General features: G+C 66.6%; 53 protein-coding genes, 1 rRNA gene and 1 pseudogene (1 of these 55 running past the window's edge). 29 read left to right on the forward strand and 26 right to left on the reverse strand.

What is annotated here, in order from left to right; genetic code table 11:
- Positions 1 to 107: ribosomal RNA gene (gene rrf / locus M5J20_RS04690) — 5S ribosomal RNA — on the forward strand; the annotation flags it as partial.
- 373 nt (positions 108 to 480) lie between these two features.
- Here the strand turns inward: rrf and M5J20_RS04695 are convergent.
- A complete protein-coding gene (locus tag M5J20_RS04695; RefSeq protein ID WP_253576972.1) occupies positions 481 to 1452 on the reverse strand; it encodes a pseudouridine synthase in 972 nt (323 codons plus the stop codon).
- A gap of 22 nt (positions 1453 to 1474) precedes the next feature.
- Between M5J20_RS04695 and M5J20_RS04700 the strand changes: the two genes are divergently transcribed.
- The 4 genes from M5J20_RS04700 to M5J20_RS04715 all read left to right on the forward strand — a co-directional run bounded on the left by M5J20_RS04700 (position 1475) and on the right by M5J20_RS04715 (position 4107).
- The gene (locus M5J20_RS04700; RefSeq protein ID WP_253576974.1) at positions 1475 to 1621 is read left to right on the forward strand and encodes a hypothetical protein; all 147 of its coding nucleotides are present in this window, start codon (positions 1475 to 1477) and stop codon (positions 1619 to 1621) included.
- 84 nt (positions 1622 to 1705) lie between these two features.
- A complete protein-coding gene (locus tag M5J20_RS04705) occupies positions 1706 to 2599 on the forward strand; it encodes a universal stress protein (protein WP_253576977.1) in 894 nt (297 codons plus the stop codon).
- A gap of 103 nt (positions 2600 to 2702) precedes the next feature.
- Complete coding sequence (locus tag M5J20_RS04710; protein ID WP_253576980.1) at positions 2703 to 2972, forward strand: GlsB/YeaQ/YmgE family stress response membrane protein; 270 nt, start codon at positions 2703 to 2705, stop codon at positions 2970 to 2972.
- A 502-nt stretch (positions 2973 to 3474) separates the two neighbouring features.
- Positions 3475 to 4107 carry a TetR/AcrR family transcriptional regulator gene (locus tag M5J20_RS04715; RefSeq protein ID WP_253576983.1) on the forward strand — a complete coding sequence of 211 codons (633 nt, stop codon included), beginning with the start codon at positions 3475 to 3477 and terminating at the stop codon, positions 4105 to 4107.
- On the opposite strand, the gene yidC is transcribed toward M5J20_RS04715, so the two are convergent.
- Complete coding sequence (gene yidC, locus M5J20_RS04720) at positions 4104 to 5279, reverse strand: membrane protein insertase YidC (RefSeq protein WP_253576984.1); 1176 nt, start codon at positions 5277 to 5279, stop codon at positions 4104 to 4106. The genes M5J20_RS04715 and yidC overlap by 4 nt on opposite strands.
- Positions 5280 to 5297: 18 nt before the next feature.
- Here yidC and M5J20_RS04725 point away from each other — a divergent pair, with 18 nt between their 5' ends.
- Both M5J20_RS04725 and M5J20_RS04730 read left to right on the forward strand, forming a co-directional pair.
- Entirely contained in the window at positions 5298 to 6155 is an 858-nt protein-coding gene (locus M5J20_RS04725; RefSeq protein WP_253576987.1) for a class E sortase, read from the forward strand.
- Between the two features lie 12 nt (positions 6156 to 6167).
- The gene (locus M5J20_RS04730; RefSeq protein ID WP_253576989.1) at positions 6168 to 6320 is read left to right on the forward strand and encodes a hypothetical protein; all 153 of its coding nucleotides are present in this window, start codon (positions 6168 to 6170) and stop codon (positions 6318 to 6320) included.
- On the opposite strand, the gene M5J20_RS11485 is transcribed toward M5J20_RS04730, so the two are convergent.
- Together M5J20_RS11485 and M5J20_RS04740 are read right to left on the reverse strand one after the other, a co-directional pair.
- A complete protein-coding gene (locus tag M5J20_RS11485) occupies positions 6317 to 7291 on the reverse strand; it encodes a TIGR00730 family Rossman fold protein (protein ID WP_253576994.1) in 975 nt (324 codons plus the stop codon). The two genes, M5J20_RS04730 and M5J20_RS11485, sit on opposite strands and share 4 nt — an antisense overlap.
- Positions 7288 to 7869: a DUF2020 domain-containing protein gene (locus M5J20_RS04740; protein ID WP_253576996.1), complete on the reverse strand. Its 582-nt coding sequence runs from the start codon at positions 7867 to 7869 to the stop codon at positions 7288 to 7290. The genes M5J20_RS11485 and M5J20_RS04740 overlap by 4 nt, the downstream gene beginning before the upstream one ends.
- Here M5J20_RS04740 and M5J20_RS04745 point away from each other — a divergent pair.
- Entirely contained in the window at positions 7868 to 9130 is a 1263-nt protein-coding gene (locus M5J20_RS04745) for a sensor histidine kinase (RefSeq protein WP_253576998.1), read from the forward strand. The genes M5J20_RS04740 and M5J20_RS04745 overlap by 2 nt on opposite strands.
- A 4-nt stretch (positions 9131 to 9134) precedes the next feature.
- Positions 9135 to 9773 (forward strand): LuxR C-terminal-related transcriptional regulator, encoded by a 639-nt coding sequence (locus M5J20_RS04750; protein WP_253577001.1) that lies wholly within the window; start codon positions 9135 to 9137, stop codon positions 9771 to 9773.
- A gap of 3 nt (positions 9774 to 9776) precedes the next feature.
- On the opposite strand, the gene M5J20_RS04755 is transcribed toward M5J20_RS04750, so the two are convergent.
- Positions 9777 to 10409, reverse strand: a complete 633-nt coding sequence (locus M5J20_RS04755) for a DUF6474 family protein (RefSeq protein WP_253577002.1) — start codon at positions 10407 to 10409, stop codon at positions 9777 to 9779.
- 103 nt (positions 10410 to 10512) lie between these two features.
- Between M5J20_RS04755 and M5J20_RS04760 the strand changes: the two genes are divergently transcribed.
- A complete protein-coding gene (locus tag M5J20_RS04760) occupies positions 10513 to 12015 on the forward strand; it encodes a TM0106 family RecB-like putative nuclease (RefSeq protein ID WP_253577004.1) in 1503 nt (500 codons plus the stop codon).
- A gap of 35 nt (positions 12016 to 12050) precedes the next feature.
- Here the strand turns inward: M5J20_RS04760 and M5J20_RS04765 are convergent, their stop codons facing one another.
- Positions 12051 to 13229: an MFS transporter gene (locus M5J20_RS04765; RefSeq protein ID WP_253577007.1), complete on the reverse strand. Its 1179-nt coding sequence runs from the start codon at positions 13227 to 13229 to the stop codon at positions 12051 to 12053.
- Between the two features lie 290 nt (positions 13230 to 13519).
- A complete protein-coding gene (locus tag M5J20_RS04770; RefSeq protein ID WP_253577009.1) occupies positions 13520 to 14122 on the reverse strand; it encodes a superoxide dismutase in 603 nt (200 codons plus the stop codon).
- Between the two features lie 87 nt (positions 14123 to 14209).
- Here M5J20_RS04770 and msrA point away from each other — a divergent pair, with 87 nt between their 5' ends.
- Positions 14210 to 14851, forward strand: a complete 642-nt coding sequence (gene msrA / locus M5J20_RS04775; protein ID WP_253577011.1) for a peptide-methionine (S)-S-oxide reductase MsrA — start codon at positions 14210 to 14212, stop codon at positions 14849 to 14851.
- Between the two features lie 45 nt (positions 14852 to 14896).
- Here the strand turns inward: msrA and M5J20_RS04780 are convergent, their stop codons facing one another.
- On the reverse strand, positions 14897 to 16846 hold the full coding sequence (locus M5J20_RS04780; RefSeq protein WP_253577013.1) for an alpha/beta-hydrolase family protein: 1950 nt from the start codon (positions 16844 to 16846) through the stop codon (positions 14897 to 14899).
- A gap of 47 nt (positions 16847 to 16893) precedes the next feature.
- Between M5J20_RS04780 and M5J20_RS04785 the strand changes: the two genes are divergently transcribed.
- Positions 16894 to 17631, forward strand: coding sequence for a glycerophosphodiester phosphodiesterase (locus tag M5J20_RS04785; protein ID WP_367614887.1), 738 nt, complete (start codon positions 16894 to 16896; stop codon positions 17629 to 17631).
- A complete protein-coding gene (locus tag M5J20_RS04790; RefSeq protein WP_253577016.1) occupies positions 17621 to 18544 on the forward strand; it encodes a DUF5926 family protein in 924 nt (307 codons plus the stop codon). Before M5J20_RS04785 ends, M5J20_RS04790 begins: the two co-directional genes overlap by 11 nt.
- Here M5J20_RS04790 and M5J20_RS04795 read toward each other — a convergent pair.
- The 5 genes from M5J20_RS04795 to M5J20_RS04815 form a co-directional block, all read right to left on the reverse strand.
- A complete protein-coding gene (locus M5J20_RS04795; RefSeq protein WP_253577019.1) occupies positions 18537 to 18707 on the reverse strand; it encodes a hypothetical protein in 171 nt (56 codons plus the stop codon). The genes M5J20_RS04790 and M5J20_RS04795 overlap by 8 nt on opposite strands.
- A gap of 10 nt (positions 18708 to 18717) precedes the next feature.
- Positions 18718 to 19908: an imidazolonepropionase gene (hutI, locus tag M5J20_RS04800; RefSeq protein WP_253577022.1), complete on the reverse strand. Its 1191-nt coding sequence runs from the start codon at positions 19906 to 19908 to the stop codon at positions 18718 to 18720.
- A gap of 25 nt (positions 19909 to 19933) precedes the next feature.
- On the reverse strand, positions 19934 to 21625 hold the full coding sequence (gene hutU, locus M5J20_RS04805) for a urocanate hydratase (RefSeq protein WP_253577024.1): 1692 nt from the start codon (positions 21623 to 21625) through the stop codon (positions 19934 to 19936).
- 167 nt (positions 21626 to 21792) lie between these two features.
- Complete coding sequence (gene hutH, locus M5J20_RS04810) at positions 21793 to 23352, reverse strand: histidine ammonia-lyase (RefSeq protein WP_253577027.1); 1560 nt, start codon at positions 23350 to 23352, stop codon at positions 21793 to 21795.
- A gap of 121 nt (positions 23353 to 23473) precedes the next feature.
- Positions 23474 to 24229: an IclR family transcriptional regulator gene (locus M5J20_RS04815; protein ID WP_253577030.1), complete on the reverse strand. Its 756-nt coding sequence runs from the start codon at positions 24227 to 24229 to the stop codon at positions 23474 to 23476.
- Between the two features lie 43 nt (positions 24230 to 24272).
- Here M5J20_RS04815 and hutG point away from each other — a divergent pair, with 43 nt between their 5' ends.
- Positions 24273 to 25217, forward strand: coding sequence for a formimidoylglutamase (hutG, locus tag M5J20_RS04820; RefSeq protein WP_253577033.1), 945 nt, complete (start codon positions 24273 to 24275; stop codon positions 25215 to 25217).
- Here hutG and M5J20_RS04825 read toward each other — a convergent pair.
- Positions 25214 to 26632 carry a YjiH family protein gene (locus M5J20_RS04825; protein ID WP_253577036.1) on the reverse strand — a complete coding sequence of 473 codons (1419 nt, stop codon included), beginning with the start codon at positions 26630 to 26632 and terminating at the stop codon, positions 25214 to 25216. The two genes, hutG and M5J20_RS04825, sit on opposite strands and share 4 nt — an antisense overlap.
- Positions 26633 to 26845: 213 nt before the next feature.
- Between M5J20_RS04825 and M5J20_RS04830 the strand changes: the two genes are divergently transcribed.
- On the forward strand, positions 26846 to 28471 hold the full coding sequence (locus M5J20_RS04830; protein WP_253577039.1) for an alanine/glycine:cation symporter family protein: 1626 nt from the start codon (positions 26846 to 26848) through the stop codon (positions 28469 to 28471).
- Between the two features lie 308 nt (positions 28472 to 28779).
- Here the strand turns inward: M5J20_RS04830 and M5J20_RS04835 are convergent, their stop codons facing one another.
- Positions 28780 to 30084 (reverse strand): LCP family protein, encoded by a 1305-nt coding sequence (locus M5J20_RS04835; protein ID WP_253577041.1) that lies wholly within the window; start codon positions 30082 to 30084, stop codon positions 28780 to 28782.
- Between the two features lie 22 nt (positions 30085 to 30106).
- On the reverse strand, positions 30107 to 30811 hold the full coding sequence (locus M5J20_RS04840) for a CPBP family intramembrane glutamic endopeptidase (RefSeq protein ID WP_253577044.1): 705 nt from the start codon (positions 30809 to 30811) through the stop codon (positions 30107 to 30109).
- A 17-nt stretch (positions 30812 to 30828) separates the two neighbouring features.
- Here M5J20_RS04840 and M5J20_RS04845 point away from each other — a divergent pair, with 17 nt between their 5' ends.
- The 3 genes from M5J20_RS04845 to M5J20_RS04855 are packed head-to-tail and all read left to right on the forward strand — an operon-like array spanning position 30829 to position 33356.
- Positions 30829 to 31818: a DUF2891 family protein gene (locus tag M5J20_RS04845; RefSeq protein ID WP_253577047.1), complete on the forward strand. Its 990-nt coding sequence runs from the start codon at positions 30829 to 30831 to the stop codon at positions 31816 to 31818.
- 5 nt (positions 31819 to 31823) lie between these two features.
- Positions 31824 to 32732 carry a prephenate dehydratase gene (gene pheA / locus M5J20_RS04850; protein WP_253577049.1) on the forward strand — a complete coding sequence of 303 codons (909 nt, stop codon included), beginning with the start codon at positions 31824 to 31826 and terminating at the stop codon, positions 32730 to 32732.
- A gap of 3 nt (positions 32733 to 32735) precedes the next feature.
- On the forward strand, positions 32736 to 33356 hold the full coding sequence (locus M5J20_RS04855) for a histidine phosphatase family protein (RefSeq protein ID WP_253577052.1): 621 nt from the start codon (positions 32736 to 32738) through the stop codon (positions 33354 to 33356).
- Here M5J20_RS04855 and M5J20_RS04860 read toward each other — a convergent pair.
- The 3 genes from M5J20_RS04860 to M5J20_RS04870 are packed head-to-tail and all read right to left on the reverse strand — an operon-like array spanning position 33335 to position 35500.
- A complete protein-coding gene (locus M5J20_RS04860; protein WP_253577054.1) occupies positions 33335 to 33682 on the reverse strand; it encodes a metallopeptidase family protein in 348 nt (115 codons plus the stop codon). The genes M5J20_RS04855 and M5J20_RS04860 overlap by 22 nt on opposite strands.
- Entirely contained in the window at positions 33679 to 34770 is a 1092-nt protein-coding gene (locus M5J20_RS04865) for a septum formation family protein (protein WP_253577057.1), read from the reverse strand. The genes M5J20_RS04860 and M5J20_RS04865 overlap by 4 nt, the downstream gene beginning before the upstream one ends.
- Before the next feature lie 10 nt (positions 34771 to 34780).
- Positions 34781 to 35500, reverse strand: coding sequence for a GntR family transcriptional regulator (locus tag M5J20_RS04870; protein WP_253577059.1), 720 nt, complete (start codon positions 35498 to 35500; stop codon positions 34781 to 34783).
- A gap of 67 nt (positions 35501 to 35567) precedes the next feature.
- On the opposite strand from M5J20_RS04870, the gene serS reads away from it, so the two are divergent.
- Genes serS through M5J20_RS04885 form a run of 3 tightly spaced genes read left to right on the forward strand, consistent with a single transcriptional unit; the run spans position 35568 to position 38481 of the window.
- Positions 35568 to 36821: a serine--tRNA ligase gene (gene serS / locus M5J20_RS04875; protein ID WP_253577063.1), complete on the forward strand. Its 1254-nt coding sequence runs from the start codon at positions 35568 to 35570 to the stop codon at positions 36819 to 36821.
- On the forward strand, positions 36818 to 37660 hold the full coding sequence (locus M5J20_RS04880; protein WP_253577066.1) for a lysophospholipid acyltransferase family protein: 843 nt from the start codon (positions 36818 to 36820) through the stop codon (positions 37658 to 37660). Before serS ends, M5J20_RS04880 begins: the two co-directional genes overlap by 4 nt.
- Positions 37660 to 38481 (forward strand): HAD family hydrolase, encoded by an 822-nt coding sequence (locus M5J20_RS04885; RefSeq protein WP_253577068.1) that lies wholly within the window; start codon positions 37660 to 37662, stop codon positions 38479 to 38481. The genes M5J20_RS04880 and M5J20_RS04885 overlap by 1 nt, the downstream gene beginning before the upstream one ends.
- 13 nt (positions 38482 to 38494) lie before the next feature.
- On the opposite strand, the gene M5J20_RS04890 is transcribed toward M5J20_RS04885, so the two are convergent.
- On the reverse strand, positions 38495 to 39358 hold the full coding sequence (locus tag M5J20_RS04890) for a hypothetical protein (RefSeq protein WP_253577071.1): 864 nt from the start codon (positions 39356 to 39358) through the stop codon (positions 38495 to 38497).
- A 380-nt stretch (positions 39359 to 39738) separates the two neighbouring features.
- Here M5J20_RS04890 and glpK point away from each other — a divergent pair, with 380 nt between their 5' ends.
- Positions 39739 to 41217: a glycerol kinase GlpK gene (glpK, locus tag M5J20_RS04895; RefSeq protein ID WP_253577074.1), complete on the forward strand. Its 1479-nt coding sequence runs from the start codon at positions 39739 to 39741 to the stop codon at positions 41215 to 41217.
- Here the strand turns inward: glpK and M5J20_RS04900 are convergent.
- Positions 41214 to 43118 (reverse strand): N-acetylmuramoyl-L-alanine amidase, encoded by a 1905-nt coding sequence (locus M5J20_RS04900; protein ID WP_253577077.1) that lies wholly within the window; start codon positions 43116 to 43118, stop codon positions 41214 to 41216. The two genes, glpK and M5J20_RS04900, sit on opposite strands and share 4 nt — an antisense overlap.
- A gap of 137 nt (positions 43119 to 43255) precedes the next feature.
- On the opposite strand from M5J20_RS04900, the gene glf reads away from it, so the two are divergent.
- Genes glf through M5J20_RS04915 form a run of 3 tightly spaced genes read left to right on the forward strand, consistent with a single transcriptional unit; the run spans position 43256 to position 46373 of the window.
- On the forward strand, positions 43256 to 44449 hold the full coding sequence (gene glf / locus M5J20_RS04905) for a UDP-galactopyranose mutase (RefSeq protein WP_253577080.1): 1194 nt from the start codon (positions 43256 to 43258) through the stop codon (positions 44447 to 44449).
- Positions 44450 to 44459: 10 nt separating this feature from the next.
- Positions 44460 to 44723 (forward strand): hypothetical protein, encoded by a 264-nt coding sequence (locus tag M5J20_RS04910; protein WP_253577082.1) that lies wholly within the window; start codon positions 44460 to 44462, stop codon positions 44721 to 44723.
- 45 nt (positions 44724 to 44768) lie between these two features.
- Positions 44769 to 46373, forward strand: a complete 1605-nt coding sequence (locus M5J20_RS04915; RefSeq protein WP_253577083.1) for a cation:proton antiporter — start codon at positions 44769 to 44771, stop codon at positions 46371 to 46373.
- Here the strand turns inward: M5J20_RS04915 and M5J20_RS04920 are convergent.
- The 3 genes from M5J20_RS04920 to M5J20_RS04930 form a co-directional block, all read right to left on the reverse strand.
- Positions 46370 to 46744 (reverse strand): hypothetical protein, encoded by a 375-nt coding sequence (locus tag M5J20_RS04920; protein ID WP_253577085.1) that lies wholly within the window; start codon positions 46742 to 46744, stop codon positions 46370 to 46372. The genes M5J20_RS04915 and M5J20_RS04920 overlap by 4 nt on opposite strands.
- Positions 46745 to 47035: 291 nt before the next feature.
- Positions 47036 to 48259, reverse strand: a complete 1224-nt coding sequence (locus M5J20_RS04925; protein ID WP_253577086.1) for an acetyl-CoA C-acetyltransferase — start codon at positions 48257 to 48259, stop codon at positions 47036 to 47038.
- A 22-nt stretch (positions 48260 to 48281) separates the two neighbouring features.
- Positions 48282 to 49070, reverse strand: coding sequence for an IclR family transcriptional regulator domain-containing protein (locus M5J20_RS04930; protein WP_253577088.1), 789 nt, complete (start codon positions 49068 to 49070; stop codon positions 48282 to 48284).
- Positions 49071 to 49167: 97 nt separating this feature from the next.
- Here M5J20_RS04930 and M5J20_RS04935 point away from each other — a divergent pair, with 97 nt between their 5' ends.
- Both M5J20_RS04935 and M5J20_RS04940 read left to right on the forward strand, forming a co-directional pair.
- The gene (locus M5J20_RS04935; RefSeq protein ID WP_253577090.1) at positions 49168 to 49911 is read left to right on the forward strand and encodes a CoA transferase subunit A; all 744 of its coding nucleotides are present in this window, start codon (positions 49168 to 49170) and stop codon (positions 49909 to 49911) included.
- Positions 49911 to 50549, forward strand: a complete 639-nt coding sequence (locus M5J20_RS04940; RefSeq protein ID WP_253577092.1) for a 3-oxoacid CoA-transferase subunit B — start codon at positions 49911 to 49913, stop codon at positions 50547 to 50549. The genes M5J20_RS04935 and M5J20_RS04940 overlap by 1 nt, the downstream gene beginning before the upstream one ends.
- A 4-nt stretch (positions 50550 to 50553) precedes the next feature.
- Here M5J20_RS04940 and M5J20_RS04945 read toward each other — a convergent pair whose 3' ends face one another.
- Entirely contained in the window at positions 50554 to 51747 is a 1194-nt protein-coding gene (locus tag M5J20_RS04945; RefSeq protein ID WP_253577094.1) for an ATP-binding protein, read from the reverse strand.
- Between the two features lie 264 nt (positions 51748 to 52011).
- On the opposite strand from M5J20_RS04945, the gene M5J20_RS04950 reads away from it, so the two are divergent.
- Positions 52012 to 53232, forward strand: coding sequence for an ATP-binding protein (locus M5J20_RS04950; RefSeq protein ID WP_253577095.1), 1221 nt, complete (start codon positions 52012 to 52014; stop codon positions 53230 to 53232).
- 370 nt (positions 53233 to 53602) lie between these two features.
- On the opposite strand, the pseudogene M5J20_RS04955 reads toward M5J20_RS04950, so the two are convergent.
- Positions 53603 to 54148: pseudogene (locus M5J20_RS04955) on the reverse strand (type I restriction endonuclease); the annotation flags it as partial.
- Between the two features lie 550 nt (positions 54149 to 54698).
- On the opposite strand from M5J20_RS04955, the gene M5J20_RS11490 reads away from it, so the two are divergent.
- Positions 54699 to 55472: the 5' portion of a siderophore-interacting protein gene (locus M5J20_RS11490; RefSeq protein WP_253577099.1), read on the forward strand. Its footprint extends 135 nt past the window's final position; only the first 774 of its 909 coding nucleotides appear in the window; its start codon is at positions 54699 to 54701; the stop codon falls past the right edge of the window.

The following is a 55472-nucleotide window of genomic DNA, read 5'->3' on the forward strand; positions in this document are numbered from 1 at the left end:
ATAGCAGCGGGGAAACGCCCGGTCCCATTCCGAACCCGGAAGCTAAGCCCGCCCGCGCCGATGGTACTGCACCCGGGAGGGTGTGGGAGAGTAGGTTACCGCCGACCCAACAACTTCACACAACAAACCCGGCCCCCCAAACACCACGTTAAGGGGGCCGGGTTTTTCGCGTTATGCGCTAACACACCCCGTGGGGGCTGCAGCCGATCACCCACTGACTGCATAACCCCCCAAAAAACACCGCCCCTGCAGACATGCGGTAAACCACTGCAGCCACCAACCACCCAAAAGACCCGATAGCAGCCGACAACAGCGGCCACCGCGCACACCTAGGAGACCGGCCGGCACCCGCCCAGAAGGATTTGACAACATCCTTCATAACCCACCCCGTTTCCCCTGGTCGCTACATTCGCTGACAACCTGCCGGAAGCGACGCCGACCGCGGGCTGGCCCCGGTGCTAGCGGCGCGGCCGGAATCACTTACGGCAGCCCTTCCGCCGCGGTGAAACACCGATCGGCGCCGGAAAGCGGATCAGTGAAGGCCAGCTCGACGGATTTGAGCCGCATGGGGAGGGCGAAGTCTTCGTCTCCGAACTCGTGAACGACGGGATAGACGGGGTCGCCAAGGATGGGCAAGCCGGCGGCGCACATGTGGACTCGCAGCTGGTGGGTGCGCCCAGTGGCCGGCTCCAGTAGGTAGCTAGCAAGGGGACCACCGAAACCGTGCAGTCCCTGGAGCTCCACCTCTCGCGAGGCGGGGAGCCGATCAACGGAGCGCACGATGGTCTCCGCATTCGGTTCGGCGCCCTCGATGACGGTTGAGGCGATTTCGCCGTGCTTTTTGTCAATGTGGCTGCGCCATACTGTTGGCACCTCCAGCCCTCGCCACTCAGCTATCGCGGTGTAGCGCTTGTGCACCTGGCGAGCGGCGAAAAGCTCTTGATAGGCGCCGCGGATCTCGCGTCGCTTGGTTAGCAGCAGCAGCCCGGAGGTCATGCGGTCCAGGCGGTGGGCGGGGGTGAGTTCCTCGTTCCCAGTGGCGCGGCGCAGGCGCACTGTCGCGGTCTCGGTGATGTGGGCGGCGCGAGGCATGGTGGCAAGGAACGGAGGCTTGTCTACCACCATGATGTCCTCGTCCTCGTACACCAGCTCGATCTCGTACGGGACCGGCTTCTCGGGAGCCGGCCGGCGGTAGAAGAACACGTCGGTGCCGGGCGCGACTATTGAGGACGGGCTGAGGGGAGTGCCGTCGATAAGCACTACCTGCCCCTGTGCAAAGCGTTCGAGGACGGCCTCGTCCGTGTCGGCGGGGTGCCGGTGGCGCTGCTCGGCGATGACGCGCGCGATGAAGTCGAACGCGGTGCTCGGTTCGGTGCCGGGGAGGCGCACCCGCGAGGCGCCGAGGCCTCCGCGGGGCGGAAGCGGGGTTCTCGGGTGCTTCTTGCGGGCCATGATGTGTAGTAGATTATCCGCCATGGATCTCGGAGCACTACTTGAGCCGGTTCTCGCATTCTTCCGCGACGGCATCGGCAAGGCTATTTTGGACGCACTGACTTTCGTGTACAAGCTGTTGTACCCGGCGAACGCGGAAGCGGCGCACCCGGTCGAGATTCCGCAGTAACCTCCCTCACGCGCCGTCGCTGGATGGGGCGCGCGGGGTAGAGTTCAGGGTATAACCAGTTGCCTACCCTGAAGGAGACTGACTATGTCTCGCGAATTTGACGTTGTCGTTGCTGTCGATGGCAGCCCGGCCTCCGATAACGCCGTCCGCTGGGCTGCGAACACCGCGGTGAAGCGCGATGTGCCGCTGCGGCTGGCATCCAGCTACACCATGCCGCAGTTCCTTTACGCCGAGGGCATGGTGCCGCCGCAGGAGCTTTTCGACGATCTCCAGCGCGAAACCATGCGCAAGATCGACGATGCACGGGAGATTGCGCTGGCAGTGGGTCCCGACCTCAGGATCGGCCACGCGGTGGCGGAGGGCTCCCCGATTGACATGCTGCTGGAGATGTCCCGCGACGCCGGCATGATCGTCATGGGTTCCCGCGGTCTCGGCGGCCTGTCCGGCATGGTGCTGGGTTCCGTCTCCGGCGCGGTGGTTTCGCACGCGACCTGTCCGGTTGTGGTGGTGCGCGAGGATAACGCAGTGACGGAGGAGAACAAGTACGGCCCCGTTGTCGTCGGCATCGACGGTTCCGAGGTGTCTCGCCGCGCCGCCGAAGTCGCCTTCGAGGAGGCGCAGGCCCGCGGTGCTGAGCTGCTCGCCGTCCACACGTGGATCGACTCGCAGCTGCAGGCGCCGGGCTCCAGCTACAGCGTCAGCGAGGACCGTTGGCAGCAGGCCCAGGAGGAGAAGGGCAAGCTTCTCGACGATTACTTGGCCGACCTCGGCAGCTCCTTCCCCGACGTGACGGTGCGGAAGGTGGTCACGCGCGACCGCCCGGTCCGCGCGCTGACCGAGGCTGCGCAGGGTGCGCAGCTGCTGATCACCGGCTCCCACGGCCGCGGCGGTTTCAAGGGCATGCTGCTCGGTTCCACGTCGCGCGCGCTGCTGCAGTCCGCGCCGTGCCCGATGATGGTTGTCCGCCCAGAGTCCTAAACGTTTGACAATTGTAATGTCCGGCGGTGCGAAACGCAGGCATAATGGGCTGCGGTAACTCGCGTCCCCATGGCGCGTCACAATTTGAAGGGACTTTAGAACAATGACTCCTACTCTCGGCTTCCTCGGCTGGATTGTTATCGGCGGTATCGCAGGCTGGATCGGCTCCATGATTCAGAACCGTGACGCGCAGATGGGTATCGGCCTGAACATCGTCGTCGGCATCCTCGGCGGCATTATCGGCGGCTGGGTCCTCTCACTGTTCGGCTTCGACGTGGCCGGCGGCAACTGGATCTTTAGCTTCTTCACCTGCTTGCTTGGTGCCGTGATCCTGCTGTGGATCGTCAACATGGTCACCTCGCGCCGCCGCTAACGCGCTGCGTGTCGAGCGCTTCCCCAGTGCCTTCGGGTGCTGGGGATTTTTTGCGCCTTGTGCGGGCGGAGCGGTCGGGGTTGGGGGTGGGCCGGGCCCTGGGTCGGCCCTTACGCCTTCCTGGCCTGCGGAAACGTGGGGCGCCGCCTCGTCGGCGATCAGGGGCGTACCTGCAGGTCAGGTTCCGGGGCATACCTGCAGGTCGGGTTCCGGGGCATACCTGCAGGTCGGGTTCCGGGGCATACCTGCAGGTCGGGTTCCGGGGCAGGTGTTTAGGGGCATACCACGTGGTTGGAGACTTGCGGGTCACCTGTCGTCGATAACGTGAATAAAACGTCTGCCAGCAAGTATGCCCCTAAACGTATGCCCCTAAACGTATGCCCCGGGGCCGGGGCCGGGGCCGGGGCCGGTTGGCTGCGAGGGCGGGGAGTGGATAAATGGTTAGTGGACGCAACGGTCTTGGGTAAGATGAACGTACCGGTTTGTCTACAAGGGAGGGTGCGTGGCCACCACTGATTCGAGCAAGAAGAAGCCCAGCTCGCGTCGCCGTAATCGGCCGAGCCCGCGGCAGCGACTCCTCGACGCGGCGACCAAGCTCTTCAACGAGGAAGGCATCCGCGTCATCGGTATTGACCGCATCCTGCGCGAGGCCGACGTGGCGAAGGCGTCGCTGTACTCCCTGCTCGGATCGAAAGACAATCTGGTGGTGGCCTACCTCGAACGGATGGACGAGGAATTCCGCCAGCGCTGGGACGAGCGCGCCCGCGCCTCCAGCGATGTCGACAGCAAGATCCTCGCCTTCTTCGACATGGCGATCGAGGAGGAGCCGGACAAGAATTTCCGCGGCAGCCCGTTCTTCAACGCGGCGACGGAATACCCGCGCCCGGAGACCGATTCGGAGCGTCGCATCGTGGAGACCAGCTTGAACCACCGCCGGTGGATGCACCAGACGATGACATCCCTGCTGAGCGAGAAGAACGGCTACGACTCCACCGACCAAGCAGATGAGCTACTCATTTACCTGGACGGCGGCTTGGCGGGCGCCCGCTTCACCCAGACGGTAGAGCCGCTGAAGACTGCCCGTCAGCTGGCGAAGAGCACTCTCGGCGCACCGCCGGCGGACTACTCCATCTAGGCCTGCTCCGGCTCGGCAGACGGCGCCTCGCCGTTCTTCTCGGCCTCCTTGGCCTTCTTCTTCGCCTCCCGCTCCGCGGCGAGCTCGGCGGCCTTTTCCTTGTTCATCACCTTGCGGGCCTCGTTGCGCTCCTTGTTCAGGGCCTTCTTTGCGGCCTTTTCGGAGGCTTTCTGCTCCTTCACCGAGCGCTTCTCGTCCCTGATCTCGCGGCGGACGTCGGCGAAGGTGGTGGGGCGGGTGATGGAGCTGATCCTCTTGCGTCGTAAAGCTCGGTGCTGCTCCTTGCGTTCCCGGGTCTGCGCGAGGGCCTCCGCCTTGACCTCCTCCTGGAACTGGTGGTGGCGCTCGGTGGACGGCAGCTGGCGCACGCTCAGCCACCACAGCACGGCGTTCTGCACGGTGGTGAAGAGGTTGTTGAGCACCCAGTACATCAACAGGGCGATGGGCACAAGACCCGTCAGGCCGGCGAGCGCCAGCATGACGGCGACCAGCGGGATCACCCACCACATGCCGGAGTAGATGCGCCGCGCGAATGCGCTGTTCCACTCCAGGGTGGAGCGGCTGCGGAACTGGGAAATCACCATGTTGGTGGAGGTCAACACGATGGCGGTGGTGATGAGCGGAATGGCGAGGGAGCGGACGTCGTGAAGCGTTGTGCCCAAAAAGTCGAACTGCTCCGGGTCCATGGCCACGTACGCGGGCAGCGGGACGTCGAAGAACGTGGTGGTGCGGAAGGATTCAATCTCCGCGTCGGTGAGCATGCCGATGCGGCGGCCTTCGGAGGCGTCCGGCACCGCCATCCATAACAGCACCCGGTAGAGACCCAGGAACATGGGGACTTGAATCATGGCGGGGACGCAGGCGGCGAGCGGGTTGTAACCGTGGTCCTTGTGAATCTGTTGGCGGGCCTCCTCCTCAGCGCGCAGATCCTTCGGATCGGTGGAGGTGCCGTACTGCTTCTCCACATCCTGCAGGTAGGGGCGCATGAGGAAGGTGGTGCGGGTGGTCTTGTACGTCTGCCACGCGAACGGCAGGATCAGGCCGCGGACGGTGAACACGAACAGCACGATGGAGGCGATCCACGCCGCGTTCGCCGGCACGGAGAGCCCTTCGAGCACCCAATGCCAGAACTTCATCACGGCGGACACCGGGTACACGAGCATTTCCAGCATGTGCGTTAATGTTAGGCCATGACTCCGGCACGTACGGCTCCACTTGGCACTCCGCCGCCGGAGGCCCCGGCAATAGCTGCCGGCACACCCTCGAACCCGCGGCGCGTAAGCGTCAGCCAAGTGGTGGGGGAGGTGCTGCTCACCGTCGGCGCGCTGCTGCTCCTGTTCGCGTTCTACGAGTCGTACTGGACCAACATCGCGGCTGGGCGCATGCAAGATGAGGCGCAGCAGAAACTCGAGGTGCAGTGGGACAACCAGTGGGTGAACCCGCGCGAGCGGCCCGCACCCGCGCTCGGCGACGCGTTTGCGCGCATGTACATCCCCGTCTTCGGCCCCGACTACCAGTTCGCCATCATTGAGGGCGTGGATGAGCAGGCGCTGCTCACCGGCCCCGGACGGTACCCGGATACGCAAATGCCGGGCGAGCCGGGCAACTTTGCCGTCGCCGGCCACCGCGTGGGCAAGGGCGCGCCGTTCAACGACCTCGGCGCGTTGAAGACGTGCGACGCGATCGTGGTGGAGACGCAGTCCAGCTGGGTGACCTACCGGGTGCTGCCGATGTCCGGCGACCAGCAGGAACGGGTGAGCTCCGCCGCGGCCTGCATGCCGGAGCGCACCGTCGCGCAGGTCGCGGCCGGCAGATACGCCGGGGTACTCGGCCGGCACATAACCACTCCCGGCGACATCGACGTGATCAACCCGCTGCCGGGCGACCCGTCACTGGACGTCGCGGACGGCATGCTGCCGCTGATCACGCTGACCACCTGCCACCCGCAGTTCTCCAACGCGGAGCGCATGATTATCCACGCCGTGGCCACCGAGGTCATGCCCAAAAGCCCCGACGGCGCGGGCCAGCTGCCCGCCGCAATGACTTAAGGTTGCACCGACATGTACGCATATCTCTGGCGCAAACTCCCCGGCCCGCCGGCCGTGAAATGGCTGTTGACCCTGATCATCCTGGTGGCGGTCTTCTTCCTGCTGATGGAAGTGGTGTTCCCCTGGGTCTCCTCGCTGATGCCCTACAACGACGTCGCGGTCTAGAGCCAGCGCGGCACGGGTGGCACCCACGCGCGCAGCTTGGCCAGCAGCTCCTCCGGGTCGTCTGCGACGACGAGGTGCGCACGGTCCGTGGCGCGGATGAAGCCGTGGTCAACCATGTGATCCACCATGGTCAGAAGCGGCGCCCAGAACGCCTCGCCGAGCAGGCCGATCGGTTTGGTGTGGATGCCGAGCTGCTGGTTAGCCCATTCGTCGAAAAGCTCGTCGAGCGTGCCCGTGCCACCGGGCAGCGCAATGAAGGCGTCGCACAGCTCGCGCATCATGGCCTTGCGCTCCGCCATCGTGCCCACCACCTCGAGGCGGTCGAGCCGATCGAATTTCAGCTCGTAGTTGGCCAGGTGGGTGGTTAGCACACCGACCGTGGGGCCCTTGCTTTCCGACGCTCCTTTCGCCACCTCTCCCATCAGCCCCAGCTTGGAGCCGCCGTAAACCAGCGTGATGCCGTGGCGCGCCAGGGTCTGGCCGAGCGCGTAGGCCAGTTTGGCGGTCGCGGGATCGGTACCGGCGCGGGCACCGGCGAAGACCGTGACGGCCTGCAGCTCGCTGGGTGCCAGGGCCGGGAAGATGCGGGTGGCCAACAGCGGGGCGAGCTCGTAGCCCTCCGGATCCGCTGGGTCGATCCAGGCGATCTCGGCGATCTCGGCACCCGGAGCGGGGGCCACGCCGACCTCGGGGGAGACGAACACGGCAGATGTCACCGTGTGGCCGGGCTCGTTGGACGCGGCCGCGGAGAAGCGGCCGAGGAAGCTCAAGCGCTCACGGTCCAGGTCGAGGCCCACTTCCTCGCGGGTCTCGCGCAGGGCCGTCTCCACCATCGTCTCGCCCGGCTCCGGCTTGCCGCCGGGCAGCTGGAAGCGGGGGCTGGACGCCTTGCGCACGCAAAGCACATCGCCGGCGTCGTTGCGCAGCACCACGGCCGCGACGTTGATCTCGGGAGCAGCGGGGGAAGTCACAGCCCCAGCGTAGCGATAACCTGCTCCGCCACGAGCTGCGCTTTCACCGACTCGTCCTGGTTCGTGAACACCGTCACTGCCGTCGCCCCCTTGGCCACTGAGTACGCGGCCCCCACGCGCCCAGGCACCTCGCCGCCGCCGTGGCGGCCCCCGTGCCAGCCGGCGGGCTGGTCAGCGGGCGCGGTGAATTCGATCGGGGTTGCCCAATCCACCACCGCCATCGCCGCGCTCGGGTCCGGCATCCGGCGCACCACCACAGTCAGCTGCGGCTCCGGCGGGTACGACCAAAACTGGCAGGCCGGCGGGTCGAAACGGCGGTCCACGCCCACCCCGGTCACGCGCTGGCCATTCGTCTGCGCCACCCACTCCGCATCCAGGTAGGGGCACGTGTCCTGCGCGTTGCGGTCCGTCGCGGGCAGGGCCTCCTTCTCTAGGCCGTCCCCGGCCGGGGCGGCGGGGGTGGGGCTTTCGGGTGCATCGGTGCCGTCGTCAAGCGAAGTCCCGCAACCGGCGAGCGCGAGACCGGCGGCGAGGAACACCGCGGCCGGCGCAGGCCGGGTGGGTAGTGTCAGACGCATGAGCTCCAGACTAGTGATGTTGGAGCGGGACCCCGCCGACATCCCCGACAACAAAGCGCTGGACACGGGCGTGACCGTGCTCGCCGTGTGCCTGGTGGTTGTCTCCCTCGGCGCGCTGGCGAAGATGCCGCTCAACGCGGCGCTGCTGCATATTCTGCTGGTCACCGCCTTCTCCTTCCTGTTGTTTTACGGGCTGGTGGAGATGCCGCGCTGGGGTGCGTGGGGCCGCGGCATCTGGCTCGGTGCGATTTCCGCGGTGTGGGTGGCGGACATGGCCATCTCGCCGGTGGCGGTGTACTGGGTGTTCGTCCTCTTCTTCGTGTACCTGCGCGCGTTCAACGACTGGCGCGGGCTGTTGTGGGTGGTCGCGGGCTTAGCCACCGCGATTGCGATTCAAATTCCCGTCGGTGTCACGCTCGGCGGCGTGATGGGCCCGACGCTTTCGGCGGTGGTTGTCGTGGCCATCAACTACGCCTTCACCACCATCGGCCGGGTGAGCCGGGAGCGGGAGGCGCTTATCGACGAACTTTTGGCCACCCGCGAGCAACTCGCCGAATCCGAACGCGAGGCCGGCGTGGCGCAGGAACGCGAGCGCCTCGCCCACGAAATCCACGACACGGTTGCGCAGAACCTCTCCTCGATCCAGATGCTGCTGCACGCCGCCGAGCGGGACTTGAAGGCTACGGGGCTCAGCGATGCCGAGATCGAGGCGCCGATGAAGCGCATGGAGGCCGCGCGCCGGGCCGCGTCGAACAACCTCGCCGAGACCCGCGCGATGATCGCGGCGCTCACCCCGGCTGGCCTGCGCGAGGCGTCGCTCAGCGAGGCCCTGGGCAGGATCGCGCAGGACTTTGCGACGACCGGAGACATGGCCATTGAGGTGGAAACCCACGGCGAGGCGGGCTCGCTACCGATGCGCACCGAGGCGGGTTTGCTGCGCATCGCGCAGGGCGCCGTGTCCAACGCGGTGCAGCATTCCGGGGCCTCGCGCGTGCGGGTGACATTGAATTACGAGCCGGACGGCGCGCGCCTCGACGTGGTGGACAACGGCATCGGCTTCGATGTCGCCGCCCAAGCCGGCAAACCGAGCGGGTTGGGACACCTCGGGTTGGACGCGATGCGCTCCCGCGCCGCCGAGCTGGGCGGCGAGCTGACGATCGAGTCCGCACCGGGCGGGCCGACCGCCCTCAGTGTGGCGGTGCCGCGCGAGGTCGCGGGGGCCACGCCTGGGCGGGGCGTCGAGGTGGACGGGCTAGAGTAAAAGCATGATTCGCGTGCTTCTGGCAGATGACCACGAGATTGTCCGACTCGGCCTGCGCGCCGTGCTGGAGAACGCGGAAGACATCATGGTGGTCGGCGAAGTGGCCACCGCCGAAGGCGCGATTGCCACGGCGCAGGCCGGCGGGATCGATGTGGTGCTCATGGACCTGCGCTTCGGCGCCGGGGTGGAGGGCACCCGCGTAACCACCGGCGCCCAGGCCACAGCGGAGATCAACGCCACCATGGAGCACCCGCCGAAGGTGCTGGTGGTGACGAATTACGACACCGACGCGGACATTCTCGGCGCCATCGAGGCCGGTGCCGTGGGCTACCTGCTCAAGGATGCCCCGCCGGAGGAGCTGGTGGCCGCGGTGCGCTCCACGGCGCGCGGGGACCAGTCGATGTCCCCTGTGGTGGCTGATCGCCTGGCTACCCGCGAGGCCGCACCCCGCAGCTCGCTCACCCCGCGCGAGCTGGAGGTGTTGCAGCTCGTCGCCGCCGGCTCCTCGAACCGCGAGATCGGCCAGGAGCTCATGCTTTCCGAGGCGACGGTAAAGAGCCACCTCGTGCACATCTACGACAAGTTGGGGGTGCGCTCGCGGACGTCGGCAGTAGCCTCGGCCCGCGAGCTCGGGGTGCTCTAGGGGCTAGTCCTGCTGCTTCTCACCGATCTCGGCTGCGAGCTCGGTGAGGTCCTTCTCAATCGCGTTGTGGGCGAGGCGCTGCTGCTCCGGGCTTGCGTGCTCAGCGTTGCGCACGGCCTGGTCCAGGTTGTCCAGGCGCACGCGGGCATCGTTGGCAAAACCGGTGGGCAGGGAGCCGTTCTCCACGTTGCCGCGCAGCGCCTCGACGCGGGCTTTCAGCTCGGCGCCGCGGCCGGAGTGGCGGGCGAGGTCCTGGGAGGTCAGGCCCATGGATGCCGCGCGGTTGTCGATCTGGGACTGCTGGTAGGAGGTCCACGCCTTGTAGACCAGCGGCAGCAGCACCGGCACGAGCACGCGGGCGCCGCCGACGAAGTTCTTCGCCTTCTTCTTGGTCAGGCCCGACTGCTCAATGCGCTTGAGGTAAGTCTCGGCCAGGTCCTTCTCGTGCTTGCGCTTGCGCTTCAGCGCCTTCTTCTCCTCGTTGAGCAGGCGCTTCTCAGCCTTATCCAGCAGCTGGGCGGTGCGCAGGTCCGCCTTCGCCTCCTCCTTGGCCAGCTTGCGTGCGTGGGCCTCGGCGGCCTTAATCTGCGCCTTGTAGTTGGCGCGGGCCTTAGTGATGGTCTTGAGAATTCCCATGGGGCGAGCTCCCTGAAGTGAGTTTGCTTAATAAATCAACGTCGCACACCCACTGTACCTGCAGCACTGCCCGCGCCGCGGCGGTAGCATCGCAGGCATTGTGATGGTGGAATCTCAGCCCGTTGTGGTGCGCGCGTCGGATTTGGTCGGCTGCCGCTTCAAGCTCCGACAGCGCGCCGCGCATCCCGAGGTGCCCCCGCATCCGGAGACGGTTGCGCGCCAGCCGCAGGTGGAGGCGGCGCGCGCCGCGGTGATGGCGCAGCTGCCGGTGAAGCGGGCGGTTGGGGACGGGCGTCGGAAAGCATTTGTGCGCGTGGACCTCGACCCGGATGCGGGCGAAGAGGCGACGCGTGAGGCGCTGGCCCGGAGGGCGCACCTGATCACGGGCGCGCGCCTGAGCGGGGTGGTCGCGGGCGTTGCGGCGGAAGTGCGCATTGACGTGCTGGTGCGTGCCGACGACGGCTACCTCCCCATCATGATTTCCAACCACCGCGTCGCCCGCCCGCACCCTGACGCGGAGCTCGAGATGGTGGCCACCAACCGCCTCGGCCTCGGTAAACCGCTGACGGTGCACGCGAGGGCGCGCCACCACACCATCGACGGGTACCGCCTCGCGCTTGCGGAGCTGCTCCTGCGCCAGCACGGTGTGGCCACCGGCCGCGGCGGGCTGATCGGCCAGGACCGCTCGCGCGCCTACCTCGGCGACGTCACGCGCTTCATCGAGCCGCTCACCGACGCGCTGGCCCAGCCCGTGCCGACGGAGCCGAAGCGCCTCAAACAGTGTGCCACCTGCAGGTTCTGGGATCTCTGCCGCCCTCGCCTGGAGGAGCTCGACGATATTTCGCTGGTCTTTCCCGGCGGCACCGGCGACGCGTGGCGGGAGCGCGGGTACCCCACGGTGCAATCGCTTATCGACGCTCATCTGGGCGAACCCTCAGCCCTCGCACGCGCCTGGCGCGCCGGCGTGCCGGTGTTGCGCCGACCTGCAAGTGCAGGTGGCGCCGGGCCGGTGCCGCGTGCCGACGTAGAAATCGACATCGACCTCGAGGCCTACCTGGACCAGGGCGCGTACTTGTGGGGCGCGTTCGATGGGGAGCTCTACCACGCCTTCGTGACCTGGGAGGAAGTCGGCGGCGACGCTGAGGAGGCGAACTTCGCGGCGTTCTGGAACTGGCTCATGGAAGTCCGCGCTGAGGCTCATGCGGCGGGCAAGACCTTCCGCGCCTACTGCTTCGCCGCCGGCGGCGAGAACTACTGGCTGAAGCGCTCCGCGAAACGCTTCGACTCCGTCTCCGCCGCCGAAGTGCAGGCGTTCATCAGCTCCGACGAGTGGGTGGACGTGTTCGCACTCGCCAAGCGGCGGCTCGTGGGCACCGACGGGCTGGGACTGAAAGTGCTCGGCCCCGCCGCCGGATTCACCTGGCGCGACGAGGAGTTGGATGGCGAGGGTTCCGTGGCGCTGCGCCGCCTCGCCCGCGAAGGCGACGAGCGCGCCCGTGACGCGCTGCTGCGCTACAACGAGGACGACTGCCGGGCCACCCGCGCGGTGCGCGACTTTCTGACCGCAGGCGCACCAGGGGTGCCGGATCTTGAGGCGTTCCTGTGAGTAAGGGCCGGTAAGTGAGGGCCGGCCGCGGGTGCCTAGCGCCTGCGCTCCGCAAGCGCGAGGGCGAGCGTGATGGCGCTGAGCAGCGCGAGGAGGCCGGCGAGCACGCCGACGAAGCCGGCCCACGGCAGCGCCTCGAACGCGCGGCCCGTCGCGGCCCCCAGGATCGAGGAGCCCATGTAGTAGGAGAAGACGTACAGGCTGGACGCCTCCGCGCGGTCATGCTCGGCGATCTGACCGACCCAGCCGGATGCGGTGGAGTGCATGGCGAAGAAGCTCGCCGTGAAAATGAGCAAGCCCGTCAGCGTCAGCCATAGGTTCGGGCTGGCGCCAATGAGCGCGCCCGCGAGCATCAGCACCGCGCCGGCGAGCACCACGCGTCCCCGGCCGAAGCGGCGCACGAACGTGCCGGCGCGGGCGCTCGACCACGTGCCGGACAGGTACATCACAAACGCGAGGCCGGCCAGGGACGGCGGCAATCCGAAATCGTTCACCGCGCGGAAGCCGAAGAAGTTGTACATGGACACGAACACACCCATGCCGAGGAAGGCCGTGAGCGCGAGGCCGACCAGCCGCGGGTTCCGCAGGTGGCCGACGACGGCAGCGAATTCCGCGGCCGGGCGAATCGACGCCTTCGGGCGGAAATTGCGCTGCTCAGGCAGGAGCAGCATGGTGGCGACGGCGAGTGCGAAACTCACGATCGAGCCCGCCGCGAGTGCCCACCGCCACGTCGAAATCTCCAGCATGAACGCGGGAATGAGGCGGCCCATCAACCCGCCGATCGTGTTGCCCGCGATGTAAAGGCCCATCGCACCGGGCAGGTCGCGGTCGTCGAGCTCCTCGCTGAGCCACGTCATGGCCACCGCGGGCGTGCCGGCGATGAGGGCGCCCTGCAGCGTGCGCAAGAGCGTCATCTGCTCGATGGTCTGGCACAGCGGGAGGAGCAGGCCGACGCCCGTCGCCGCCACCGCGGAGATCGTGAGCACCCGGCCGCGGCCGTACTTTTCGGAGAGGATCGACGCCGGAACCACGCACACAGCCAGCGCGCCCGTCGCTGCCGACACCGTAAGCGCGGCCTGCGAGGGGGTGATGCCCATCTCTTCAGTCAGTGTGGGCAGCAGCGCCTGGGTGGCGTAGAGCGAGGAGAAGATGGCGAGGCCGACGAGCAGCATGCCGATTGTTGCTCGGCGATACTCCGGCGTGCCCTTCCTCATGTGTCTTATGGTGGCCCGCTGTGGTGGTGGGTGCAAGCTGCCCCCGGGGCGGGAGCCTGCCCCGGGCTGGGAGCCGGCCCCGGGCTGGGAGCTGCTGTTTGGGGGCGGTGTTCTTTTTCTGAAATGCGATACATACTGGATTCGGCGCACATAATTCCCACTCGCGCACCTATGTCTCGAAAAACCACAGTGTGGCGCATTTGAAAAAAGAGAAACCCTCCCCCCGCGAGAGTGCTGTGACTCATGTGATTCGCGGGGAAAGGGCGTGCGCGCAGCGCTGAGCGTAAGACTTACGCAGCAGCCTTGGTGTAGCGCTCGTTGACGCCGTCCCAGTTGACAACGTTCCACCAAGCGTCGACATAGTCGGCCTTGACGTTCTTGTACTGGAGGTAGAAGGCGTGCTCCCACATGTCCAGCATGAGCACCGGGGTGAAGTCCACGGAAATGTTGCCCTGCTGGTCAGTCATCTGCTGGATGATCAGGCGGCCAGCGATGTGGTCGTAGCCGGCAACTGCCCAGCCGGAGCCCTGCAGACCGTTCGCCACTGCGGAGAACTGCTTCTTGAAGCCCTCGAAGGAGCCGAAGTCGCGGTCGATAGCCTCAGCAATCGCGCCGGTCGGTGCGCCGCCAGCGTTCGGAGCCATGTTCTTCCAGAAGATGGAGTGGTTGGTGTGGCCACCCAGGTTGAACGCGAGGTTCTTGGACAGTGCGCGGATCTTGTCTGCGTCTGCCTCACCGTTGCGCTCTGCCTCCAGCGCCTCGAGGGCGGCGTTTGCGCCCTTCACGTAGTTGGCGTGGTGCTTGGAGTGGTGCAGCTCCATAATCTCTGCGGAGATGTGCGGCTCAAGCGCGTCGTAAGCGTAGGGAAGTTCAGGAAGCTCGTAGACAGCCATGGTTAAATCCTTTCGTCGAAAAGCAAGTGCGAGCCCCATGGTAGACAAATTCGGAACACAAGGGCCGGAGCCGTCGTTAGAGAAGGTATGGGATTCCTTTTTGCACCGACTCCGAAATTGGTCCCGGCCGAGGCAGCGTTGCCGGGCCGCGAGACCCCGATCCTCGCCAACCCGCGTCCCCACGCCGTGCTGGGCACGCCGATTACCGGCCCGTGGCTGCCGGAGCAGCGCCGCCTGCTCATCGGCATCGGCTGCTTCTGGGGCGCGGAGAAGATGTTTTGGCAGCTCGACGGGGTGGATTCGACCTCCGTCGGTTATGGCGGCGGCGTGACACCGAACCCGACGTACCGCGAGGTGTGCAGCGGGCAGACGAACCACGTCGAGCTGGTTGAGGTGGTGTACAACCCAGCGAACATCGAGCTCAAGGAGCTGGTGCGCACCGCGCTTGAGGCGCACGACCCGACGCAGGGCTACCGCCAGGGCAACGACGTGGGCACCCAGTACCGCTCTGCCTTCTACACGGACACGGAGGAAGAGGCGACGCAGATCCGCGAGTGGATCGCGGAGTACGAGCGTTCGCTTGCCGACGCCGGCTTCGGCGCCATCACGACCGAAGTCGCCGCCGGCGCCGATTACTACCTAGCGGAGGACGAGCACCAGCAGTACCTGCACAAGGTGCCCAACGGCTACTGCCCCCACCACTCCACCGGGGTGGCCTGCGGGATCTAGCGGCCTGCGCGGCCCGGGCTCATTCGATCAGTCCGGGAGGCGACCCTAGTACCCGTACTTCGACGGGAAGCCGCCCGGGGGTTTGCGCAGCTTGACGGCATCGTTGTGGATCCATTCGGAGGCGCGCGCGAGCTGGTCCGCGCTCAACCCTTTGCCGGGGCCGTGGATCACGGCGTTCCAATACGCCACCGTCTCGTCGTGGTAGTTGTGCCCGTGGGGGCTGGGCACCTCCTGCGACATCAACTGGTCCACTCCGACCTGCCAGAACGTCACCAGCGGCATCCAGCGCAGCGTCTGCAGCACGTCGAGCTTCTGCGCGTCCGGAGCCTTCTGCCCGCGGGAGCCGGGTTCTGTCAGCCAGTCCGGGGCCTTCCACAGCAGGCTCGGCTCCCACCACACCACGGGGTCGGAGGCGTGCTGCGCGAAGACGTAGCGCGGGCTTTCCCACTCGTTCGCGTAGGCATCGCCCTGGAAGTCGTGTTCGAGGTGGTCTGGGTGGGCGACGAAGCGGGCGTGGCGTCCGCCGTCGACAAGCGGGAGGCGCTCGGGGCTTCCCGCTTCCCGACGCCTGGTCAGCTCCCTGTGGTTCTTCGCAAACCCCGGCACGCCGGTGAACACGCCGCCCGAGGTGCCCTTCATGAACTCCTCGACCGACTCGAACGCGTCGGACACGCCGTAGGCCCCGAGCGATTCGCCGCCGACGTACAACTTGGGGCGGGACGCTTCGTCGATACGCGAAAGCTCCTCCTGAATCGCGCGCGCGAGGATGCGGGAGGAGCGCACCGGGGACTCGTGGTCGGCGATGTAGGAGTACGCGGAGGGGAGGAAGGAGTACTGCATGGAGACGACGGCGCAGTCGCCGCGGGTGACAAACTCCAGGCCAGAGGTGTGGAAATCGTTGACCCAGCCGGTGCCCGCGCCGGACATGATGGCGATGTGGCTGCGTTCGAAGGCGCCGGTGCGGTGCATCTCGGAGATGGCTTCCTGCGCCATCGCCTCAAAATCCGGGGATTCGTTCTGCTCGAGGCCGTGGAGGCCGATGACGATGCGGATCGGCTCCATCGCCTCCTCGTCGCCGCCGAGGACGCGCTCGATCTGGGACTTGCGCGGGCCGCCGGCGACGGTGGCTCGGCCCTGGCGGCCCATGTCGCTCCAGTCGACGATCGAATCGGGGGAGCCGGAACGCTCCGGCTCCGTCGGCTGGTCGGCGCCGCGCATGAAGGCGCGGTCCAGCTCCGCGGCCTGGCGCGACGCGAGGGAGAGGAACTGTCGGATGACCAATCGGTCGGTGAACAGCAGGATGACACCGCCGCCGACCGCGATCGCCAGCGGCCAGGATGTCACCGGCGGCAGCTTCTTGCCGAAGACGCTGTTGATCGCGTCGACGAAGCTCTGGATGACTTCGCCGATGGCCAGCACCGCGCCGTAGCCGACGGTGCCGAGCGCGAGGCCGCCGAGGGTGTCCCAGACCGAGTACTCGCCCTCGACTTCGACGAGCTCCTCTTGGTGGTTGCGGCGCCACAGCGCGGTGCCGTACATGCCGAGCGTCACGCCCGTCATGGCGAGGCGCGCCGGCCGCGGCAGCGGGCCGCTCGCGCGCTGCTTGCCGGGGCGGACCGCTTGCGCGACGGCCGTCGCCGCACCGTGGCCGATGCCCTGCAGGACGCCGACGTTCATGGCGGTGGCGAACCAGTTGTGGGGCAGCAACGACGGCGAGACCGCGCCCCACGTGGCCACCTCCGCGCCGACCGCGCCTGCGCGGAAACTCTGGGGCAGCCGCTGCAGACCCTGCAGACGCAGGGCGGGGGAGAGGTCGGCGAATACCTGCAGGGCGGCGACCGGGGCGGCGAGGACACCGTCGCGGCTCACCGAGTACCGGCGCCGCGCGTTGCGCACCGAGTTCACGGTCTCCGGCACGACGTCGGACAACGGACCTGGCAGGCGGCGGAGGATGGAACGGGGGTTGAAGCTGCCGTCGACAAACATGACGCTCATTGTCCCAAAAATCGCGGCCGGGTGTGGGGCGCGATACCGTGGCACCCGTGACTGAGATTGTGGCGCACCGCGGATTCTCCGGCATGTACCCCGAACTCACCCAACGCGCGTTCGAAGCGGCGCTCGAGCTGCCCATTCACGGCATCGAATGCGACGTGCGCCTCACCCGCGACGGGAAACTCGTGGTGTTCCACGACGCGACGGTGAACCGCGCCACCAACGGCCGCGGCCGCGTCGGCTGCATGGATTACGCGGAACTGCGCGAACTCAACGCGGGCACCGAGGACGATCCGCAGCGCATCATGCTGCTCGAGGAGCTGCTGGAACTGATGCAGGATTACCCCGGCAAGCACATCTATATAGAGACGAAGCACCCCACGTTCTACGGCCCCGAGGTGGACGAGCAGACGCTGCGAGCGCTGCGCTACACCCACCTCTGGGACTCCGAATACGTGAACGTCATCTCCTTTTCCCACAAGGCTATTCGCTACTTCACCGAGTTCGCGCCGGAGCTGGAGACCTTCTACCTATTCCGCCTGCGGGAGAAGCAGTGGAATCCCGGCAACGCCATGCTCTCGCGCCCGTACGGCGTGGGCCCGGGGCTGACCCACCTGCAGGCACGGCCCTCCCTGCTGGGTTTCAAGGGTTTGAAGACGTACACCTGGACCGTGAACACCCCGCGCCAGATGCAGTGGTGCCAAGATCACGGCGTGGATGTCATGGCCACCGACCTGCCAGATCTGGCGCTGCAGACAATCGGTACGATTGCCAACCATGGCACCTAGGAAACCGAAGAAGCAGAAGGCCAAGGACACGCTGCCGGAGGGTATGACCCGCCGCGAAGCCAAGCTCGCCGCCCGCGCCGCCGAGCGCGAGGCCCTGGCGAAGGATCCCCGCCCGTTCGGCGGGCTGGCCGCCGAGACCGACCTCATCGCACTGCAGGAGTTCGTCCCCTCCGCAGTGGCAACGGCCGAGGTCAACGGTACCCCGATCAACCTGGTCACCGTGCTTCCGGGCGCCGGCGCAGGCCTAGTCCGCGCCGAGAGCGAGGGCGGCGAGCGCTTCGTCGCGCTCCAGGTCGGCTCCCACTCGCAGAACCCCGGCCGCGACTTGGCGTACGCACTGAACTGGGCGCTTTCCGCCGAGCCGGGCACGACGCTGGGCTCCACCGTCGCGGACGGCACGCAGCCGGAGCTTTCCACGCTTATCGACGCTTCCTCCGAGCTCACCATCACCGAGTACAACGACTTCTCGTGGTGGTTCCCCGAGGGCGCGCAAATTCCTGCCGAGGTGCGCCAGGCACTCGCCCGCGCCAACGACGCGGTTGTGCCTTCCTCGCAGGTCAAGGCCGACGTGCCAGGTTCTGTCTGGTGGGTTGATCCGGGCAACGGCAAGGCCCACATCCGCTGGGTGCGCCCGGAGGACAACGAGAACCAGATGCTCGCCGCCCTGGCCCGCATCGCCGCGCGCGGCGAGCTGCACCTGGGCGAGGGCTCGAAGTTTGCCGGCGCCTTCCGCACCCACGGTGTGGCCGTGCCGGTGTGGGACCTCGACCCGACCGTGCCGGCCGAGTCCTACGCGGACGCGCTGGTGACGCTGAACAAGGCGATCGAGGAGGAGTACGCCTCCGACGCGCAGCTCACCGCCGACGAGCGCAAGCAGCTGGACAACATCAAGTCCCGCCAGGTGACTATATAAGTCCGTCAGCGATTTCTTCCGCGAGTTCGGCCTCGAGCTCGGCCCTGTCGAAACCGAGCATCTCGATTGCGTCAACGAGTTCGATGCGCGCGCCACTGTCTGTTGCGAAGCGCGCCGCCACCAGGGTGGCATCGAGCAGATCTTCCGAGGTTTGCGCGTGCATGCCTCGAAACCTACCCGTGCACTTTCTCGCCGGCGACCCAGGTCTGCCAGGTAATCGGCATACCGGGGCGGTAGGCGAGGTTGATCGCGTTCTCCGCGTCTAGAACGTGCAGGTCTGCTGCCGCGCCGGGCACGATGGTGCCCTTGGCAGGACGGCCCTGGGGATCCTTGCCGCCGCCCGCATCGTGCCGTCGTAAAGCAAAAGCTCCGCCTGCGGTCGCGGCCTCGATCGCCTCGTCGAGCGTGAGGTACTGCTGCAGCACCGCGGTGGTGACGCAGAAGTTCATGGAGCTGGTGAAACTCGTGCCCGGGTTCAGGTTCGAGGCGATCGCGATGCGCGCGCCAGCATCCACCAGGCGCCGCGCCGGGGCGAGGTCCTCGCGGGTGGACAGGTCGCAGGCGGGCAGCAGCGTGGCGACGGTATCGGAGCCGGCCAGCAACGCCACATCCTCATCCGTGATGTAGTTGACGTGGTCGACGCTGGCCGCGCCCATCTCCACCGCGAGCGCCACGCCAGGGCCCTCGCCGAGCTGGTTGCCGTGGACGCGCACGCCCAAACCAGCGGCCTTGCCCGCTTCGAGGACGCGGCGGGACTGCTCCTCGTTGAAGGCGCCGCGCTCGCAGAACACGTCGATCCACTGCGCGTGGTCCTTGACCGCGTCCAGCATCGGGCCGACCACCAGCTCGACGTACTCCTCGGCATCCGCGCCGGGCGGCACCAGGTGGGCACCGAGGAACGTCACCTCATCCGCGTGGCGAGCGGCGACGCGCGCCGCTTCCGCCTCGGATTCGACGTTGAGGCCGTAGCCCGTCTTCGTTTCGAAGCACGTCGTACCGCCGGCGTGGCCAGCTGCGATGCGCTCGCGCACCAGCTGGTCCAAGCGCTCCTCGCCAGCGGAGCGGGTGGCCTCCATGGTCACCGCGATGCCGCCGGCGGCGTAGGATTCACCCGCCATGCGCGCCTCGAATTCTTCCGCGCGGTTACCGTCGAACACCATGTGCGTGTGGCTATCCACCCAGCCGGGCAAAACCGCGCGCCCGCCCAGATCGACCACCTCATCCACTTCCGCGTCCGACGGCCTGTCGGCGGCGGGACCGAGGGAGTGGATAACGGGACCGTCGATAAGCAAGAAAGCGTCCTTGATGGTGCCTTGCTCCGAAACGGTGCGGAGTTCGCTGATGCCGGTGAACAGGGTGCGCATGGCGTCCTTTCTAGCGCGGATTGGGTTAGTCGCGGGCGGTGAACGGCATTGGAATGCGCACGCCGCGCTCCTCAGCCACCTCGTTGGCGCGGGTGTAGCCGGCGTCGACGTGGCGGATCACGCCCATGCCCGGGTCGTTGGTCAGCACCGCGCGGAGCTTCGCCTCGGCGATCTCGGTGCCGTCGGCCACGGTGACCTGGCCGGTGTGGATGGAGCGGCCCATGCCCACGCCGCCGCCGTGGTGGATGGACACCCAGGTGGCACCGCCGGCGACGGCGGTCATGGCGTTGAGCAGCGGCCAGTCCGCCACAGCGTCGGTGCCGTCCAGCATGGACTCGGTCTCGCGGTACGGGGAAGCGACGGAGCCCGAATCGAGGTGGTCGCGGCCAATCACGATCGGGGCCTTCACCTTGCCCTCGCGGACGAGGTCGTTGAAGATCACGCCGGCCTTGGCGCGCTCGCCGTAGCCCAGCCAGCAGATGCGGGCCGGCAGGCCCTCGAACTCCACGTACTCCTCCGCGGCGTCGAGCCAGCGGTGCAGGTGCTCGTTGTCCGGGAACGCCTCCTTGATGGCCTGGTCGGTGACCTTGATGTCCTCCGGGTCGCCGGAGAGCGCCACCCAGCGGAACGGGCCGAGGCCCTCGCAGAACAGCGGGCGGATGTAGGCCGGCACGAAGCCCGGGAACTCGAAGGCGCGGCCGTAACCGGCCTTGCGGGCCTCGTCGCGGATGGAGTTTCCGTAGTCGAAGACCTCGGCGCCCTCGTCCTGGAACTCCACCATCGCCTGCACCTGCGCGGCCATGGACTCGCGCGCCTTCTTGGTGAAGGTGACCGGGTCGGCGGCGGCCTCGGTGTGCCACTCGGCCACGGTGTGCTCGGTGGGCAGGTAGGACAGCGGGTCGTGGGCGGAGGTCTGGTCGGTGACAATGTCCACCGTCAGCTCGCCGGCGCGGTGGCGGCGCAGCATCTCCGGGAACACCTCGGCCGCGTTGCCCACCAGGCCCACGGACAGGGCGCGCTTCTCCTCCTTCGCCTCAGTGACCAGCGTGATTGCCTCCTCGAGGTCGGTGGTGACTTCGTCGAGGTAGCGCTTGGCCTGGCGGCGCTTCAGACGGGACTCGTCCACGTCCACGATCAGGCAGGCGCCGCCGTTGAGGGTGACGGACAGCGGCTGGGCGCCGCCCATGCCGCCGCAACCGCCGGTGAGCGTCAGGGTGCCGGCGAGGGTCCCGTCGAAGCGCTTGCGCGCAACCGCCGCGAAGGTCTCGAAGGTGCCCTGCAGGATGCCCTGGGTGGCGATGTAGATCCAGGAACCGGCCGTCATCTGGCCGTACATCATGAGGCCCTCATCCTCGAGCTCGCGGAAGTGCTCCCAGTTGGCCCAGTCGCCCACCAGGTTGGAGTTGGCGATGAGCACGCGCGGGGCCCACTCGTTGGTCTTCCACACGCCGACCGGCTTACCGGACTGCACGAGCAGCGTTTCGTCCTTCTCCAGGTCGCGCAGCGTGTCGCAGATCGCGTCAAAGGCCTCCCAGCTGCGGGCGGCGCGGCCGGTGCCTCCGTACACCACCAGGTCGTCGGGGCGCTCTGCCACCTCCGGGTCGAGGTTGTTCTGCAGCATGCGCAGCGGTGCTTCCGTCTGCCAAGACTTCGCGGTCAGCTCAGCGCCGCGCGGGGCGCGCACCTCGCGCGCGCCCTCGGACCAGTTCTTCGCCATCGGTGTGGGCCCCTTTCAACGTGTGTTGGTTGCGTGGTGTGTGCAGCGGGCCGGTCAAACCGGGGCTGTCCCCGCCGCGTTGGATGCAGGCTACCTGCGCAGCGCTTGCCTTCACCACGGCATCGTGCTGGAACGTGTCTCGGATTTGAGACGTCGCTCGCGGCGCATCAACGCAGCGTGCCGACGACCGCTTCCACCGCCGCCACGTACGTCCCGTCCTGCACCAACGCGACGGAATCGGCGATCTCCGGGGCGAGGAAGCGGTCTGTGGCCGGGCCGGCAACGCGCTGGCGCAGGGCCGCGATTGCCGCGCCAGTGCCGGGTGCGGTCTCGCCTTCGCGCATGTCCAGCGCTCGGGCCGCGGTGAGGATCTCCACCGCCAGGACGCGCTGGAGACCGTCGACGCTGCGGCGCAGCTTGCGGCCCGCCGCCCAGCCCATGGAGACGTGGTCCTCCTGCATCGCGGAGCTCGGGATCGAATCCGCCGACGCGGGCATCGCGTTGCGCTTCAGCTCGGACACGATGCCAGCCTGCGTGTACTGCGCGATCATGTGACCGGAGTCCACGCCCGGATCGTCCGCGAGGAACGCGTTCAGACCGCGGTTGCGGGCGGTATCCAGGAAGCGGTCGGTGCGGCGCTCGCTAATCGACGCAAGATCAGCCGCCACCACGGCCAAAAAGTCCAGCACGTAGGCCACCGGCGCGCCGTGGAAGTTGCCGTTGGATGTCACGCGGCCGTCCTTGGCTACCACCGGGTTATCCACCGCGGAGGCGAGCTCGCGGCCGGCCACCAGCTCGGCGTGCGCGACGGTGTCGCGGAAACCGCCCGCGACCTGCGGCGCGCAGCGCACCGAGTAGGCGTCTTGCACCTGCTTGGACTTGAACTCCTCGACGGCCGCGTCGAGGATCTGGGAGCCGGCGGCGACGGCGCGGATGTTCGCCGCCGCGTCGGCCTGGCCCGGGTGCGGGCGCAGCTCCTGCAAGTCCGCATCGAACACGGTGAGGGTGCCCTTGAGGCCCTCCACGGTCATGGCGGTGGCAATGTCGGCGACCTTTGCGGCATCCTTCAAGTCCGTAATAGCCAGGCACAGCATGCCGAGCATCCCGTCGGTGCCGTTGATCAGCGCCAACCCTTCCTTCTCCCGCAGCACGAGGGGTGCAATCCCGGCGTCGGCAAGCGCCTGCTCCGAAGGCACGATCGCCCCGCCGCGGACGCGGCACTCGCCCTCCCCGAGGAGCGTGAGCGCGCAGTGGGCGAGCGGCGCGAGGTCGCCCGAGCAGCCGAGCGAGCCGTACTCGTAGACCACCGGGGTGATACCGGCGTTGAGGACGGCGGCGTACGTTTCGGCGACGACCGGGCGTACGCCAGTGCGGCCGGTGCACAGGGTGGACAGTCGCAGGAGCATGAGCGCGCGGATGACCTCTTCCTCCACCTCCGTGCCGGAGCCCGCGGCGTGGGAGCGCACGAGGGAAACCTGCAGCTGGGCGCGCAGATCCTCCGGGATGTGTCGGCGGGCGAGCGCGCCGAAGCCGGTGGAGATGCCGTACACGGGGGTCGGATCGCTGGCGAGTTCCTCGACGCGCGTGCGGGTCGCGGCGATGGCCTCGATCGCCTCCGGATCGATAGCCACCTGCGCACCGTGGCGCGCAACGGCGACAACATCTTCGATGCGCAGCGCACCAATGCCGACGGTGACGGTGGAGGGGGAAGCGGAGTGGGCGGTCATGGCTGTCCTTTCGTGGGTCGAGGTGCATCAAGGGTGCACAAGGCGAGCGACGCGCGACAGCCAAACGCGGTTCGGCAGCCATCCTAAAGCAGCCCGGCCGTCGCCTGCTAGGGGAGGGGAATCAACGCTTGCCGAAGAATCGGTTGGCGATGTCGTTTGAGGTGGCTGACAAGGCATCAACGAGCGAAAGTTTGCGCTGCTCGGGCGCGCCCACCGGGAACGTGACGGCGAGCGCCGCGGCGGGGCGGCCCAGGTGGTCCACCACCGCGACAGCGACGGATTCCTGGCCGCGGCTGACTTCTTCGTACTCGCTGGCCCAGCCGCGCGCCCGCACCTCGGCGAGTGTGGCCTGCACGTCGCGGTAACGCAGCCTCTCCCCTGAAGAGTCGAACACGGCGCGCAGCTCCGCGTCCGGCAGGTGCGCCAGCATCGCGCGCCCGGATGCCGTGCGCAAGGCGGGCAGCCGCACCCCCACCTCGGTGACCAGGGAGACCGCGTGCGCCGCCCGCTGCTCGTCCAGGTACACAATCTCCGACCCCGCGAGGCGCGACAGGTGCGTCGACCCGCCCGCGAGCTGCGCGATCGACCCCATTGCCTTCGCCGCCATGCGCACCAGCGGCTGCTGTGTGGTGTACGCCTGCGCGATGCGGTAGGCGGCAAGCCCCAGGCCGTACGTGCTGGGCTTATCCAGGTGGACGACGAAGCCGGACTCCTCCAGCTCTTTGAGCAGGTGGTACGTGGTGGAGCGCGGCAGACCCAGCTCGCGCTGGATGCGCGCGGCCGAAAGCGGCGCGTCCGTGTTGGACAGCAGCGTGAGAATCCGCAGCACGTTGTGCGCCGCCGGGACCTGGGGCTTGCTCTCCGGGGAGTTGTTCATGGCTCACAGTATGCCGGGTGGAAACGCGGTTAAGCTGTGCGCCATGAACACTGTCTCCGCACCCCTGTTCGCCCCCGCCGAGCCCTGGTCCGGCCGCGACGACGGCCCCGGCCCCGAGCACGCCCGCTGGCACAGCGAGATGCAGTTCGGCGCGCCGCGCGATGCCGTGGCCCTCATCGGCTTCGCCTCCGACGAGGGCGTTGCGCGCAACGGAGGACGGCAGGGTGCTGCGTCCGGGCCGCAGGCGTTGCGCGCCGCGCTCGGCGGGCTCGCCGTCCACCACGAGCTACCGCTTTTCGACGCAGGCACCGTGACCACCCAAGGCGACGACCTCGAAGCCGCCCAGCGCGAGCTGAGTGACCGCGTCCGCGAGCTGACCGGCGCCGGGAACCTGGCGGTGGTGCTCGGCGGCGGCCACGAGACCTCATTCGCCTCCCACCGGGGCGCCTACGAAGCACTCGGGCCGCTCAAGGTGATCAACTTCGACGCCCACTTCGACCTCCGCCGCGCTGAGCGCCCGACCTCCGGCACGCCGTTTTTGCAGATCGCGGACCTGGTCGGGCGCACCGCCTTCGACTACAGCGTCTTCGGCATCTCGCGCCCCAATAACACCAAGGTGCTCTTCGATACCGCTGCCGAGCTCGGCGTGACGACGGTGGAGGACACCGAACTCGCTCTGCTCACCGCCCGCGAGGCCGCCGCCCGCGCCGTGGAGGCCGTGGCGGGCGACATGCCGATCCACCTCAGCATCGACCTCGACGTGCTACCCGCGGCAGTCGCTCCGGGTGTGTCCGCGCCGGCCGGGTTCGGCGTGGAATTCGCGCTGCTGCGCGCGATGGTCGAGGCTGTCGCCGAAACCGGCCGCGTGGCACTTGTGGATGTGGTGGAGCTCAACCCCGACTTCGATGTGGACCAGCGCACGGCAAAGGCCGCCGCGCGGCTGATCGACGATATCGTCGGCGCCCACGCGGCGGCCGTGGCCCCCTAGAACACCAGGTGCGCGACCGGCACCGTGATCAGCACGGTGAGCACGACGCGGATGAACCAGATGACCACCATCCGGCCGATGTTCAGCGGAATGTCGGTGGCCAGCACCGCCGGCACCATCGCCGAGAAGAAGAAGATCTGGCTCACGCACACCACGGCGACGGTGAACTTGAGCACCATGTCGTCCGAGCCCGCCACCAGTGTGGCCGGCAGGAACATTTCTGCGAGACCGGTGGCCAGCGCGCCCGAGGTCGCCCACGGGTCCGGCAGGCGCAGCGCCCACACCAGCGGGTAGAACACCACGCCGAGCGCCTTGAAGACCGGGGTGTATGTGGCCAGTGCCAGGCCGATCACGCCGACAGACATGATGCCCGGGATCACCTGCACGGCCATGGTGATGCCGTCGCGGAAGTTCACCCACAGCACCTTGCCCAGGCTGTCCGCCTTGGCCAGCTCGCGCTTGGCCTCGTTCCACGCCGCCACGAAGCGGTTGCCGGTGATCTGCGCTTCAGGGTGCGGCTGCGCGCCGGGGTAGTAGTCGTCGGAAATGCGGGAGATCGGCGGGATGCGCACGATGATCGCGGTGACGATGAACGTGATGACGAACGCGAGCCAGAAATACGCCGTCCAGTGGTCCATGATGTCGAGCGTCTTGGCCACGATGACCATGAAGGTGGCAGAGACCGTCGAAAAACCCGATGCAACGATGGCTGCCTCGCGGCCGTTGTAGTGGCCGGATTTGTACATGCGGTCCGTGATTAGCAGGCCGAGCGAGTAGGAACCCAGGAAGGACGCGACCGCGTCGACGGCGGACTTGCCCGGGGTGCGGAAGACGGGGCGCATGATGGGCTGCACCATCACGCCGATGAACTCCATCAAGCCGAAGCCCACGAGCAGGCCGAGGAAAATTGCGCCCACCGGAATCAGCAGGCCCACGGAGATGACCAGCTTGTTCAGGATAAACGGGCCGATGTCCGGGTTGTGCAAGAACGCCGGTCCGAAGCCGAACACCAGCATCGCGCAGAACACCACGGCCAGCACCGAGAGGAATGCGAAGACCATGCGCGCGATGTCTTGCCTCCACCGGCCGGAGACGAACTGGTAGACCGTGCCCGCGACAATCGCCGCCAACGCGAGGTATTGGGTGCCCTCGCCGAGCGTCTTGGTGATCAGCGTGACGATGTGATCCAGCAGAATCGTCCTCTTCTCGTTCCAAGTAAAGGGGATGAAGAAGGCGAATATGCCGATGCCCGAGTACAGGAAGAAGCGCCACACATGCGGCGCATGCACCGGGCTCTGCGTATCGACGTTCGTTTCAGACAACATGCCGTCGTATTGCTCGTGGGGCGCCGGGATTTCCTTGACGTCGTAAGCGGGGCGCAGTTTGCGGCTGATGCCCGGAGTTGCGGGGTCCATGCGATCTCCTTTCGGGGGTGGAAGTTTCTCACAGTTCTAATTCCCCGCCGTTGTCGCCGGAAGACACTGCGCAGGGCAGGAATCTGGGATACGAGACTTAAAAAATTCCGGTGAAAGTGACGCGCAGCACAGTTTTATCGCCTAGATTCACATGCAACTCGGCGGTTTTTATAACCCCGGATCCAGCAAGCCCCGGACGACAAGGAGCGCAATGTGGAATCGATAATCAGTACCCTTGACGGGATCATCTGGTCCCCGGCCCTGGTGTTCCTGTGCCTCGGCGCAGGTGTTTACTTCACCGCCGTCACAATGTTCGTGCAGGTCCGTGGTTTGCCGGATATGATCAGCCAGCTGCGCTCCGGCGAGAAGTCCGAGGCGGGCATCTCCTCGTTCCAGTCGCTGATGATCTCCCTGGCCAACCGCGTCGGCGTGGGCAACATCGCCGGCGTGGCCACCGCAATCGCCTTCGGTGGCCCAGGTGCCGTGTTCTGGATGTGGATCGTGGCCTTCCTCGGCGCTGCTACCTCCTTCATCGAGTGCACCCTGGCGCAGATCTACAAGGAGAAGGACCGCGACACCGGCGAATACCGCGGCGGCCCGGCCTACTTCATCGAGAAGGCTTACTCCCACACCGGCGCCCGCGGGTTCGCACTGTTCTACGCCGTCTTCTTCGCCATCTGCATGATCCTGGCCACCTCCTACTTCCTGCCAGGTATCCAGGCCAACGGTGTGGCAGCCGCAGTTGAGAACGCATGGGGCGTTAACGTGTGGATCTCTGCCGCCATCATGGCCGTGCTCCTCGGCCTGATCATCATCGGCGGCATCAAGCGCATCGCTTCCTTCGCATCCCTCGTCGTGCCGTTCATGGCCGTTGCGTACATCGTGATCGCGATCATCGTCTTGATCGTCAACGCTTCCGAGATTCCGCACGTCTTCGGCCTCATCTTCTCCTCCGCGTTTGGCCGCGACGAGATGTTCGGCGGCATGATCGGCGCCGCGATCATGTGGGGCGTCAAGCGCGGCATCTACTCCAACGAGGCCGGCCAGGGCACCGGTCCGCAGCACGCTGCGGCCGCCGAGGTGTCCCACCCGGCGAAGCAGGGCTTAGTCCAGGCGTTCGCCGTCTACATCGACACCCTCTTCGTCTGCTCCGCCACCGCGTTCATCATCATCTCCACCGACATGTACCGCGTCCACGAGGGCCAGTCCGCCGACGGCGCGCTGATCTACAACGGCTCCATCGGCGAGTCCGTCCCGGTCGGCCCGGGCTTTGTCCAGGAGGGTCTGAACACCCTGGCCGGCGGCCTCGGCCCGAGCTTCGTGGCACTTGCCATCATGTTCTTCGCCTTCACCACCGTGTTGGCCTACTACTACCTGGCAGAGGTGAACTTCACCTACCTCAACCGCTGGGTGAAGAACGAGGGTGCCCGCCGCGCCATCATCTGGCTCCTCCGCGTTCTCATCGTCGTCTCCGTGTTCATCGGTGCGACCACCACCCCGGGTACTGCCTGGGCACTCGGCGACATTGGCGTGGGCGCGACCGCATGGCTCAACATCGTCGCGATCCTGTTCCTGCAGGTACCGGCGCTCAAGGCCATGCGCGACTACTCCCGCCAGAAGAAGGCTGGCCTCGACCCGCATTTCGACCCCGAGGCACTCGGCATCAAGAACGCCGACTTCTGGGTTGAGCGCAAGCGCGAGATGATCGAGGCTGGCACCTGGCCGGGTGCGGAGACCCGCACCACCACGACCACGACGACTACGACAACGACCACCTACAGCGACGAGCCGGGCGCAGGCCCAGCTGGCACCACCGGCGGCAGCACCGCGGTGCGCTAGTCAGTAGCACATACTTCAGCCCTCCCGGCCGCGACTTGGAGCCCGCAGCCGGGAGGGCTTCAGTCTGTCTCGGCGGGGTGTGTGCCGTGCCAGTGCCGGTGTGTTCAGTGAGACTGTCGAGCCGCGAGTGCTCGGGTGCTGACAGCTCCAGTTAGGGTCTGCAGCTAATTGGAGCTCTCAGCGTTTGGAGCTGTCAACGCTAACTCTCTGACCTGCACGTTTGAACTGGACACTTGTCTGCGAGGGTGTTGAGAGCTCCACCGCCGTCCAGCCACTGCCGCCCCAGAATCCGGCCAGCCCCCCAACCCCTACCGCAGCGAGCTGAACAGCTCCTCGGCGGCGTACTCGTCCCAGATCACGACGTTACCAACCTCGGTGTCCATGAAGTTGCCGATCGGGATGGTCACGGTCTCGATGCCGCCGCGCATCGCGAGCGGGATGCGCGCCAGGTTCCACACGTGGTCGCCGTTGCCCACCACGAACAGTGTCGGCACCGTCCACGCCAGCGGGATGAACCGGAACGGATTCAGCAGCACGGCAGGGGAGAGCACACGATCCACCAGTGCGCCGAGAAATTCGCGCTGCCGAGCAACGCGGTCGAGGTCGCCCTGGGCGGTCGCGCGCGTGCGCACGTAGCCGAGGCCGGTCGCGCCGTCCATTCGCTGGCAGCCGGGTTGGACGTTGAGGTTGGCCAGGGGATCGTCGATAGGCTCGGCGACGCAGATCTCCACGCCACCCACCGCGTCGGTCACGCGCGCGAGGCCGCCCATGCCGATCTCCGCATAGCGATCCACCCGCAGCCCCGTCGCCTGCTCCACCGTCGCCGCGAGCAGCTGCGGCCCGCCGAACGCGAACGCCGCATTGATCTTGTCGTAGCCGTACCCCGGCACGGCGACGTAGGAGTCGCGCGGAATCGACATCAGTGTCGCCTTGCCGGTGAGCGGCAGGTGCAGCAGCATGATCGTGTCCGTGCGGGTCGACCCGATGTCGCCGCCCGTGCCCAGCCGGTCGATGTCCTCCTGGCTCAGGCCCTCGCGCGAGTCCGAGCCGACGAGCAGCCAGTTCGTGCCGGCCGTGTTCGCAATCCGCTCCTCGGGTGTTGCCTGGACGCGCTGCATGCGGGCGTCGGTAAGCAGGGTGCCGGCAAGGACCAGCACCAGGATCGTCGCAAGAATGGCCGCGCAGCCGGGGACTTTTGCTTGACGACGCTTCCTTGCAACCCGCGGCTGACCAGCCCGCTGTGTTTGCTTGCTGATGACCGGCTGCTCCTCCGGGCGCGGCTGGCGGCGCGGAGGACGCTGCGCCGGCTGCTGCACCGGACGCTGCTGCACGGGCCGCTCCGGAATACGCCGCGGTTGATACTCCTGCCGCGGGCGCTCAACAGGCCGCTCCGTACGCCGCTCAGCCGGCCGCTCCACGCGGGTGCGATCGCGGACGGGTTGGTGGCGGGGTCGATCGTCGTAACGCGTGGGCTCCGGGCGCTGAGCCGAAGATTGCGCGGGGCGGCGGCGCACCGGGCGCCCGTAGCGGTCGACGACGGGTTTACCGTCCTTGCCCAACACGTAATCCCCCAGGTTGTCCCGGGGATCGTTGGAGTGCGGCGTGGTTGGCATGGGGACAGTGTAGGTCGCCGGGCTAGATCCCCAGCCACGACAGGTCGAGCAGCGGGTATGCGATGAAGGCCACGGCATCGATGAGGAAGTGGGCGAGCACGAGCGGCCAGACGCGGCCGGTGCGGTGGTAGTACCAGGCGAAGACCGCGCCCATCACGATGTTGCCGACACCGGCCGACACGCCCTGGTAGAGGTGGTAGGAGCCGCGCAGCACGGAGGAGGCGGCGATTGCCTGCCACGGCTTCCAGCCGAGCTGGCCGAGGCGGGTGAGCAGGTACATCACCACCACCACTTCCTCGCCGAAGCCGTTGGCGAATGCCCACAAGAGCGAGGTGGGGATCTGCGCCGCCTGCGTCGCCGGCACCACGACTTTGGACAAGCCCAGATGCACCGCCGCGACGTAAAAGGCCAGGCCGGGAATGCCGATCAGCGCGGCGAATCCGGCGCCGCGACCGAGGTCGCGCCAGGAGGGCCAGCGCCAGCGCTCGCCGAGGAGGTACCACGCGAGCCCGCCCCAGCCGATGAGCGTCAGCGCCGAGGTCGCCTGGAGGGCGAGGTCGAGCCAGGGGATGGTGGACGCGGCGTCGACAAGCGTGGTGCTCTGCTCATTCAGCGGGGCCTTGAGCAGGGAATCCACCAGCCGCAGCGCGGCGCGCAGCCCGGAGGTGCCGAAGGTGACAATCAGCACCAGCCAGATTTCCGTGACCAGCCGGGAGCGGGAGCGCATGCGGTAACTTTAGCGCCGTGAACGCCCCCGCAATCACCGACGCAACCGCCCGCGCGTGGGCGCGCACGATCACCCAAGTAGTTACGCTCGAGTTCCCGGCCGCCGCGCACCACGTCAGCGCCGGCCCCGCCGACACGGACTGCACGCCCTCGCGCCTCCACCCCGCGTTCTGGGGCAGCTTCGACTGGCACTCGTGTGTGCACATGCTGGCCACCGCGGTGAAACTCCTCGCCTGGGACCTCGGGGCGGTGCGCGGGGAGCTGCTTTCGCTTCTCGACGCTCGTTTGCACCCCACAGCCATCGCCGCCGAAGCCGCCTACCTGCGCGACCACCCGCTGTACGAGCGGCCCTACGGCTGGGCGTGGGCGCTGCACCTGGGCAAAACTTGCCGCGACATGGCCAGCGCGGTGCCGGAGGCGGGCGCGTGGGCGGCGGCGCTGGAGCCGCTGGAGGCGCAGATCGCGGAGAACGCGACCGCGTGGCTTCACGCGCAGCCGATGCCGGTGCGCCACGGCGTGCACGACAACTCCGCGCTCGCGCTGTACCTCTTCCACGACGCGCTTCCGGCCGGCCACCCATTGTGCGAGCAGGTGGAATCGAAAGCCCGCGCATGGTTCGGTTCGGACGCGGACTACCCATTCGCGTGGGAACTCAGCTCGCACGACTTCGTGTCCAACGGGCTCGCCGAGGCAGTGCTCATGCAGCGGGTCCTCGAACCGGGCGAGTTCGAGGGGTGGCTTGCGGGGTTCTTTCCCGAACGTCGTGAAGCAAGTGCTTTTTACTCGCAGGTGCTGGACGTGCCGGACGCGCGCGACGGGAAGCTCGCGCACCTGCACGGGTTGGCGCTGACGCGCGCGTGGATGTTGCGGCTGCTCGGCGCGCACATGCCCGGTGCGGAGGCGGGGGCGCTCGTGCGGTCCGCACGCGAGCACTTGAGCGGCGACAATTTCATGGCCACGCACTGGCTGATTACGTACGCCCTGCTCGCGGAAACTGCGATACGTTAGCTTTCGTGACCCGCATCGCGTACCTCGGCCCCGCCGGCACCTTCACTGAGGCCGCCGCCCGCCGCTTCGATCTGCCCGAACCCGAGTACGTGGCGAGCGATTCGCCTGCCGCGGCGCTGGCCGCCGTGCGCGCGGGCGAGGCCGAGTACGCGGTGGTGGCCATCGAGAACTCGGTAGACGGCGCAGTGACGTCCACCTCCGACGCGCTCGTCGAGCCCGGCGTGCAGATCGTCGGCGAGACCGAGCTGGAAATCAGCTTCGCCATGATGGCGCGGCCGGGCTTCACGCTTGCCGACGCTCGCACCCTGGCCACCCACCCCGTCGCCTACCAGCAGGTTAAGGGCTGGGTTGCGGACAACCTGCCGGGGGTTGAATTCGTCTCGGCGTCCTCGAACGCGGCTGCCGCCCGCATGGTCGCCGAGGGCGAAGCCGATGTCGCCGCCGCGCCGGAGCGCGCCGCCGACCTCTTCGGCCTCGACGTGCACGCGACCGGCGTAGCCGACATGGACACAGCCCGCACCCGCTTCGTGCTCGCCGGCCCTGTGGGGGCGCCGCCAGCGCGCACCGGGTTCGACCGCACCTCGGTGGTCTTCCAAACCCCGAACGAGCCGGGCACGCTCGTGGCCATCCTGCAGGAGTTCGCCTACCGCGGCGTGGACCTCTCCCGCATCGAATCGCGCCCGACCAGGCAGGAGCCGAACACCTACAACTTCTTTGTCGACGTGGTTGGCCACATCGACGACGCGCCCGTCGCTGAGGCGCTGCGCGGCGTCTACCTGCGCGCGAGCTGGGTGCGCTTCCTGGGCTCGTGGCCGCGCTTCGTTGCCGCCGGTGCCGCCCGCGCCGGCGCCGTGAGCTCCGACCGCATCGCGGAGGCCGACGCCTGGGTTCGCGCCGCCAAGGAAGGAAACTAGACCATGCTGATTCTGCTGCGACACGGCCAGACCACCTCCAATGTGGACCGGAAGCTGGATACCCAGCTGCCCGGCGCGGAGCTCACCGAACTCGGCCGAGAGCAGGCCCTGGCCGCGGGCGATGAGATCCGCGGGCTGTACGACGTGGACCGCGTCGTCTCATCCGAGGCGCTGCGCGCCCGCCAGACCGCGGCGCTGGCCTTCGGCCCGGAGACCGCCAGCGGGTTCGCCGACATTCCGGCGGTGCCGGGCCTCCACGAGGTCAACGCCGGGCGCTGGGAGATGCAGAATTCCCGCGAGGCCCACGAGGGGTACTTCCGCGCGTTCCGCGGCTTCTACCAGCGCGACCTTGCGGCCGCGATTGAAGAGGGGGAGTCGCTCGAGCTCTTCCTCGCCCGCTACCACGGCGCGCTCGCGCCCTACGCGCTGAAAGACGGCAACACCGTGATCGTCTCGCACGGCGGCGCGATCCGCGCCTTCGCCGCCAACGCTACCGAGGTCAGCGCCCAGTACGCCGAGCAGTCGCACCTGGCTAACTGCCAGTTCGTGGTCATCGACCCGGTGGGGGAGTTCGGCGAGTGGCGCGTGGTGCAGTGGGCGGATTACCCCCACCCGAGCTCGTGAAGCTCGTGCTCCTCCATGCCGAAGTAGTGGCCCACCTCGTGGAGCACCGTCACCTTCACCTCGTGGCGTAGCTCCTCTTCGTCGGCGCAGATCGCCTCGAGCGCGTTCTTGTAGATAAATACAGCATCCGGGAGAAAACCCGAGTGGTTCGCGTACTGCTCCGGCAGCGGCACGCCCTCGAAGAGGCCGAGCAGCTCCGGGTTGTCCTCGTTGAAGTCGCGCGCCAGCACGACCATGTTTGTCATGTGGCGGGCGAACTCGTCCGGGATGGTGTCCAGCGCGTCGTTGATCATGGCCTCGAATTCGGCCTGCGTCACCGGTGTCATTGCGGCGCTTCCGCATCCGGCGCGGGTGCCGCCTCGCCAGCACCGCCAGCCCCGGTTTCGGAACGCAGGGGGCGTCGCTCGGGCCTTTCGGCGGGAGGTGCGCCGTCGATAAGCAATTGCTCCCTGCCCCCGAGCGCGGTGCCGCTGAGCTCTGCGAACTGTCCCTCGGGGCGCGAGGACACTAGCGCGCAGTTCACGGAGCGCGAGCCGCCGTCCCACGCCGCGGGTTTCTGCGTGGTCCAGAACGGCTGCAGCGTGATCTGGTACAGGTTCTCCTCCCCGCCGAGGTAGTCCTGCGCGGCGGCGGTGCACACGTCGCCCAGGTGCGCATCCTGCTCCTCCACGGCCGGGGTGTGGTCCGGGAACACGCTGGCCAGCGACACCTTCGAGGTGATCTCCATCTGGTGCGGCTCGGCACAATCCACCACGGTCAGCGAGTTGGTCTGGTCCACCGCCACGCACTGGCCGGGCTCGAACACGCGCGCCTGGTCCTGGTCCGCGACGCGGCCCGTGGTCAAGATCGGCGCGCCGGAGCGGTCCGTCTCCTGCAGGCCGCACAGCATCGTGCGGTCGCCCTTCTCCCACGCGGCCGCCGGCGGCAGGATCGGGGCGATGGAGTAGCGGCCGGTCGGGTCGTAGCGCCCGTCGAGGTAGCGGATCGTCGCCGCGCCGCACAGCTCCTCGCGCAGCTGCGCCTGGCGAGTTTGGCTCGGCATCGGCGCGTCCGGCCCGAACTCGCTGGTCGGGTACGTGCCCAGATCCTCGCGCAACGACACCTCGAAGCGGTGCTCGCCCTCGCAATCCGCCTGCTCGAAGCCGGAAATCGCGCCGTCCGGCCCCACCGTCCACGTCAGGCAGGACCCCTGGTCCGCCGTCGTGAACGTCATGGCGCTTTCGCTTGCCGACGGCTGATTCCCGCTCGTCTCCGCAACCGTCGTCCCCGTCTGCGCCTGAGTGGTCGCGCCGGTGTCGGGCTGGCCGGCGCGCTCCGCCACGAAACCGTAGGAACCGACGCCGACGGAGCCCGCCAGTGCAGCCACCATGAAGGCGCGCGCGGCGGAGGTGCGGGTGAGTCCGGATGAAGCCATGCGGGTTAGCCTAACCCAGCTCGCGTACGACGCGGGTGCGCAAGGTGTAGCGGTCCGTGCGGTAGACAGACGTGCAGTACTCCACGTGCATCGCGCCGCTGCGCCCGTGGCGCACCACGTGCAAAAGCGGGGTGTTGGCCGTGACATCGAGCAGCATCGCGTTCGGCATGCCGGCGCTGGTCGCGCTCACCGTCTGGTCCGCCTCGGTGATGCCGCAGCCGTATTCGCGCTCCAGCACGGTGTAGACGGATTGCTCCACATCGTTATCGAGCAGGTCGGGGACCAGCTCGGCGTTGTACCAGGCGTCGTCTACCGCGTAGGGCTCCCCGTCGCCGAGGCGCAGGCGCCGTAAGTGAATGTGGGGCGTGTCCGGCGCGGTGCCGAAAAAGGCCGCGGCCTCCGGGGGCGGGGGAGCGGTGCCGGAGAGCAGCACGCGTGACGACGACTCCACGTCCTGGTGGCGCATCTCCTCCGAGAAGCTGGCGAGGTGCAGACGGCTGACCACCGGTGACGGCGCCACGAACGTGCCCTTGCCGCGCACGCGGCGCAGCTTGCCGGCGTTGACTAAATCCCCGATGGCGCGGCGCACCGTAATGCGCGAGACCCCGAACTCTTCCTCCAGCGCGCGCTCGCCCGGCAGCGGGTCGCCGGGCTTGAGCTCCTCGACGCACTTCCGCTCCAGAATCTCGCGCAGTTGCGCGTGCTTGGGCTGGGGGCCGTCGGTGATCATGACACCCAGTTTACGCTGCTGGTTATGACCAGTCTAGGGCGTGGACGAGCCTGTAGAGTCAGAAGGCGTGATCGATCTCAAGAGTGTGCGCGAAAACCCCGATGCCGTCCGTGAATCCCAGGTCGCCCGCGGTGAGGATCCCGCGCTGGTGGACCAGCTGCTCGCCGCCGACGAGGCGCGGCGCGCAGCCATCCAAGTTGCGGATGAGCTGCGCGGGGAGCAGAAGGCCTTCGGCAAAAAGATCGGCCAGGCCTCCCCGGAGGAGCGCCCGGCCCTGCTCGAAGGATCGAATGAGCTCAAGGCCCGCGTGAAGGCAGCCGAGGCCACCCAGGCGGAGGCCGAAGCTGAGGTGGCGCGTCTGCAGGTGGCCATCCCGAACCCGATCGTCGGTGCCCCGGCCGGCGGCGAGGAGGACTTCGTGGTGCTCGAGCACGTCGGCGAGGTGCCCGAGTTCGACTTCGAGGTCAAGGACCACCTCGACCTGGGCGAGGGCCTGGGCATCATCGACATGGCCCGCGGCGCCAAGGTCGGCGGCGCGCGCTTCTATTACCTCGTCGGCGACGGCGCCTGGATGCAGCTGGGCATGCTCATGCTCGCAGCCCAGAAGGCGCGCGAGGCAGGTTTCAAGGTCATCGTCCCGCCGGTGCTCGTGCGCCCCGAGATCATGGCCGGCACCGGCTTCCTCGACGAGCACGACGAGGAGATTTACTACCTCGAGCGCGACGAACTCTACCTCGTCGGCACCTCCGAGGTCGCACTCGCCGGCTACCACCGCGACGAGATCATCGATCTTTCGAACGAGCCGCTGCTCTACGCCGGGTGGTCGAGCTGCTTCCGTCGTGAAGCGGGGTCCTACGGCAAGGATACGAAGGGCATCCTGCGCGTCCACCAGTTCGACAAGCTCGAGATGTTCGTCTACTGCAAGCCGGAGGAGGCCGAGGAGATGCACCAGCGTCTGCTGGGCCTCGAGCGCGAGATGCTCAGCCTGGTCGAGGTGCCGTACCGCATCATCGACGTCGCCGCCGGCGACCTCGGCTCCTCCGCGGCCCGCAAGTTCGACACCGAGGCGTGGGTGCCGTCGCAGAACACCTACCGCGAGCTGACCTCCACCTCAAACTGCACCACCTTCCAGGCCCGCCGCCTGAACACCCGCTACCGCGACGCCGACGGCAAGACCCAGACCGCCGCCACCCTCAACGGCACCCTGGCGACCACCCGCTGGCTCGTCGCCATCTTGGAGAACCACCAGCAGGCCGACGGCTCCGTGGTCGTGCCCGAGGCGCTGCGCCCGTGGGTGGGCAAGGACGTGCTGGTGCCGTGAGCGGGCTGACCCTCCCCGCCGGGTACACGCCGCCCGCCGACCACCCCGAGGAGTCGAAGGAGCGCTTCTATCAGGGCGCGGTCCGCGTGGCGCGGCGCCTGCTGAGACTGACGCGTATCGACGTCACCGTGTACGGCGTCGAGAACATTCCCGCCCGCGGCGGCGCCCTGCTCGCCGGCAACCACACCGGGTACTACGACTTTGTCCTCATGGGGGTCGGGCCGCACCTGGGCGGCAACCGCCTCGTGCGCTTCATGGCGAAGAAGAGCGTCTTCGACGTGCCGGTGCTCGGCCGCATCCTGCAGACCATGGGCCATGTCCCGGTCAACCGCGCGAAGGGTGGCGGGGCGATCGACGACGCAGTCAGCGAGCTCAAGGACGGCAGGCTGGTGGGCATCTTCCCGGAGGCCACCATCTCCCGCTCCTTCGAGCTGGCCAAGTTCAAGACCGGCGCCGCGCGCATCGCCCACGCCGCCGACGTCCCGCTGATCCCCTGCGTCATCTGGGGTTCCCAGCGCATCTGGACCAAGGACCTGCCGAAGCAGCTGCGCAAGGTGCCCGTCATTGTCCGCTACGGCGAGCCGGTCGCCCTCACCGGCGACGCCGACACCGACACCGCGCGCCTCAAGGCTGCGATGCAGAAGCTTCTCGACGCTTCCCGGCAGGAATACGCCGAACTCGTCGGCGTGGAAGGCGGGGAGGCGTGGATGCCGGCGTCGCTCGGCGGCGGAGCGCCCACCATCGCGGAAGCCGATGCCATCTACGCCGCGGAGCGCGAGGCGCGGGCTGCGAAGAAGGCGGCGAAAAAGCGCCGTCGGCAAGCGAAGAAAGGCTCCTGATGGGCGCACCCAAGCTGATCATCAGCGACATCGACGGCACGTTCCTCAACTCGCAGGGCCGCGTCAGCCCGCGGCTGCGCGACGTGGTGGCGCGGGCCGTGCGGCGCGGAGTGCATTTCGGGCTTGCGACCGGTCGCCCGCACCGCTGGCTCATGCCGGTGCTTGATCAGCTGCCGCTCGCGCCGATCTGCGTGTGCGCGAATGGTGCCGTGGTGTACGAGCCGGCCTCCGACTCCGTACTCAGGGCTTTTGAACTATCGACGGACGCGATGCGCGACGTTGTCGACGCTGTCGAAACCGCGCTCGCCGGCATCCCGCACGGCTACGGCGTAGAGCGCGTGGGCACCAGCGCACTCGAACCGGAGGAGGAGTGCTTCCTGATCACGCGCGAATACAACCCCGACGCTTGGGACGCGCGGTTCGGCGTGGTGACGGTTGGCGAGCTCATCGGTGTGCCCGCCGCGAAACTGCTGGTGCGCTGCATGGACATGTCGTCTGCCGAGATGTTTGAGCTGGTCGCGCCCGCGATCGACCCGTCGAGCGCCCACGTGACCTACTCCATGGACGAGGGCCTCCTCGAGTTCTCTTGCCCCGGCGTGAACAAGGCCACCGGCGTGTCCGTACTCGCCGCGCGCTACGGCGTCGACGCGTCCGAGGTCGTCGCGTTCGGCGACATGCCGAACGACGTCGAGATGCTCGCCTGGGCCGGCATGGGCGTGGCCATGGCCAACGCCGCGCCGCTGGTGCAGGACGCCGCCGATTACGTGACCGCCTCCAACGACGAAGACGGTGTTGCCGCCGTGCTTGAGCACTGGTTCTAGGGGGTCCGGGGGCTCAGGGGGCCATTTCCTCCGCGCGCACAGGGAGGTTGACCGGCGCTGGATGGTTGGCGAGCGCCGTGCGGATGAGATCCAGCAGCGGCTGCCCCCGGCCGCTTGTCCACCCAGCCCGCCTGACCAGCAGGCTTTGGTTCTGCAACTCTGTTTCGCGGTGGCGTTCGTCGCGAGTCACGAAGTCCGGGTCGCCGAACGTGCCGTCAGTCTTGATGCTGCCGTCCAGCTCGATGACCAGGTAGCCGTTGATGAGGATGTCCACTCGCGCGATCTGCATCGTGCCGTCGCGTGCTTTGATCCAGAACGGGATCTGGAACTCGACCGTGTGCACTTCCGGCAGCTCGCCCGCGGCCATCGCGGTGAGGATCGTGTCACGCGCGAGCGTCTCGAGCGGACTCTGGCTCGTGCTTCCGGAGTACTCGATGAGCCTGCGGAACTCTCGCAGCCCCTTCGCGCGGGGAAGAGTTTCGCAGCGTTTCAGCAGCTCTTCGATGGTAAGTGTGTTCCACTTGTAGCGGGCTGACTCGATCTGGACGAGCGCTTCCATGCGGCCGTGGTACCTGAAACTGTCGAAGAAACACCTGATCAGCGACGCATGCGCGATGCCGTCTTTTGTTCTGATCTGTTCGGGGTCGATGGAGGAGCTGCGGTAAACCCGGTCCGTGTACGGGCGAGATTGACCGTACCCGTGCCCGTTGCCTTGCTTCAGCAGGTCGACCTTCTCAACCCAGTTGTAGGTGCTGATGCCCAGCAGGCGTGCTCCGGCTGGCCCCGTGACCACTGCTTTCTTAGCTCGACCGGATACCTTGCGGATGAGCGCCAGCTCTTCCGCGCGCTTCTGTTCTCTATACGTTTTCCCCTCCATGGGCTTCAGTGTTGCTCACGGGTGGCGGTTCCGGAAGCTCGCGCACCTCGCCTGTGGATAACTACCCTTGTTGTGTTGATGTGTCACCTGGGGCGCTGTGGATAACCTGCTGAGGGGCGCCAGTTCTCTAGCTGCTCAACGCTGACAGCTCCATCTGCAGGTTGCAATTGGAGCTGTCAGCGAGTTCGTTGATGGGTCAGCTAACTAAAACCGCAGGTCAGGGCGTTGCCGTTGAGAGCTCCAGTCGCTGACAGCTCCAGCGGCCACTGCAACCTGAATGGAGCTGTCAAGGAAAACGCCTGGTACCAGCCGCGCGCCTCGGCCCACCCCACCCCACGCCACTGCACAAACCCGTGCACCCCACCCCGTACACTGCCGGTATGCCGCACAGCGCCACGTACATCGCCGCGATTGATCAGGGCACGACGTCTACCAGGGTGATCATCACTGACACCGACGGGACGGTGGTGTCGCAGGCTCATTACGAGCACGCGCAGATCATGCCGCGCGAGGGTTGGGTGGAGCACGATGCGATGGAGATCTGGCGCAACACGCGCCGGGCGGTCGTGGAGGCGCTGGCGAAGCAGGACATCGCTGACGAGGACATCAGCGCGCTCGGCATCACCAACCAGCGCGAGACGGCGGTGATCTGGGAGAAGGACACGGGCCGGCCGATTTACAACGCAATCGTGTGGCAAGACACGCGCACGAACCCGGAGAGTACGGATGACCTGGGCAAATACTTGAAGCAGACGGGACTTCTGCACAACTCCTACCCGTCGGCGCCGAAGTGGGCGTGGATTCTGGACAACGTGGAGGGCGCGCGCGAGCGCGCGGAGCGCGGCGAGCTCCTCGCGGGCACGATGGACACGTGGCTGATCTGGAACCTCACGGGCGGTGCGCGTGACGCGGCGAACTCGCTCCACCTCACCGACGTGACCAACGCCAGCCGCACGCTGCTCATGGATCTCAACACGCTGGATTGGAGCGACGAGCTCTGCGAGGCGATGCGGGTGCCGCGGGCGATGCTGCCGGAAATTAAGCCGTCGATAGGCATGTTCGCCCCGGTGCGCAGCCGCGGCCCGCTCGGTGGGGTGCCCATCACGGGGGTGCTCGGTGACCAGCAGGCTGCGCTGTTCGGGCAGCACTGCCTGAAGCGGCACGACGCAAAGATGACGTACGGCACAGGCCTGTTTATGCTGCTCAACACGGGTGAGACGCCGGTGTTCAGCGAGACGGGCATGCTCACCACCGTCGCGTACCAGGTTGCGGGGCAGTCGCCGGTGTACGCGCAGGAGGGCTCGGTCGCGGTCGGCGGGTCGCTGATTCAGTGGCTGCGCGACCAGCTGGGCATCCTGAATTCCGCAGAGGAGACGGAGACACTCGCCGCGCAGGTGCCGGACTCGGGCGGTGTGACAATCGTGCCGGCGTTCTCGGGGCTCTTCGCGCCGCGCTGGCGCCCGGACGCGCGGGGGATTATCTGCGGGCTGACACGATTCGTCGATAAGCGGCACATCGCCCGCGCGGCGCTGGAGGCGACGTGTCTGCAGACGCTCGAGGTGGTGCGCGCGATGGGCGGCTCGCCGGACACGCTGAAGGTGGATGGCGGGATGACCGCGAACAACCTGCTCATGCAGATGCAGGCGGACATCCTCGGGTTCAACGTGGTGCGCCCGGCCAACATGGAGACGACGGTGATGGGTGCGGCGTCGGCGGCGGGGATCGGGGCTTCGCTTATCGACGTTCCTTTGAGCCTCGGCCCGACAACCACCTTCTCCGCAAGCTTGGGCAATGAAGAACGCGACCGCCTCCTCGCCAGGTGGGAGGACGCGGTCGCGCGGTCGTATAACCAGGTCTAGCGGTTGGTGATGATGTTCACCGTCTTGGTGGACGGGGTGAACACGATGGTGCCGCCCTCGAACTCCATGCGGATGTCGTCGGCGTTGATGCTGGTCTGCGCCGCAATCGGCAGGCCGAGCGGGCCGAGGTCGAGGCCCTGCTGCAGCCAGGCGTTGGCGATCTCGCCGACGAGGGAGAAGATCTGGCCCTGGGCGTCGCGCACGCCGATGCCGTTGGCGTAGAACGTCATCGCGGTGCCGTTCGGGCCGGACACGGTGCCGGCGGCCTTGCCCAGTGCGGGCTCGAGCTGCTGCCAGACACCGGCGACCTCGGAGCTGCCGACGACCTTCAGCGCCGGGGTGATGTACGGCGTGATGTCCTTGACGGTCAGGCCGGCGAGGAGTTCGGTGCCGCCGACGTTCTTGATGGCGTCGTCGAACATGCCCTGCTGGAAGGCGTAGATCAGCGCGACACCGGCGATGGTGCCTACGACGGTGGCGATGGCGACGGTGTCGCCCGAGGCGAGGTCCGACAGCAGCGTGGTGTTCACCTTCTGGGTGGTGCCCTGCTGGTTGGTCACCGTGGTGGTGGTGCCGTCCGGGCTGGTGATGGTGTTGGTGACGGTCTTGGTGCCGTCCGTGGTGGTCTCGGTGGTGCTCACCCGCGGGTTGGGCATGAGTGGGTTGGCGAACACCCGGGAGCTGCGCACCTGCGTGTACTTCACCTGCGCGGCGCCGCGGATGGCGCCCATGCGGGCGTAGAGGTAGTCGCCCGGGCACTGGTTGTAGTGGAAGTCCCGGTGCGCGTTGATGTTCGGGAACGTCGCGCCCTGGCCGGCGGCGTACTTGGAGCCGCGGAAGTCGAAGTCGGCAGTGTGGTAGCTGTAGCCCATCGGGTCGAAGCCCGCGACGGCGGCCTTCCAGCCGATGATCTCGCCGAGCGCGGAGATGGCCTGCGTGCTCGGGGTGGTCTGCATGTAGTCGCCGAGCAGGGACACGCCCCAGGTGTTCGTGTTGAAGCCGCCGACGTGGGCGCCCTGGACGGCGCGGTCGAGGCCGCCGGCGCGGCCTTCGTAGATGTTGCCGTACTTATCCACCAGCGCGTTGTAACCTATGTCGCCCCAGCCCTGGGTGACCGCGTGGTAGTGCCAGATGCCGCGGACGATGCCCGGCGCCTGCGCCTCGGTGTAGTTGTTCGAACCGGCGGTGTGGTGCACTGTGACCGCGGTGACCGGCTCGGTGTACGTCGGGGTGCGGGAAGCACCGGCGCCCCACTGCGTGCGGGTGATCACCTTTGGCATGTAGCGGGAGTAGGAATCAACGACCGGGGTGATGTCGCCGGCGACGGTGCCCACGCCGCCGTCGATGAACACCGCGTCCAAGTCGCGGGCGGTGGTGGGGGCGTCGGAAATCTGGCGCCCGCCCTCGAGCATGTCCACATTGCCGGTTGAGACCTGCACGCGCGTGGTCGGCTCGACGTAGATCGGCTCGGTGCCGAAGAGGTCGGAGCCGGCCGGCGGATCCAGCGGGTCCATGGCGTGCCACTCGTTCCACGTGCCGTCGGGACGCTGGGAGCGCACGTACGCCGCGATGTCGCGGTCGCCGCGCCAGGTCAGCGCGAAGATGGAGAACTCGCGGTCGCGGGTGAACTCCTTCACCACGCGGCGGACGTGCTCTTCCTCGCCGCCCTGGGTGCGGATCGCTGCGTCGTCGACGGTGACTTCCGCGCCGCCGGCGAACGAGGCGGTGTCGCTGTACACCTCGACGTCGGCGGGAGCCGCCGTCTGGACCTGCAGGATGCGGCCGTTGGAAAACATTGCGGCGGCGATCATGGCCGCGGTGAGGATCGCCGCGAGAAGCGCCGCGAGCAGCGGGTGCTTGGCGGCCGGGGCCGCCGGATTGAGGCGTCGTCGTTGTTGCACTGTTCATCTCCTGGGGCACATGTGAAAACAGTTAATCAATGTGCAGTGTAATGCACCCTCAAGTTTCAAGTAAGGGTTGAAGCTTCGGCGTGTCGCGCAAACAAACGTCGAAAAGCAACTATGCGAAAATAGGCCGCATGGAATACGACCTCATCGTTGTTGGATCCGGGTTCTTCGGCCTCACCGTGGCGGAGCAGGCCGCGAGCGAGCTGGGCAAGCGCGTGCTGGTGGTGGAGAAGCGCAGCCACATCGGCGGCAACGCGTACAGCGAGCAGGAGCCGGAAACCGGCATTGAGGTGCACAAATACGGTGCGCACCTCTTCCACACGTCGAATGACCGAGTGTGGGAGTACGTCATCCGCTTCACCGATTTCACGGATTACCAGCACCGCGTCTTCGCGATGCACGACGGCACCGCCTACCAGTTCCCCATGGGCCTCGGCCTGATCAACCAGTTCTTCGGCCGCTACTACTCGCCGGAAGAGGCGAAGGCGCTCATCGAGGAGCAGCGTGAGGGCCTCGACCCGGCGGCGGCGACGAACCTGGAGGAGCGCGGCATCGCGCTGATCGGCAAGCCGCTGTACGACGCCTTTGTGAAGCACTACACCGCCAAGCAGTGGCAGACCGATCCCACCGACCTGCCGCCGGAGATCATCTCCCGCCTGCCGGTGCGCTACACCTTCAACAACCGCTATTTCAACGACAAGTACGAAGGCCTGCCCGTCGACGGCTACGCGGCGTGGCTCGAGCGCATGGCGGAGCACGAGCTTATCGACGTTCGTTTGAACTCCGACTGGTTCGACATTCGCGACGAGGTCATGGCGGCGTCGCCGGGCGCGCCGGTGGTCTACACCGGCCCCGTCGACCGCTACTTCGACTACGCCGAAGGACGCCTGGGCTGGCGCACCCTCGACTTCGAGCAGGAAGTCCTAGAAGTCGGCGACTTCCAGGGCACCCCGGTGATGAACTACAACGACGCCGACGTGCCGTACACCCGCATCCACGAATTCCGCCACTTCCACCCGGAGCGCGCGGACGTGTACCCGGACGACAAGACCGTGATAGTGAAGGAGTACTCCCGCTTCGCCGAGGAAGACGACGAGGTGTATTACCCGATCAACACTCCCGAGGACCGCGAGAAGCTGCTCAAGTACCGCGAGCTGGCGGCTGAAGAGTCGCGTTCCGCACGCGTGCTCTTCGGCGGCCGCCTGGGCACCTACCAGTACCTGGACATGCACATGGCCATCGGCGCTGCGCTCAGCTTGTTCGACAACCACCTCCGCCCGTTCTTCGAGCACGGCGAGGCCATCAACCAGGCGCGCGGGCACTAGGGGGTCACGGATGCCTGAAGCAGCACGCGCTGAGATCCGCGCTGAGATTTTTGTGCACGACCAGTGCCCGCACTGCGCGGGAGTGATTGCAGGCTTTAAGCCCGAGCCCGGCGTGGAGCTGGTGAACATCAACGGCTCCTTGCCGGCGTTGAAGCGTTTCCTCGCGTACCGCGACGCGCTCGACGGATACACAGAGGTGAAGACAGCCGGCAAGGTCGGTGTGCCGTCGAAGGTGATCGACGGCGAGCGCGTCGAATTCTTCGACGAGGTGTAGTCGCGCACTGCTCGCTTGAGCGGGGGCCGACGTAGACTGCCCTGCGTGACTGTTTTCCTTGCCATCATCGGTTTGCTCCTCGCCACCGTGCTCGTCGCGGCGATCGGTGAGCGCACCGGCCTACCGTGGCCGGCGCTGTTGACCATTGCGGTGGCCCCGGTCCTGTTCATTCCGGGGATCCAGACCGTGAGCCTCGACACGCATTTGATCCTGCCGATCTTCCTGCCTCCGCTGCTGTGGTCGCTGGCCAGGCGAACGTCGTGGGGCATGATCCGCTCCCAGCTCAACGTGGTGCTGTCCATGTCCGTAGTGCTGGTGTTTCTCACCATCGCTGCGCTGACTGGTACCGCGATGTGGCTCATGCCCGGCATCGGTCTCGCCGGTGCGATGGTGCTGGCCGCGGCGATCGCGCCGCCGGATCCGGTCGCGGTAGATGCCGTGGCTGGCCCGGCCGGCATCCCGCGGCGCATCACCGGCACCCTGCAGACGGAGGGCTTGTTCAACGACGCCGCCTCGATCGTCGCGTTCAACGTCGCGCTGGCCGCATTGCTCGCCGGCGATGAGATCGATTTCGGGGCCGGATTCTTGAAGTTCCTGTACGCCGCGGTCGTCGCTGTGGTGATTGGCCTGATCGTCGGCAGGCTGGCAGCGTGGTTCATGGACCACGTGCCGGATTCGGTGATCCGCACTGCGTTCACCTGGGTGCTGCCGTTCGCGATTTACGCTGCGGCGGAGGAGATCCATGCGTCGGGAGTGATTGCGATCGTGATCGCAGCCGTTGAGATGAGCTCGCGTGCCTCCCTCACCGCGGAGGATCGCCTCTCCGGCCACTCGTTCTGGGAGACGGTGGAGCTGCTCTTCACCGGCCTCGCGTTCGGCCTGATCGGCATGAGCGTGCGCGACGCTATCGACGATGCGGGCACTAACTTCTGGGAGGCCGTGTGGATCGGTGTCGTGCTCTCCCTGGTCGCCTTCGCGGTGCGTTTCGCCTGGATGTGGGTCCTGTGCACGATGAATCAGCGCAAGGGTCGCACCAACGTTGCGCCGCTGCGTCTGCAGGAAGTGCTGCTCATGGCTTGGTCCGGCATGCGCGGCCTGGTCACGCTCGCGCTCGTGCTCTCGATCCCGGCCGGAACCATGGCCTACCACCACGAACTTTCCGTCATTGCGCTGTCGGTGCTCACCTTCACCATGGTGATCCCCGGCCTGCTCCTGCCGTGGCTTGTGCGCCAGCTCGACCTCGACAGCGGCCCCGACGCACGCGGCGACCGCGTCAACGCCGAGCTCAACGAGCGCGCCTACGCCGCTGCCCGCAAAGCCATTCAGGAACGCGGCCCTGAGCTCGCGCCCGAATCTTACGACATGGTGCAGGAATGGCTCGAGGCACTTTCTGAACGACGCCAGGTTGACCCCGAAGGTGCCCGCGAGCGTCGGGAAGCATTTGAGCGCGCCCGGGTTGCCGCGAGCGAGATGCAGCACGTTGCGCTCGCCGCGGCGACGAACGAGCTGCAGCGCGCCCGCCGCGAGCGACGTTACAACCCCGCGGACGTGGACGCGGTGCTCGCCGACCTCGACCGGCTCATGCTCGCGCGCGAACGCGATGCGCTGGCTGCGCCGCGCAGGCGTACCGACGACAGCGAGAACCGCTAGCCGCGCGGCGGCTGCTCACCCGGCTGGCCCGGGTGGCCTGGCTGGCCCGGCTGGCCTGGCTGTTCGCTGCCGAAGTCGCGCTGGTAGTGCGCGTCCCAGTCGAAACCGTCGTCGAAGTTCTGGGTGATCGCGTCGTTCTCCAGCTGCAAAGGGTCCGGCGCGGGCTCGGCGGGGTTCTGGAGCGCGCGGATGATGCACACCGCGCCGCCGATTGCGCCCGCGATGCCGATGAACACCGCCGTCGGCCCGTCAAGGAACACGAACGAGGCCACCGCGAGGATGATGAAGAACGCCCCGAGCGCGTAATCGCGTCCGGGATTGCCGCCGGTGTTGTCAGTGCTGGGAGTCCCAGGGGTGCCGTACTGATCCATGCCGGCCAGTGTAGGGGCGGGTGCCACGGCGAGGGTGCGGTACCGGTGGCGCCGCTCACGCTGACAGCTCCACTTAGGGTGACCTAAATGGAGCTGTCAGAGTTAGAGATGGAAAATCAGGTCGCAAAACCGCAGGTGGCGTGTTACGCGTGTGACTCGCTGTCGCTGACGGCTCCAGTTAGTCAAGCCTAAGTGGAGCTGTCAGCGCAGAAGGGGGGCACCGCGGCGACAAGGCAACCACCCGCGGCCATGCCCTGGCCGCTACTACCGCGCCTTGGGGGATGATGTTGCTCAGGGCGAAGTTGGCTTCTCGATCACGGCTGCCATGCCCTGGCCGCCGCCGATGCACATCGTCACCAGGGCGCGCTTCGCGTCGGTGCGCGCCATCTGGTGCGCGGCGGTGACCAGCATGCGCGCACCCGTCGCGCCAACCGGGTGGCCAAGCGAGATGCCGGAGCCGACCGGGTTGACGCGCGGGTCGTCCTCGGAAATGCCCCACGCGTCGAGCACGGCGAGGGCCTGGGCGGCGAATGCCTCGTTGAGCTCGATCAGGTCGATGTCGTCGAGGGTCAGGTCCAGGCGGCCCAGCACCTTCTCGGTGGCGGCGACAGGACCGATGCCCATGGTCTCCGGGGCGACGCCGGCGACGGCCCAGCCGCGCAGCACGGCCATCGGGGTCAGTCCCAGCTCCTCGGCCTTCTCGCGGGTGGTCACGATCATGGCAGCCGCGCCGTCGTTCTGGCCGGATGCGTTGCCCGCGGTCACGCTGGCGCCCTTGATCTTCATCACCGGGCGCAGCTTCGCCAGCTGCTCCTCGGTGGTGCCGGGGCGGATGTGCTCGTCCTTGTCCACGATCACCGGGTCGCCCTTGCGCTGCGGCACGCTCACGGGCACGATCTCGGCGCTGAAGTCGCCGTTCTCGGTGGCCGCCGCCGCGCGCGCGTGAGAGTTCACGGCCAGCTTATCCTGGCGTTCGCGGGTGACGGAGTACTCTTCGCGCAGGTTCTCGGCGGTCTCGATCATGCCGCCCGGGATCGGGTGGTGCTTGCCGCCGGCTTTCTCGCGGCCCTCCTGCAGGCGGTCGACAAATTCCATGGTGCCGCCCTTGGCACCCCAGCGAACCTTGCCGTCCACGGTGTACTCGGTGTTGGACATGGATTCCGCACCGCCGGCGATGATCACGTCGGCGGCACCGGCAGCGACGTGCGCGGCGGCTGTCGCCACCGCCTGCAGGCCGGAGCCGCAGCGGCGGTCGAGCTGCATGCCCGGCACGGACACGCCGCCTTCGCCCAGCTGGGTGTCCAGCGATACGATGCGGCCCAGCGCAGGCGCGGCGCCGTTGGGGCCGGCCTGGCCGAAGATCACGTCGTCGATCACGGCGGTGTCGATGCCGGATTCCTCAATCACCGCGTTGACCACGGTCGCCGCGAGGTCCTGCACGGGCACGCCGACGAAGGCGCCGCCGTAACGGCCGACCGGGGTGCGCTTGGGGTTGCAGATAACGATGTCAGTCATGGGGTTTCTCCTTCGTTGGGTGCTAGTTCAGGGCCGCGGTCCGCACGTCGTGCGAAATCGCGCGCGCCGTGGCTTGCAGGGAGGGCAGAAGCTTTTCGACGATTTCCTCGTACGTGTACGCCGCAACCTGCGTCGACACGTTGACGGCCGCCACCACGTTGCCGCGCTCGTCGAGGACGGGGCAGGCGACCGACCGCAGGCCAGCCTCCAGCTCCTGATCGACGATGCACCAGCCCTGCTCGGCGACGTCGGCGAGAATCTCGCGCAGTTTTTCCGGGTCGGTGACGGTCTTGGGGGTGAGCGGCGGGAAGTCGGACGTCGTCAAGTACTGCTCAAGCTGCTCCTGGGGGAGGCCGGCGAGCAGCACCCGGCCGAGCGCGGCGGCGTAGGCGGGGAAGCGGGTGCCGATGGTGATGTTTTCGCGCATGATGCGGTTCGCGGCGGCGCGGGCGACGTAGACCACGTCGCCGTCGTCGAGTACCGCGGCTGAGCAGGACTCGTCGAGCAGGCGCGAGGCGGACTGCAGGTGCGGCTGCGCGATCGCCGGCAGGCCCAGGCTGGAGAGGTAGGAGTAGCCGAGGCCGAGGACGTGCGGGGTGAGCCAGAACTCGGAGCCGTCGGTAAGCGCGTAGCCCTCGGCGACGAGCGTGTGCAGGAAGCGGCGGGTGGTGGCGCGGGGGAGGCCGGTGACTTCGGCGACCTGCGCGAGGGTTTGGCGCGGGCGGTCCGCGTCGAATGCGCGGATGACGGCCAAGCCGCGGCTGAGACTCTGGATGAGCTGCACGTTTGATTCTGGCTGCGGTGCTGCCATAGCAACCTCCCTTCGACGGTGATGGTGTAAGCATACTCGCAATCAGTTCGATATGTGAACCCTTGTGCAGAAAGCGAACCGCTGTTACGGTAGACACATGATTAATAAGGTGGTTTCTTCGGCAGAGGAGGCGGTCGCCGACATCCAGGACGGCGCCTCCATCGCCGTCGGCGGATTCGGTCTGGTCGGCATCCCGGCCAAACTCATTGAGGCGCTCCGCGCGCAAGGCGCGGGCGACCTGACGATCATTTCGAACAACCTGGGCACCGACGGCTTCGGCCTCGGCCTGCTGCTGGCGGACAAGCGCATCTCCCGCTCCATCGGCTCCTACCTGGGCACGAACAAGGAGTACGCGCGCCAGTACCTCGAAGGCGAGCTCACCGTGGAGTTCACCCCGCAGGGCACCTTGGCGGAGCGGATGCGCGCCGGCGGCGCGGGCATCCCGGCGTTCTACACCAAGGCCGGCGTGGGCACCCCGCTGGCCACCGGCGAGATCCCGACCCGCTACAACCCGGACGGCACCATCGCCGAGTACTCCAAGCCGAAGGAGCTGCGCGAGTTTGGCGGCGAGCAGTACGTGATGGAGGAGGCGCTGACTCCGGATTACGCCTTCGTGCACGCCGCGAAGGCGGACCGCTTCGGCAACCTCGTGTTTGCCAAGACGGCGCAGAACTTCAACCCGGACGCTGCGGTGTGCGGGAAGATCACCATCGTCCAGGCCGAAGAGGTTGTGGACGAGATCCCGGCGGCGGAGGTCAACCTGCCGGGCATCTACGTAGATCGGGTCGTGGAAGTCGGCCCGCAGGAAACCGGTATCGAGTTCAGGACGGTGAGCGAGTAATGGCCTGGTCGCGACAGGAAATGGCGGCGCGCGCCGCGAAGGAGCTCGAGAACGGGCAGTACGTCAACCTGGGCATCGGCATGCCGACGCTCATCCCCGGCTACCTGCCGGAGGGCCTCGAGGTGGTGCTCCACTCCGAGAACGGCATCCTCGGCGTCGGCCCGTACCCGAAGGACGATGAGGTTGATCCGCAGCTCATCAACGCCGGCAAGGAGACCATTACGGTTGCGCCGGGTGGTTCGTTCTTCTCGTCGTCGACAAGCTTCGGCATGATCCGCTCGCGCGCGATCGATGTCGCCGTGCTCGGCGCGATGGAGGTGTCCCAGTACGGCGACCTGGCCAACTGGATGATTCCAGGCAAGATGGTCAAGGGCATGGGCGGCGCGATGGACCTGGTCCACGGGGCGAAGAAGGTCATCCTCATGATGGAGCACACCACCAAGAAGGGCGATTCGAAGGTGCTCGCCGAGTGCCGCCTGCCGCTCACTGGCGCGAAGTGCGTGAACCTGATCATTACTAACCTCGCCGTCTTTGAGGTCGACGAGAAGAAGGGCCTCACCCTCATCGAGGTCGCCCCGGACGAGACCGTCGAGTCCGTCCGCGAAGCTACCGAGGCGCGGTTCGAGGTCGCGGTGTAGGTCCCTAGGATTCTTCCTCGGGCCACATCGAAAATTGCCCCATCGCGTCCGATGCGGGGTGGGAACGTAAGTACTCGCGCATGTAGGGAAGCTCGAAGTCGATGAACCCGTAGCCTGCCGGCTGGATCATTTCCGCGTCGATGAGGCGGCGCCGGTACTTACCGGCGTACTGGGCGTCCACACCGAGGCGCTCAGCCACATCCCCGATGCGCGATGGCCCATCATCGTGGGACATTGCGACGAGAAAAGTCCGATCGACCTGGGAGAGATCAGCGAGTGACGGTTCGTGGACAAGTTCGCCGAGGCGGCGGCGGGCATCTCCCACGCCTTTTTCGACGGCGTCGATGGCGATCTCATCGCCATCCGAGTTCCTGAACGCGTATTGCCCGACAAGCTGGATCATAAACGGGTATCCGCCGGTTGCTTCGCATGCAGCGCTGAGCGCGTCTTCTGTCCACGACCACCCAGCAGCTTCAACTGGCTCTCGCAAGGCGCGGGCAACCTCATTCTCTGAGATAAGGCCAATTTCTATGCGGTTCGCGCGGCGTAAAAACGTAACTGGGTTCTTCCCCTCGTTAGCCGCAAGTAGCGGTTTCACCGCGCTCGGGATGCCAGCCATAGCTACAGCGATTTCGCGCCCATCGCGAACCATGTGCTGGATGGTTGTTCCGAACTCCACGATGTCCTGCATATGCGCATAATGCAGTTCATCAAGCGTGATAAGCAGGCCAGTGGGGTCTTGCCGACGTTCGCGGTCGCGCGTCTCTTGAAGCTCGAAAAAATCCTCCAGTACAGAGCGAAGAGTCGGAGCGGGTTGGTGCGTTGCCGTGTGTTCCCACGTTGCTCCCGTGTTGAAGGGGAGAGTGAAACCGATGAGCCGGCGGCTTGGTACGTCAAAGTTGCGGTCAATGAGGCGCAAGATTGCATCTCGGATTCGAGTGGTGAACCCCTGCGTCGTCGTTTCCGAGACCACGTGCCACGATTGGGATCTGGCAGAGTCTTCCAGCTCGTTGAGTAACACGGTCTTGCCGATGCCGCGTGGTCCGGTCACAATCGAGATGCGTTCGTGCGCTCCGGGGCCGTCATACAACGCGTTGGAAAAATCCTGAACATATCGCTCGCGCCCGACTACTACCGGTGGAGTTCGTCCAAGCGTCGAGGTAAAGGGATTCCTTGGTCGTCGGCCGATAGCTGTCATAATTTCCGCTCTTTCCCGCATCTTTATTATCTCTTACTATCTTTACTATCTTTACTATCTTTACTATCTTTACTATCTTTACTATCTTTACTATCTTCCCGTCTGCATCTGGCCCGCTTTCTCTGCCGAAGTGGTCCGACGACACATTCCTCACTCGCCGCCCTGAGCCAATTTCCCAAACGCCAAGCAAACCGTTTTCAAAACGCCAAGCAGATTGCTTTCAAAACGCCAACCTAGACCCACTAGCTGCTACGATGAGGACCCATGGCTGACGGGTATTTACCGCGTCTCGCGGATGGCGAATTGGAAAGAGCACTCCGTCGTCAGGGCGGGGTACTGATTCAGGGGCCGAAAGGCTGCGGGAAGACAGAAACGGCGAAGCGGCAAGCTGCGAGTTTCCTCAACGTGGAGACGGATCCCGGTGTCGTACTTGCCATGGACACGGACCCGCGGCTGTTGTTGGAGGGCGCGACGCCGCGCCTGATCGATGAATGGCAGCTGCAACCGCGTCTCTGGGATTTCGCGCGGCACTCGATTGATGAGCGCCGGGCGAAAGGGCAGTTCATTTTCACCGGTTCCACGGCACCCGGGGCGGACGCGACGAGCCACTCGGGCGCTGGCCGGTTCGCCCGCATGACGATGTCGACGATGACCTTGTTTGAGACAGGGGAATCCGACGGGTCGGTTTCTCTTGCCGCGGTGGTCGCTGGTGACCCGTTGCCGTTCTCTGCGCCCGCACTGACACTGCCGGAACTCGCTGAAAGGGTGTGCCGGGGCGGATTGCCGTACAATGTTGGGCTTCCGCTTGGCGACGCCTTGGACAACGTCCAGGATTACATCCAAACCGTCGCCGACGTGGACATCCACACTGTCGGAGGGGTGAATCGTGACTCGGAGCGCGTAAGGCGGATGATCCGTTCGCTTGCTCGCGGCATCGGCACAGAGCTAGAGCTGCAAACCATCGCCACAGATTCCGATACCTCACGGGAAACAACACGGGACTATCTTGGCGCACTGGCGAGCATTTTCGTCTCCGTAGATCAGCCTGCTTGGTTCACGCACCTGCGCTCGAAGGCGACGCTGCGGAAAGCACCAAAGCGCCATCTCGCTGACCCCTCCTTCGCCATGGCTGCACTCGACCGCGGTCCGGAGCACCTGCTGCGCGATCCCGCCTATTTCGGCCAACTCTTTGAGTCCCTCGTGGTGCACGAACTGCGGGCTCTTACGGGCAGAACGGTCTACCACGCCCGTCTAAACACGAAATTAGAGGTAGACGCGGTCGCGAACGTCGGCGGACGGGACGTGCTCGTCGAGGTGAAGCTCGGGTACAGTCCCGAGGTAATCGATCACGCCGCCGACACTCTGAAACGGTTCGCTGGCCAGCTAGAGGACGATCCGGCGTTGGTGGTAATCACCTCTGGTGGCCCTGCCATTCGACGAAACGATGGTGTAGCCGTCATCCCGATTGGGGCGCTTGGGCCGTAGCTAAATGCTCGTTTCGGAGGAGTGCACCGTCAATTTCTTCAGCGTCGCCCACATCACTAAACAGGTAGAAGTTTGGAGGATCCGACCAAAATTGGCCACATAAAAGGTGGGCATGAGCCGTGTAGGTGGAGAATATGCTCATTCAGAGTTCGGATTAGCCGGCTTGTTACTTCACGCAGATAAGCGATAGTGGCAGGCCAGTTGATGGCTTCGTCGTAAGGGTTGGTTGCGTGAAGTAGAGAAAATCAACCTTCCCCAAATTTCTGCTACTTCCTCCTCTTCGATCCGCCCATCTGTATCTTTCCACTCGATCCGGCCGTCGGGATGGCGAACCTGCGTTACGCCTCGGGGCCAATACCGAGTGTTCAATCGTCACAGCGAAGTACTGGTGTGGTTTAGCCACACGCATACGCAGCTCCCCGTCCATTTCATCGAACGCGGTGAAATCCACGAAGATCTGGCCGAAATGCTCGACATTGAACAAGCCCCACATGAGCATGTCGAATTCGGTCATCTGCTCGCCGTCAACGACGACGAGGGGAGCCTGTTCAAATGGTTCTCCGTCATCGTCGACACGCCATGTGCTCATGTGCTCGCGCGGGGTGAACGACGTGCCGTAGATGGCATCGATGCCGTCGGAAGCGACCACAAAGTTGGCGAAGCGGAACGCCATCGGGAATTCTTCAACGTAGGTTCGGAGCTGGTTGAACGCATTCTCGACGGTGGCCGTGGAACCGGACTGTTTCAATTCGATGATCCCTAACGGCATCCCGTTGACATACAGCACAACGTCAAACCGCCGCTCCTTGTCCAGATTCCGGATGGTGATCTGGTTCGCCACGATGTAGTCGTTCTTGGACGCGTCGCCGGAGAAGAAGGTGATGGTCGGGTTCTGACGCTTCCCGTTGGGGTCGTAGGTGTGCGTAGCGTTTTCCGCTTCCGCTGCACGGCTACCGCATGGCCCTGAAACTGAAGAAGTGATCGGGGAAACTCCCGTCAACGAAAGGTTGAATATTCCTGCGCAGACACTGCAAGTTACGTGTTTTAACTCACTAGCTGGGAGGTGGGGGAGGGCGGCGCTGGATGGGCGCGTGGGTTCTGCTGTTGCTGAACCTTGTGAGTTGGATGTTCTGGTGGTCTTCTGTGTGGGATCAGGGGTTATGAACTGCGGCCGGGGCACCTTTCGCCATTGCTAACGTTGAAAAGATCTGGGGGAGATGACACCTTCTAACGTATCGAACGTAGGTGAGCAAGGGAGCGAATCTGATAAGCCCTTTCACGGCTCGCCTGCTGAACCACCCTGAGTGCGGCTGGACTCGCGGCTGAAGTGCGGTGGACCGCCTCATTATCGCGCGCGACCGCAAGGCGCTGGCGGCTCCGAGCATGATGTGGCAGCAGTAAGAGCCTTTGCTGATTAACAAGCCCCACACTTGTGTTAGGGTAGGCAATCCTATATAGTCCGTGCAGTGAGCTTCCGGCCCTTCCTTGCAAAAGTCGTTCGCAGCGAGCGCATCGCACCGAGTTTTCAACGTGTGACGTTCACTGGTGTCGACGCAATGGGCCCCGCTGTGCCCATCATGGACCTGCGGATCAAACTCATCATCCCGTCGGAGGCGGGGCTTGTCGATTTGCCGGCCGAGGGGTGGTGGGACCTCTGGCGCGCGATGCCGGAACAAGTGCGCGGGCATCTCCGTACCTACTCCATTCGCGACCTCCGGCGCAACGACGGTAACCCGGACGAACTCGATGTGGATTTCGTGCTGCACAGCCACAACGCTGGGCCGGCCTCCGCGTGGGCGGAAAGCGCACTGCCCGGGCAGAAGCTGTGGATCATCGGTCCGACCCGCGATGACGCGTCCGGCGTCGGCATCGAATTCGCTCCTGGCACCGCCGCGGCCGCTCGACTGTACGGCGATGAAACTGCTCTCCCGGCGATCTCCCGAGTGTTGGAGGACTGGCCCGAAAACCTCGCCGGTTCCGCCGACATTGAGGTGCCGGTGGGCAACGCACTCCAAATCGATGCGCCTGCCCACGTTGACGTCCGTTGGCACTTCCGCACCGAGCCCGAAGCCGGGCATGGGGACATGCTTTACGCGCAGCTCAAACAGGACATTGAGCTGCTGCGAGCCCCAGTAGGTCCCACCGCCGATGAGCCTGATAACGACGAAGAGGATCAGCGAGACCGAGACAATGTCTGGGAAACCCCGACGTATTCAGGAAGCGGGGAGCCCATCAACGGT

It is taken from the genome of Corynebacterium stercoris (assembly GCF_024160105.1).
Taxonomy (GTDB): Bacteria; Actinomycetota; Actinomycetes; order Mycobacteriales; family Mycobacteriaceae; genus Corynebacterium; species Corynebacterium stercoris.

Bases quoted from the DNA above. Each gene is read 5' to 3' on its own strand.
- hutU (WP_253577024.1), bottom strand. From the start codon at position 21,625: ATGGCGAAGAACTGGTCCGAGGGCGCGCGCGAGGTGCGCGCCCCGCGC.
- M5J20_RS04755 (WP_253577002.1), bottom strand. From the start codon at position 10,409: ATGGGAATTCTCAAGACCATCACTAAGGCCCGCGCCAACTACAAGGCG.
- M5J20_RS04950 (WP_253577095.1), top strand. From the start codon at position 52,012: ATGGCTGACGGGTATTTACCGCGTCTCGCGGATGGCGAATTGGAAAGA.
- M5J20_RS04815 (WP_253577030.1), bottom strand. From the start codon at position 24,229: ATGAACAACTCCCCGGAGAGCAAGCCCCAGGTCCCGGCGGCGCACAAC.
- M5J20_RS04760 (WP_253577004.1), top strand. From the start codon at position 10,513: ATGGTGGAATCTCAGCCCGTTGTGGTGCGCGCGTCGGATTTGGTCGGC.
- M5J20_RS04745 (WP_253576998.1), top strand. From the start codon at position 7,868: ATGAGCTCCAGACTAGTGATGTTGGAGCGGGACCCCGCCGACATCCCC.
- M5J20_RS04770 (WP_253577009.1), bottom strand. From the start codon at position 14,122: ATGGCTGTCTACGAGCTTCCTGAACTTCCCTACGCTTACGACGCGCTT.
- M5J20_RS04930 (WP_253577088.1), bottom strand. From the start codon at position 49,070: ATGGCAGCACCGCAGCCAGAATCAAACGTGCAGCTCATCCAGAGTCTC.
- M5J20_RS04865 (WP_253577057.1), bottom strand. From the start codon at position 34,770: ATGGCTTCATCCGGACTCACCCGCACCTCCGCCGCGCGCGCCTTCATG.
- M5J20_RS04840 (WP_253577044.1), bottom strand. From the start codon at position 30,811: ATGCGCTCCCGCTCCCGGCTGGTCACGGAAATCTGGCTGGTGCTGATT.
- M5J20_RS04925 (WP_253577086.1), bottom strand. From the start codon at position 48,259: ATGACTGACATCGTTATCTGCAACCCCAAGCGCACCCCGGTCGGCCGT.
- M5J20_RS04855 (WP_253577052.1), top strand. From the start codon at position 32,736: ATGCTGATTCTGCTGCGACACGGCCAGACCACCTCCAATGTGGACCGG.
- hutH (WP_253577027.1), bottom strand. From the start codon at position 23,352: ATGACCGCCCACTCCGCTTCCCCCTCCACCGTCACCGTCGGCATTGGT.
- M5J20_RS04725 (WP_253576987.1), top strand. From the start codon at position 5,298: ATGACTCCGGCACGTACGGCTCCACTTGGCACTCCGCCGCCGGAGGCC.
- M5J20_RS04825 (WP_253577036.1), bottom strand. From the start codon at position 26,632: ATGGACCCCGCAACTCCGGGCATCAGCCGCAAACTGCGCCCCGCTTAC.
- M5J20_RS04935 (WP_253577090.1), top strand. From the start codon at position 49,168: ATGATTAATAAGGTGGTTTCTTCGGCAGAGGAGGCGGTCGCCGACATC.
- msrA (WP_253577011.1), top strand. From the start codon at position 14,210: ATGGGATTCCTTTTTGCACCGACTCCGAAATTGGTCCCGGCCGAGGCA.
- M5J20_RS04885 (WP_253577068.1), top strand. From the start codon at position 37,660: ATGGGCGCACCCAAGCTGATCATCAGCGACATCGACGGCACGTTCCTC.
- M5J20_RS04710 (WP_253576980.1), top strand. From the start codon at position 2,703: ATGACTCCTACTCTCGGCTTCCTCGGCTGGATTGTTATCGGCGGTATC.
- M5J20_RS04910 (WP_253577082.1), top strand. From the start codon at position 44,460: ATGCCTGAAGCAGCACGCGCTGAGATCCGCGCTGAGATTTTTGTGCAC.
- hutG (WP_253577033.1), top strand. From the start codon at position 24,273: ATGAACACTGTCTCCGCACCCCTGTTCGCCCCCGCCGAGCCCTGGTCC.
- M5J20_RS04795 (WP_253577019.1), bottom strand. From the start codon at position 18,707: ATGCACGCGCAAACCTCGGAAGATCTGCTCGATGCCACCCTGGTGGCG.
- M5J20_RS04705 (WP_253576977.1), top strand. From the start codon at position 1,706: ATGTCTCGCGAATTTGACGTTGTCGTTGCTGTCGATGGCAGCCCGGCC.
- M5J20_RS04890 (WP_253577071.1), bottom strand. From the start codon at position 39,358: ATGGAGGGGAAAACGTATAGAGAACAGAAGCGCGCGGAAGAGCTGGCG.
- glpK (WP_253577074.1), top strand. From the start codon at position 39,739: ATGCCGCACAGCGCCACGTACATCGCCGCGATTGATCAGGGCACGACG.
- M5J20_RS04765 (WP_253577007.1), bottom strand. From the start codon at position 13,229: ATGAGGAAGGGCACGCCGGAGTATCGCCGAGCAACAATCGGCATGCTG.
- M5J20_RS04835 (WP_253577041.1), bottom strand. From the start codon at position 30,084: ATGCCAACCACGCCGCACTCCAACGATCCCCGGGACAACCTGGGGGAT.
- yidC (WP_253576984.1), bottom strand. From the start codon at position 5,279: ATGCTGGAAATGCTCGTGTACCCGGTGTCCGCCGTGATGAAGTTCTGG.
- M5J20_RS04945 (WP_253577094.1), bottom strand. From the start codon at position 51,747: ATGACAGCTATCGGCCGACGACCAAGGAATCCCTTTACCTCGACGCTT.
- M5J20_RS04790 (WP_253577016.1), top strand. From the start codon at position 17,621: ATGGCACCTAGGAAACCGAAGAAGCAGAAGGCCAAGGACACGCTGCCG.
- M5J20_RS04870 (WP_253577059.1), bottom strand. From the start codon at position 35,500: ATGATCACCGACGGCCCCCAGCCCAAGCACGCGCAACTGCGCGAGATT.
- hutI (WP_253577022.1), bottom strand. From the start codon at position 19,908: ATGCGCACCCTGTTCACCGGCATCAGCGAACTCCGCACCGTTTCGGAG.
- M5J20_RS04700 (WP_253576974.1), top strand. From the start codon at position 1,475: ATGGATCTCGGAGCACTACTTGAGCCGGTTCTCGCATTCTTCCGCGAC.
- M5J20_RS04780 (WP_253577013.1), bottom strand. From the start codon at position 16,846: ATGAGCGTCATGTTTGTCGACGGCAGCTTCAACCCCCGTTCCATCCTC.
- glf (WP_253577080.1), top strand. From the start codon at position 43,256: ATGGAATACGACCTCATCGTTGTTGGATCCGGGTTCTTCGGCCTCACC.
- M5J20_RS04740 (WP_253576996.1), bottom strand. From the start codon at position 7,869: ATGCGTCTGACACTACCCACCCGGCCTGCGCCGGCCGCGGTGTTCCTC.
- M5J20_RS04695 (WP_253576972.1), bottom strand. From the start codon at position 1,452: ATGGCCCGCAAGAAGCACCCGAGAACCCCGCTTCCGCCCCGCGGAGGC.
- M5J20_RS04750 (WP_253577001.1), top strand. From the start codon at position 9,135: ATGATTCGCGTGCTTCTGGCAGATGACCACGAGATTGTCCGACTCGGC.
- M5J20_RS04730 (WP_253576989.1), top strand. From the start codon at position 6,168: ATGTACGCATATCTCTGGCGCAAACTCCCCGGCCCGCCGGCCGTGAAA.
- M5J20_RS04860 (WP_253577054.1), bottom strand. From the start codon at position 33,682: ATGACACCGGTGACGCAGGCCGAATTCGAGGCCATGATCAACGACGCG.
- M5J20_RS04920 (WP_253577085.1), bottom strand. From the start codon at position 46,744: ATGGATCAGTACGGCACCCCTGGGACTCCCAGCACTGACAACACCGGC.
- M5J20_RS04940 (WP_253577092.1), top strand. From the start codon at position 49,911: ATGGCCTGGTCGCGACAGGAAATGGCGGCGCGCGCCGCGAAGGAGCTC.